General features: G+C 33.0%; 51 protein-coding genes and 2 tRNA genes (1 of these 53 only partly in view). 29 read left to right on the top strand and 24 right to left on the bottom strand.

Annotated features, from left to right (window positions below; translation table 11 throughout):
- From ABD011_RS02815 to ABD011_RS02795, 5 genes are all read left to right on the top strand, one after another.
- A protein-coding gene (locus ABD011_RS02815) for a TonB-dependent receptor (protein WP_131506240.1) crosses the window boundary here: on the top strand, positions 1-1,366 show its 3' end. Its footprint begins 1,382 nt before the window's first position; the window shows 1,366 of its 2,748 coding nt (coding positions 1,383-2,748); its start codon lies off the left edge, out of view; the stop codon is at positions 1,364-1,366.
- A 4-nt stretch (positions 1,367-1,370) separates the two neighbouring features.
- The gene (locus ABD011_RS02810) at positions 1,371-3,026 is read left to right on the top strand and encodes a G-D-S-L family lipolytic protein (protein ID WP_343795607.1); all 1,656 of its coding nucleotides are present in this window, start codon (positions 1,371-1,373) and stop codon (positions 3,024-3,026) included.
- Between the two features lie 169 nt (positions 3,027-3,195).
- Positions 3,196-4,704 carry a F0F1 ATP synthase subunit beta gene (gene atpD / locus ABD011_RS02805; protein WP_134198453.1) on the top strand — a complete coding sequence of 503 codons (1,509 nt, stop codon included), beginning with the start codon at positions 3,196-3,198 and terminating at the stop codon, positions 4,702-4,704.
- Between the two features lie 60 nt (positions 4,705-4,764).
- Entirely contained in the window at positions 4,765-5,058 is a 294-nt protein-coding gene (locus ABD011_RS02800) for a F0F1 ATP synthase subunit delta/epsilon (RefSeq protein WP_129759603.1), read from the top strand.
- Positions 5,059-5,269: 211 nt separating this feature from the next.
- Positions 5,270-5,725 carry a hypothetical protein gene (locus tag ABD011_RS02795; protein ID WP_343795605.1) on the top strand — a complete coding sequence of 152 codons (456 nt, stop codon included), beginning with the start codon at positions 5,270-5,272 and terminating at the stop codon, positions 5,723-5,725.
- A 13-nt stretch (positions 5,726-5,738) separates the two neighbouring features.
- Here ABD011_RS02795 and ABD011_RS02790 read toward each other — a convergent pair whose 3' ends face one another.
- Positions 5,739-5,945 carry a helix-turn-helix domain-containing protein gene (locus tag ABD011_RS02790; RefSeq protein WP_131506243.1) on the bottom strand — a complete coding sequence of 69 codons (207 nt, stop codon included), beginning with the start codon at positions 5,943-5,945 and terminating at the stop codon, positions 5,739-5,741.
- Between the two features lie 2 nt (positions 5,946-5,947).
- On the bottom strand, positions 5,948-6,466 hold the full coding sequence (locus ABD011_RS02785; RefSeq protein ID WP_343795602.1) for a DUF2975 domain-containing protein: 519 nt from the start codon (positions 6,464-6,466) through the stop codon (positions 5,948-5,950).
- A gap of 106 nt (positions 6,467-6,572) precedes the next feature.
- Between ABD011_RS02785 and ABD011_RS02780 the strand changes: the two genes are divergently transcribed.
- Positions 6,573-6,986: a putative signal transducing protein gene (locus tag ABD011_RS02780; protein WP_343795600.1), complete on the top strand. Its 414-nt coding sequence runs from the start codon at positions 6,573-6,575 to the stop codon at positions 6,984-6,986.
- A 3-nt stretch (positions 6,987-6,989) separates the two neighbouring features.
- Here ABD011_RS02780 and ABD011_RS02775 read toward each other — a convergent pair whose 3' ends face one another.
- On the bottom strand, positions 6,990-8,483 hold the full coding sequence (locus ABD011_RS02775) for an aminotransferase-like domain-containing protein (RefSeq protein WP_343795598.1): 1,494 nt from the start codon (positions 8,481-8,483) through the stop codon (positions 6,990-6,992).
- Positions 8,484-8,562: 79 nt separating this feature from the next.
- Between ABD011_RS02775 and ABD011_RS02770 the strand changes: the two genes are divergently transcribed.
- From ABD011_RS02770 to ABD011_RS02740, 7 genes are all read left to right on the top strand, one after another.
- A complete protein-coding gene (locus ABD011_RS02770; protein ID WP_343795596.1) occupies positions 8,563-10,380 on the top strand; it encodes a TonB-dependent receptor plug domain-containing protein in 1,818 nt (605 codons plus the stop codon).
- 363 nt (positions 10,381-10,743) lie between these two features.
- The gene (locus ABD011_RS02765; RefSeq protein ID WP_343795594.1) at positions 10,744-11,382 is read left to right on the top strand and encodes a hypothetical protein; all 639 of its coding nucleotides are present in this window, start codon (positions 10,744-10,746) and stop codon (positions 11,380-11,382) included.
- A gap of 60 nt (positions 11,383-11,442) precedes the next feature.
- Positions 11,443-12,879 (top strand): flotillin family protein, encoded by a 1,437-nt coding sequence (locus tag ABD011_RS02760; RefSeq protein ID WP_131506249.1) that lies wholly within the window; start codon positions 11,443-11,445, stop codon positions 12,877-12,879.
- Between the two features lie 74 nt (positions 12,880-12,953).
- Positions 12,954-13,433, top strand: a complete 480-nt coding sequence (locus ABD011_RS02755) for a hypothetical protein (RefSeq protein ID WP_131506250.1) — start codon at positions 12,954-12,956, stop codon at positions 13,431-13,433.
- A gap of 84 nt (positions 13,434-13,517) precedes the next feature.
- Positions 13,518-14,387, top strand: a complete 870-nt coding sequence (locus tag ABD011_RS02750; protein WP_131506251.1) for a cupin-like domain-containing protein — start codon at positions 13,518-13,520, stop codon at positions 14,385-14,387.
- Between the two features lie 35 nt (positions 14,388-14,422).
- Positions 14,423-14,914 (top strand): DUF6646 family protein, encoded by a 492-nt coding sequence (locus ABD011_RS02745; RefSeq protein ID WP_343795589.1) that lies wholly within the window; start codon positions 14,423-14,425, stop codon positions 14,912-14,914.
- A 130-nt stretch (positions 14,915-15,044) separates the two neighbouring features.
- A complete protein-coding gene (locus ABD011_RS02740; protein WP_343795586.1) occupies positions 15,045-17,201 on the top strand; it encodes a T9SS type A sorting domain-containing protein in 2,157 nt (718 codons plus the stop codon).
- Between the two features lie 53 nt (positions 17,202-17,254).
- On the opposite strand, the gene ABD011_RS02735 is transcribed toward ABD011_RS02740, so the two are convergent.
- Entirely contained in the window at positions 17,255-17,725 is a 471-nt protein-coding gene (locus ABD011_RS02735) for a regulatory protein RecX (RefSeq protein WP_343795584.1), read from the bottom strand.
- Positions 17,726-17,840: 115 nt separating this feature from the next.
- Between ABD011_RS02735 and ABD011_RS02730 the strand changes: the two genes are divergently transcribed.
- Positions 17,841-23,510, top strand: coding sequence for a GEVED domain-containing protein (locus tag ABD011_RS02730; protein WP_343795582.1), 5,670 nt, complete (start codon positions 17,841-17,843; stop codon positions 23,508-23,510).
- A gap of 47 nt (positions 23,511-23,557) precedes the next feature.
- Here the strand turns inward: ABD011_RS02730 and ABD011_RS02725 are convergent, their stop codons facing one another.
- The 4 genes from ABD011_RS02725 to gdhA all read right to left on the bottom strand — a co-directional run bounded on the left by ABD011_RS02725 (position 23,558) and on the right by gdhA (position 30,555).
- A complete protein-coding gene (locus ABD011_RS02725; RefSeq protein WP_343795580.1) occupies positions 23,558-25,969 on the bottom strand; it encodes a TonB-dependent receptor in 2,412 nt (803 codons plus the stop codon).
- Between the two features lie 25 nt (positions 25,970-25,994).
- Positions 25,995-26,714, bottom strand: coding sequence for a DNA repair protein RecO (gene recO, locus ABD011_RS02720; protein ID WP_343795578.1), 720 nt, complete (start codon positions 26,712-26,714; stop codon positions 25,995-25,997).
- Between the two features lie 16 nt (positions 26,715-26,730).
- Positions 26,731-29,094 (bottom strand): type IX secretion system anionic LPS delivery protein PorZ, encoded by a 2,364-nt coding sequence (gene porZ / locus ABD011_RS02715; RefSeq protein WP_343795576.1) that lies wholly within the window; start codon positions 29,092-29,094, stop codon positions 26,731-26,733.
- Between the two features lie 117 nt (positions 29,095-29,211).
- Positions 29,212-30,555 carry an NADP-specific glutamate dehydrogenase gene (gdhA, locus tag ABD011_RS02710; protein WP_129759622.1) on the bottom strand — a complete coding sequence of 448 codons (1,344 nt, stop codon included), beginning with the start codon at positions 30,553-30,555 and terminating at the stop codon, positions 29,212-29,214.
- A 225-nt stretch (positions 30,556-30,780) separates the two neighbouring features.
- Here gdhA and ABD011_RS02705 point away from each other — a divergent pair, with 225 nt between their 5' ends.
- The gene (locus ABD011_RS02705) at positions 30,781-31,587 is read left to right on the top strand and encodes a THC0290_0291 family protein (RefSeq protein ID WP_343795574.1); all 807 of its coding nucleotides are present in this window, start codon (positions 30,781-30,783) and stop codon (positions 31,585-31,587) included.
- Between the two features lie 72 nt (positions 31,588-31,659).
- On the opposite strand, the gene ABD011_RS02700 is transcribed toward ABD011_RS02705, so the two are convergent.
- A complete protein-coding gene (locus ABD011_RS02700; protein WP_343796774.1) occupies positions 31,660-32,838 on the bottom strand; it encodes a cystathionine gamma-synthase in 1,179 nt (392 codons plus the stop codon).
- Positions 32,839-32,909: 71 nt separating this feature from the next.
- Between ABD011_RS02700 and ABD011_RS02695 the strand changes: the two genes are divergently transcribed.
- Positions 32,910-33,635 carry a DUF3298 and DUF4163 domain-containing protein gene (locus ABD011_RS02695; protein ID WP_343795572.1) on the top strand — a complete coding sequence of 242 codons (726 nt, stop codon included), beginning with the start codon at positions 32,910-32,912 and terminating at the stop codon, positions 33,633-33,635.
- Here the strand turns inward: ABD011_RS02695 and ABD011_RS02690 are convergent, their stop codons facing one another.
- Positions 33,636-34,091, bottom strand: a complete 456-nt coding sequence (locus ABD011_RS02690; protein ID WP_343795570.1) for a DinB family protein — start codon at positions 34,089-34,091, stop codon at positions 33,636-33,638.
- A gap of 74 nt (positions 34,092-34,165) precedes the next feature.
- Between ABD011_RS02690 and ABD011_RS02685 the strand changes: the two genes are divergently transcribed.
- Together ABD011_RS02685 and ABD011_RS02680 are read left to right on the top strand one after the other, a co-directional pair.
- Positions 34,166-34,519 (top strand): arsenate reductase family protein, encoded by a 354-nt coding sequence (locus ABD011_RS02685; protein WP_262732342.1) that lies wholly within the window; start codon positions 34,166-34,168, stop codon positions 34,517-34,519.
- A complete protein-coding gene (locus ABD011_RS02680; protein WP_134198432.1) occupies positions 34,512-35,405 on the top strand; it encodes a DMT family transporter in 894 nt (297 codons plus the stop codon). Before ABD011_RS02685 ends, ABD011_RS02680 begins: the two co-directional genes overlap by 8 nt.
- Here ABD011_RS02680 and ABD011_RS02675 read toward each other — a convergent pair.
- Positions 35,397-35,873, bottom strand: a complete 477-nt coding sequence (locus ABD011_RS02675; RefSeq protein WP_131506267.1) for an acyl-CoA thioesterase — start codon at positions 35,871-35,873, stop codon at positions 35,397-35,399. The genes ABD011_RS02680 and ABD011_RS02675 overlap by 9 nt on opposite strands.
- Positions 35,874-36,006: 133 nt before the next feature.
- On the opposite strand from ABD011_RS02675, the gene ABD011_RS02670 reads away from it, so the two are divergent.
- From ABD011_RS02670 to ABD011_RS02655, 4 genes are read left to right on the top strand one after another with little or no spacing between them, the layout of a single operon-like run.
- The gene (locus ABD011_RS02670; protein WP_343795564.1) at positions 36,007-36,864 is read left to right on the top strand and encodes a YicC/YloC family endoribonuclease; all 858 of its coding nucleotides are present in this window, start codon (positions 36,007-36,009) and stop codon (positions 36,862-36,864) included.
- Positions 36,864-37,445 carry a guanylate kinase gene (gene gmk / locus ABD011_RS02665; RefSeq protein ID WP_129759631.1) on the top strand — a complete coding sequence of 194 codons (582 nt, stop codon included), beginning with the start codon at positions 36,864-36,866 and terminating at the stop codon, positions 37,443-37,445. Before ABD011_RS02670 ends, gmk begins: the two co-directional genes overlap by 1 nt.
- A complete protein-coding gene (gene nadD, locus ABD011_RS02660; RefSeq protein WP_343795562.1) occupies positions 37,442-38,020 on the top strand; it encodes a nicotinate (nicotinamide) nucleotide adenylyltransferase in 579 nt (192 codons plus the stop codon). Before gmk ends, nadD begins: the two co-directional genes overlap by 4 nt.
- A 9-nt stretch (positions 38,021-38,029) precedes the next feature.
- Positions 38,030-38,749, top strand: a complete 720-nt coding sequence (locus ABD011_RS02655) for a phytanoyl-CoA dioxygenase family protein (RefSeq protein WP_343795560.1) — start codon at positions 38,030-38,032, stop codon at positions 38,747-38,749.
- Here the strand turns inward: ABD011_RS02655 and ABD011_RS02650 are convergent.
- From ABD011_RS02650 to ABD011_RS02630, 5 genes are all read right to left on the bottom strand, one after another.
- Complete coding sequence (locus tag ABD011_RS02650; RefSeq protein ID WP_343795558.1) at positions 38,746-39,105, bottom strand: YraN family protein; 360 nt, start codon at positions 39,103-39,105, stop codon at positions 38,746-38,748. The two genes, ABD011_RS02655 and ABD011_RS02650, sit on opposite strands and share 4 nt — an antisense overlap.
- Positions 39,106-39,126: 21 nt before the next feature.
- Positions 39,127-39,963, bottom strand: coding sequence for a winged helix-turn-helix domain-containing protein (locus ABD011_RS02645; protein WP_343795556.1), 837 nt, complete (start codon positions 39,961-39,963; stop codon positions 39,127-39,129).
- A gap of 95 nt (positions 39,964-40,058) precedes the next feature.
- The gene (locus ABD011_RS02640; RefSeq protein ID WP_343795554.1) at positions 40,059-40,571 is read right to left on the bottom strand and encodes a hypothetical protein; all 513 of its coding nucleotides are present in this window, start codon (positions 40,569-40,571) and stop codon (positions 40,059-40,061) included.
- Positions 40,571-41,551, bottom strand: coding sequence for a S66 peptidase family protein (locus ABD011_RS02635; RefSeq protein WP_425545546.1), 981 nt, complete (start codon positions 41,549-41,551; stop codon positions 40,571-40,573). Before ABD011_RS02635 ends, ABD011_RS02640 begins: the two co-directional genes overlap by 1 nt.
- Position 41,552: 1 nt before the next feature.
- Positions 41,553-42,185 carry a hypothetical protein gene (locus ABD011_RS02630; RefSeq protein WP_343795552.1) on the bottom strand — a complete coding sequence of 211 codons (633 nt, stop codon included), beginning with the start codon at positions 42,183-42,185 and terminating at the stop codon, positions 41,553-41,555.
- A gap of 113 nt (positions 42,186-42,298) precedes the next feature.
- On the opposite strand from ABD011_RS02630, the gene metG reads away from it, so the two are divergent.
- Positions 42,299-44,371: a methionine--tRNA ligase gene (gene metG / locus ABD011_RS02625; protein ID WP_343795550.1), complete on the top strand. Its 2,073-nt coding sequence runs from the start codon at positions 42,299-42,301 to the stop codon at positions 44,369-44,371.
- A gap of 61 nt (positions 44,372-44,432) precedes the next feature.
- Here the strand turns inward: metG and ABD011_RS02620 are convergent, their stop codons facing one another.
- Genes ABD011_RS02620 through ABD011_RS02610 form a run of 3 tightly spaced genes read right to left on the bottom strand, consistent with a single transcriptional unit; the run spans position 44,433 to position 47,100 of the window.
- Positions 44,433-45,053, bottom strand: coding sequence for a hypothetical protein (locus tag ABD011_RS02620; protein ID WP_343795548.1), 621 nt, complete (start codon positions 45,051-45,053; stop codon positions 44,433-44,435).
- Positions 45,054-45,074: 21 nt separating this feature from the next.
- Entirely contained in the window at positions 45,075-46,085 is a 1,011-nt protein-coding gene (locus ABD011_RS02615; protein ID WP_343795546.1) for a hypothetical protein, read from the bottom strand.
- Between the two features lie 7 nt (positions 46,086-46,092).
- On the bottom strand, positions 46,093-47,100 hold the full coding sequence (locus ABD011_RS02610) for a hypothetical protein (RefSeq protein ID WP_343795544.1): 1,008 nt from the start codon (positions 47,098-47,100) through the stop codon (positions 46,093-46,095).
- 119 nt (positions 47,101-47,219) lie between these two features.
- Between ABD011_RS02610 and ABD011_RS02605 the strand changes: the two genes are divergently transcribed.
- From ABD011_RS02605 to ABD011_RS02590, 4 genes are all read left to right on the top strand, one after another.
- Positions 47,220-49,346: a Tex family protein gene (locus ABD011_RS02605; protein ID WP_343795541.1), complete on the top strand. Its 2,127-nt coding sequence runs from the start codon at positions 47,220-47,222 to the stop codon at positions 49,344-49,346.
- Complete coding sequence (locus ABD011_RS02600) at positions 49,343-49,672, top strand: DMT family transporter (RefSeq protein ID WP_131506278.1); 330 nt, start codon at positions 49,343-49,345, stop codon at positions 49,670-49,672. Before ABD011_RS02605 ends, ABD011_RS02600 begins: the two co-directional genes overlap by 4 nt.
- A 72-nt stretch (positions 49,673-49,744) precedes the next feature.
- The gene (locus tag ABD011_RS02595) at positions 49,745-50,263 is read left to right on the top strand and encodes a ferritin (protein WP_129759643.1); all 519 of its coding nucleotides are present in this window, start codon (positions 49,745-49,747) and stop codon (positions 50,261-50,263) included.
- A 75-nt stretch (positions 50,264-50,338) separates the two neighbouring features.
- Positions 50,339-50,515, top strand: a complete 177-nt coding sequence (locus tag ABD011_RS02590) for a hypothetical protein (protein WP_335973311.1) — start codon at positions 50,339-50,341, stop codon at positions 50,513-50,515.
- Positions 50,516-50,556: 41 nt separating this feature from the next.
- Here ABD011_RS02590 and ABD011_RS02585 read toward each other — a convergent pair whose 3' ends face one another.
- The 4 genes from ABD011_RS02585 to ABD011_RS02570 all read right to left on the bottom strand — a co-directional run bounded on the left by ABD011_RS02585 (position 50,557) and on the right by ABD011_RS02570 (position 53,237).
- Positions 50,557-51,654, bottom strand: a complete 1,098-nt coding sequence (locus ABD011_RS02585; protein ID WP_343795536.1) for a slipin family protein — start codon at positions 51,652-51,654, stop codon at positions 50,557-50,559.
- A gap of 505 nt (positions 51,655-52,159) precedes the next feature.
- Positions 52,160-52,274 (bottom strand) — tRNA-Arg (locus ABD011_RS02580).
- A 187-nt stretch (positions 52,275-52,461) separates the two neighbouring features.
- Positions 52,462-52,558 (bottom strand) — tRNA-Phe (locus tag ABD011_RS02575).
- A 97-nt stretch (positions 52,559-52,655) separates the two neighbouring features.
- Complete coding sequence (locus ABD011_RS02570; protein WP_343795534.1) at positions 52,656-53,237, bottom strand: tetratricopeptide repeat protein; 582 nt, start codon at positions 53,235-53,237, stop codon at positions 52,656-52,658.
- An 899-nt stretch (positions 53,238-54,136) separates the two neighbouring features.
- Between ABD011_RS02570 and ABD011_RS02565 the strand changes: the two genes are divergently transcribed.
- Both ABD011_RS02565 and ABD011_RS02560 read left to right on the top strand, forming a co-directional pair.
- Positions 54,137-55,411, top strand: a complete 1,275-nt coding sequence (locus tag ABD011_RS02565) for a ribonucleotide-diphosphate reductase subunit beta (protein WP_129759644.1) — start codon at positions 54,137-54,139, stop codon at positions 55,409-55,411.
- Positions 55,412-55,431: 20 nt separating this feature from the next.
- Entirely contained in the window at positions 55,432-57,213 is a 1,782-nt protein-coding gene (locus ABD011_RS02560) for a ribonucleoside-diphosphate reductase subunit alpha (protein WP_131506279.1), read from the top strand.
- A 55-nt stretch (positions 57,214-57,268) separates the two neighbouring features.
- Here the strand turns inward: ABD011_RS02560 and ABD011_RS02555 are convergent, their stop codons facing one another.
- Positions 57,269-57,601, bottom strand: coding sequence for a single-stranded DNA-binding protein (locus tag ABD011_RS02555; protein WP_343795531.1), 333 nt, complete (start codon positions 57,599-57,601; stop codon positions 57,269-57,271).
- Positions 57,602-57,671 lie beyond the last annotated feature (70 nt).

Below are 57,671 nucleotides of genomic sequence, written 5' to 3'. Positions count from 1 at the left end.
ACACGCTGCTGCTAGAGCTGCTGCTGAAACTGGAAGATTAGTACCTGGAACTCCAGAATTCCAAGCTGCATTTAATAATGTAATTACTAACCCTGATTTTGCTAGTGGATCAAAATTCCAAGATGCTTCTAAATACTATCATGTAGATGGTAATTATAACTTTAGCCACCTTTGGGATGAAATAGAAATTCAAGTTGGTGGTTCTTACAGACAATACAGCTTAAATTCATTCGGTACAATCTATACTGATTATGATGGAAATATTGACTATAACGAATATGGATTATACACTCAGTTACAAAAACAACTAGACCTTAATGAGAATTTAAAACTTAAGCTTACAGGATCTATTAGATATGACAAATCTGAATTCTTTGATGGTTTCTTATCTCCAAGACTTTCAGCTGGTTTCACTATCAATGAAAACCACAACATTAGAGGGTCATTCCAAACAGGTTTTAGAAACCCAACTACTCAAGATTTATTTATTGGATTAGATGCTGGTAGAGCAATATTGGTTGGTTCTGCTCCTGATAACTTAGATCGTTATACAAGAACATATGGCGTTAGTGCATCTGGTCAATTATTAGGTGTACCATCTACAGTTCAACAATCAGGTAGAGCAGCTTATGAAAACTCATATCTTGCAACATCTGTTCAAGCATTTGCGCAATCAGAAAACCCAGCAGACTTAGTGATTGCTAATTCTGATTTAGTAACGCCAGAAAAAGTAACTTCATTTGAAGTAGGGTATCGTGGAAAACTAAACAAAACGATTGTTGACTTAAGTGTTTATTACAATAAGTACCAAGATTTCATTTCAGGTGAAAATGTAATTGCTCCGTTATATGGTGAAGTTGGTGACAACTCTCTTTCACTAGCTGCTGTAGCAAATGGAGATTATAAAGTATATCAAACTTATACAAACTCTCCTGCAGATGTGAATGCATTTGGTGGTTCTATTGGAGTTTCTACTAAAGTATTTGGTGACTTTGATTTAAGCGGTAACTATACTTATGCTAAGCAAGATTTTGATGAAGACGCATTCCCTGATTTTAGAACAAACTTTAATACTCCTGAGCATAAAGTAAAAGCTAGTTTTGGTAATACCGATTTATTTAAAAACTTTGGTTTTAACTTAGCTTGGAGATGGAGTGACAACTATTACTGGCAAGCTACTTTTGGTGACGGAGAGATTCCTTCATACCATACTTTAGATGCTCAAATCAACCTTAGAGTACCTTCTTTTAAATCTACATTTAAAGCAGGAGCAACTAATATTCTAGGAGATGAATACTTTACAGCAATTGGTACTGGTAATATAGGTTCAATGTACTATGTATCTTGGACAATTAACAACTTATAATAACATGAAAAAGAATATTATGAAAGTAAAATATATATGGTTACTTGCTGTATTATTAGGATTTACAGCTTGTGAAAATGACGACGATTCATCAAATGGTGGTGGAATGGAGTTACCAGCTTTAACTGCTGGAGAAGCAGATTTTTCTAACTATGTATCAGTAGGAAATTCTTTAACCGCTGGATTTTCTGACAACGCATTGTTTATTGCATCTCAAGAAAACTCGCTTCCTAATATTTTAGCAACTCAATTTGCTTTTGCTGGAGGTGGAAGTTTTACTCAACCATTAATGAATGATAATATTGGAGGTCTTATATTAGGTGGAACTCCTGTTTTTCATCCTTTAACTGGAGAGCAACTATTTAAGCCTAGATTAGTAACTACTGGTGGAGCTCCGCAAGATCTAGAAGATGTTATTGGTCCTGTGACTTCAACAACTGATTTCTTACTAAACAACCCAACTGGTCCTTTTAATAATATGGGAGTTCCTGGTGCAGCTAGTTTTCACTTAATAGCTCCAGGATACGGTAACATTGCTAATTTCCCAGCTGCTGCTAACCCATATTTCATAAGAATGACAGGTGCTACTCCTGATGCAAGTGTATTAGAACTTGCAATGGCGCAATCACCAACTTTCTTTACATTATGGGCTGGTAACAATGATGTTTTAGGATATGCTACTTCTGGTGGTGATGGTTCAAGTACAATAACTGACCAAGCCACTTTTGATTTTGCTATAAACACCCTAGTAACTACATTAACTTCTGGTGGTGCAAAAGGTGTAATGGCTAACATTCCTGATGTGACTTCAATACCACATTTTACTACAGTACCTCACAACCCATTAGACCCAACAAATGAAGATTTTGGTCCTCAAATACCATTATTAAACTCAATTTTCGGTGCTATAAACCAAATTTATGTTGCTTTAGGTCAACCTGAAAGAGCTATAGTTTTTTCTGAAACTGAAGCAAGCGCTGTAGTTATTAAAGACGAAAGCTTAGATGATATTTCAGCTCAAATTACAGGAGCACTAATGGCAAGTCCAACATTCCCTGCTTTTATAGCACAATTTGGTTTAGATGGTAGTAACCCTATTGTTGTACAGTTAGTAGCTAACCTTTTAGGGCAAACTTATGGGCAAACAAGACAAGCTACTGAAAACGACTTATTTGTTTTACCAAGTAGTTCAGTGATTGGTGAAGTAAATATGGATTATGCTGGCTTTTTAGCAGGTCAAGGTTTACCAGCCGAATTAGCGGGTCAATTTGCAATTGAAGGGATTACTTTACCTTTAGAAGATAAATGGGTATTAATACCAACAGAGCAAGCTGAAATCGCTTCTGCAACAGCAAGCTTTAATGCAACGCTTGAAACTGCTGCTACATCTGCTGGTTTAGCATTTGTTGATGCTAACTCATTGATGATGCAATTAGCAAGTAGCGGATATTCTGATGGTGACTTTACACTAACTTCTGATTTAGTTACAGGTGGAGCGTTCTCATTAGATGGTGTACATCCAACATCTAGAGGTTATGCTTTACTTGCAAATGAATTTATGAAAGCAATTGATGCTACTTACGGTTCAAACTTTGAAGCTTCAGGTAATTTGGTAAACATTGGAAATTACCCAACAAATTACTCTCCTACACTTCAATAAACTATCTTAAAAAATCTTATACAAAACACCTTCAAGTTGAAGGTGTTTTTTTATGCTTAAAAAGCCTGAAAAAATGATAGAGTTTTTAAATTAAAACTCATATATTTGCAGCGCGAAAACAATAGGTGTTTTCATTCAATTAAATTGCATAATATTAAACACATAAGTAATGTCAAAAGTTACAGGTAAAGTTGCACAAATAGTAGGTCCAGTTATCGATGTTGAATTCGGAGCTGGTGCTGAACTTCCAAAAATTTATGATTCGTTAGAAATTAAAAGACCTGATGGTTCTGTTCTAGTACTAGAGGTACAATCTCACATTGGTGAAGATACTGTACGTACTATTGCAATGGACTCTTCTGATGGTTTAAGTAGAGGAACAGAAGTTACTGCTACTGGTGCTCCTATTCAAATGCCAATTGGTGAAGATGTTTACGGACGTCTATTTAATGTAATTGGAGATGCTATTGATGGTATTGGAAATTTACCTAAAGCTGGTGACGCAGGTTTACCAATTCACAGACAAGCGCCAAAATTTGAAGATTTATCAACTTCTACTGAAGTACTTTTTACAGGTATTAAAGTAATCGATCTTATTGAGCCTTATGCTAAAGGTGGTAAAATTGGATTGTTTGGTGGTGCTGGTGTAGGTAAAACCGTATTAATTCAGGAGTTAATTAACAATATTGCAAAAGGACATGGTGGTCTTTCAGTATTTGCAGGTGTTGGAGAAAGAACTCGTGAAGGAAACGATTTACTTCGTGAGATGTTAGAGTCTGGTATTATTAAATATGGTGATGACTTTATGCACTCTATGGAAGATGGCGGATGGGATTTATCTAAAGTAGATAAAACTGCAATGAAAGGTTCTAAAGCTACTTTCGTATTCGGACAAATGAATGAGCCTCCTGGAGCTCGTGCTCGTGTAGCACTTTCAGGATTAACTATAGCAGAATATTTCCGTGATGGAGCTGGTGACGGTCAAGGAAAAGACGTACTTTTCTTCGTAGATAACATCTTCCGTTTTACACAAGCTGGTTCAGAGGTATCTGCACTTTTAGGTCGTATGCCATCTGCGGTAGGTTACCAACCTACATTAGCAACAGAAATGGGTGCAATGCAAGAGCGTATTACATCAACTAAAAAAGGTTCTATTACATCTGTACAAGCGGTTTACGTACCTGCGGATGATTTAACAGATCCTGCTCCTGCAACAACGTTTGCTCACTTAGATGCAACAACGGTATTATCTCGTAAAATTGCTGAGCTTGGTATTTATCCTGCGGTAGACCCATTAGATTCTACATCAAGAATTTTAACTGCTGATATTTTAGGAAATGAGCACTATGACTGTGCACAACGTGTAAAAGAGTTATTACAACGTTATAAAGAATTACAAGACATTATCGCAATTCTTGGTATGGAAGAATTATCTGAAGAAGACAAACTTGCTGTATCTCGTGCGCGTCGTGTACAACGTTTCTTATCACAACCTTTCCACGTAGCTGAGCAGTTTACTGGTATTCCTGGTGTATTAGTTGATATTAAAGAAACTATTAAAGGATTTAACATGATTATGGATGGTGAATTAGATCACTTACCAGAAGCAGCGTTTAACCTTAAAGGAACTATCGAAGAAGCGATTGAAGCTGGTGAGAAAATGTTAGCTGAAGCTTAAAATTAGTTGGCAGTAATCAGTCTCTATTGACTGCAAACTGCAACTGCAAACTAAAAAACTATGTATTTAGAAATTGTATCACCAGAAGCAACAATTTTTTCATCAGAAGTAGATTCTGTTGTTGTTCCTGGAGTTAATGGTGAGTTTGAAATGTTAAAAGACCACGCTCCTATCGTGTCGCTTTTAAAAGAAGGAACTATTAGAATCCACACTCACACACAAAGTCATTTAGTATTTGATGAGCTACATGCAAGTGTTGTTCCTCATAATGATAATGACAAAATACTAACTGTGAAAATTAATTCAGGAACTATTGAAATGAAAGACAATAAAGTAATTGTATTAGCTGACTAATTACATTTCTTTATTCTTAATATTAAAAAGCCAAACAGTTTTGTTTGGCTTTTTTTATGTAGCTTTAATTAAAATAACCATGACTCATAATTTAACTTAAGCCAATACATTTACTAATATGTATAAAAGTGAATTTATAATTAAAGAACCTAATGTACCCTGGTTTTACCGTATTGTATTTTCACTAATTTTTACATCGTTTTTTGGTCTTATGTACTTTATTTTTAGTAGAAGCATTATTCAAAGCTTAACATCTTCTGATATTATTAAAATGATTATTTTCTCTATTTTAATTTTCATAACGCTTATTTATTGCTTTACTCCAATTGTAGCGCAACATTCAATACATTTTAACTTCAGTGAGCATAAAATAAAACATTCCTACACTATAGGTATATTTAATCATAATGAAAAATGGCAAAATCTTGAAGACTTAAATTACATTTCAATGTTTAGCTCCCGAGGTAGTTACCAAGTAAACTTATGGTATGGAAACAATGAATTTTTAAACCTTTTTTTACTTGATGATTATGATTCAGTTATTGAAAAGGCCTTTATTTTTTCTGATAAATTAAACATTGATTTGTTAGACGCTCGTGAAAGAGGCAACCATAGGTGGGTAAATAAAGATGTATATAGAGAAACAAAACAGGTTAAATATCTGTAATAATCTAACTGTTTTAATCTTTAGTATATTCCAAAATATCTGAAGGTTGGCAATCCAAAGCTTTACATATTGCTTCTAAAGTTGAAAACCGAATCGCTTTTGCTTTTCCTGTTTTTAATATAGAGAGGTTTGCTGTAGTAATACCTATAATTTCTGCCAGCTCGTTACTCTTCATATTTCTTTTTTCTAGCATAACATCTAGATTGACTACTATTGGCATGATTATATAGTTAATTCGTTTTCTGTTTGTAATTCAACAGCGCGTTTATATAAAAAGGCAATTATAAATATAACTCCAGCCATAAAAAGAAATCCTGAAGCATTCCAGTTAAATGCAAAAAACACTTTTTGAGAAAGCCATATAGTATATCCATAAGCTAGTGCTGCAATTAAGCCTATACAAAATGAAACATAACTAATTTTAGTAATTGTTTTTGCAACTTTTAAATTAAACGGATTGTTGACATCTAAATGTCTAAACACTTTAATCAATAGATAGAATAAATAGGCTTTCAGTATTGCGGTTAGAATATATAACACAATTATGCTCGAGTAATGAAACACACTAAAATTGTACACATTTAATAAATCTAACCCAAGGTAAAGGTTTTTTGACGCAAATTCATTCACAAAAATGCTAACAATAAATGAGATTATTAATGCACCTGCCTTAATACTTAATCCTATAAAAATAATCCACGATATCACATGCATTATTTTAAAAACTTGTAATGACTTCATTCATAAATTATCGTTTAACAATAACAAATGTATAAAAAATTATCGAAAAACAATAATTTTAACTAAAATCTAAAAAGCTATATTTATAATCAATATAAAAACAAATATGTCATCAACCTTTAAAACCATTGCAAAATTTCAGTACTCTACAGAAGCGCAAATTATAAAAGGACGTTTAGAATCTGAAGGTATTGAAGTCTTTTTAAGTGATCATTTAACTATAGATACTGATCCTTTGGTTAGCAATGCTATTGGTGGTGTTAAGCTAAAAGTACTCGCTAAAGATGCTTTAAAAGCACAACATATTTTAAAAACCATTAATAAATATTCTATAGATGACGATGGTAACGCTATACAATGCCCTAACTGCAATAGTAGTAAAGTAATGTTGTTTTCAACTATTAAAGATTTTAAATCATTTTTCTCTTTCCTTATTGGGTTTTTATTCAGTACTCTCCCATTTTATGCAAAAGACAAATACAGATGTGAGGAATGCAATACTGAATTTAATATAAAATAACTACTAATCTTTAATTGCCGTGTAAGACTCTTTTAAAATAGTAACGACTGTTGTTATTTCATCTTCATTTAAATGTCCATAGCCAAACCTAATAGCGCAAATAGTTTTGCTTTGATACAGTATTGTTTTTGGCAACAATAAATCTCGCGCTTTAGTTTTTTCAGCAAGTTTAGCAAGCGATATACTAGGTTTAAAATGTAACCAAATGGCTAAGCCACCAGAAGGCACTTTCCAATACAAGTCATCGCTAAAATGATGTTGTAAACAAGAAATTAAATAATCGCGTCTTGCTTTATAAATGGTAATATTCTTTTTAATTAAACGATGTATCTCACCTTCATTAATAAGTTCTGCAAGCATTTGCTTTTGAATTAAATCACCTTGCTTATCCAAAATTTGCAAGTAATTGTTCGCTTCTTTAATAATAGTTTGAGGAGCTACTATAAAACCAGCTTGAAAACTTGGGAAAAACGACTGACCCAATCGTCCTAAATAGATAACAACACCTTCAGCATCTGCACTAGCCATTGGTAACATTGCAGACCCATCAAATTGAAAATCGTAGTCAAAATCGTCTTCAATGATAGCAAAACCATAAACCTTTGCTAACTGTAATAGCTTTAAACGTCTTTCGGCAGAAAGTGTTACTGTAGTTGGATACTGCCTATGCGCACAAATATAAACGCAACGTATGCTTCCTTTGGTAAAATGTCTTTCAATAAAATCTACATCAATACCATTAGCATCAACAGGAATTGTCTTTAGCGTTGCTCCTGCCTGTTGAAAAATCATATTAGACTTGTAGTGACTTAAATCGCCTACAAGCACAATGTCATTTTTTTGAATAAGAAGTCGAGATACAATGTACAAACTCATTTCAGTACTTCTTGTACTTAAAATGTTATGCGGTTTTATATGAAACCCACGTGTAGCATTGAGGTAATTACACAATTGTATATTGAATGTTGAATGCGATTGTTCATGGGTTTGATTCCATTTAGAAATTAAAGCAGTTCGTTTCATAGAAGCACTATACCATCTTGAAAACTGATGCGTAGGATGCAACCTTAAATCTGGTTGACCATCGTTAATCACATAATTACATTGTGTTGTTTCTTCTGTAGAAGCCAAATTGAAAGACGGTTGAAATGGAAAACCTGTAGTTTCAGGATATGCTGTTAAGTGTTCAATACTTTGTGTTGCTGCTTTAATAGCAGCCGTTTTTTGCTCTGGCATCAGTACAAACGTTCCTTTATTGGGTACAATATCAACCCAACCTTGCGATGCTAACTCATCATAAACAGCAACAGCTGTATTTCTATTAATAGATAATATCTCACTAAATTTTCTTGTTCCTGGAAGTGCTATTCCTTCATGTAAATAGCCTCTTTGTATAGCATTTACCATTTGCTGTGCAATTTGAATATAAACCGAAGTGCTTGACGCTTTATCAAATGCAATTAAAGATTTAAGATTGTCTTCAACCGGACTACTCATTGTTTTAAAACTGGACTACTTTAATGATCCGGAAAGTTACGACTTTTGCAGCGTTAAAAACACGAAAATCATTTATATTATGAGAGCAATCTCTTTATTTACTGTACTTTTTATTTTTTCATTATCAATAAAAGCTCAAGAACTAGAGGAACAAAATCTAGACTCGGTTGTAATAACTTCAACACGAATCGATGTTCCGTTTAAAGAAAACTCAAGAACCATTACTGTTATATCAAGTAAGGATATAAAAAATAGTGCAGCAACTAATGTTGCTGATTTACTTCAGCAATTTGCAGGAGTCGATATTAGGCGTCGTGGTACTGGAGGCAGTCAAGCCGATTTATATATAAGAGGTGGTGGTTTTGATCAAACCTTATTACTAATTGATGGTATAAAAATGGACGATGCCCAAACAGGTCATCATACTATGAATGCCGCACTTCCGCTAGAAGTTATTGAGCGTATTGAAATTGTTAAAGGTCCTGCTGCTAGAATATTTGGCCAAAACGCCTTTAATGGTGCCATCAATATTGTTACCAAAAACAAGTTAGACACATCAGTGTCTGTTAATGCAGAAGCAGGTTCTTTCGGTCAACTTAACGGTTCAATAACTGCTGCTAGTTCGCTTGAAAATTCTCAACACCTAGTACATGCAGGGAAAATGACTTCGGATGGATATCGTACAAATACCGATTATGATAACACCAATTTCTTTTTGAAAAGCATTTTCAATACCAAACATAAACCTATTGAAATGCTTGCTACCTTTATGGATAGAAAGTTTGGTGCTCAAAATTTTTATACCACAAACCCAACATTTTTTGAGTACGAAGAAACCCAAAATAGCCTTTTAGCATTTACAACAAAATTTGCATCAAACAAATTAAAGATACAACCAAGGGTTTACTGGAAAAGAAACCAAGACCTCTTTTTACTACGTAAAGAAGAACCTAGTTTTTACAGAAACCTTCATATTACAAACAAAATAGGAGCTGAAGCCAATGCATCTTATACTTCAAAAGCAGGTGTAACAGGATTTGGTATCGATTTATCCCAAGTTTACATTAGTAGTAATAATCTTGGACAACGTAACCGCTTTATGGCTACAGCTTTTGTTGAACATCAATTTAAATTTGCTAATGATAAACTAGATGTTACTCCTGGTGTTGCACTAACTTACTTTTCCGATTTTAAGTTTCATGCATTTCCAGGTTTAGATATTGGTTATGACATTTCAGACCGTTTAAAAGCTTACGGAAATATTGGATATACCTATCGTATTCCTACTTACACTGACTTGTATTATAGCGACCCTGTTACCCAAGGAAATTCTAACTTAGAACCCGAAGAAGCTTTTGCACAAGAAGTAGGTCTTAAATATACTTCAGCAAAACTTACAGCTAGCATTGCAGCGTTTAACAGAGACGCAAAAAATTTAATTGATTATGTAAGAACAGACGTGTCTGAAGACACTTTCACAGCTACCAATATTACCGAAGTTAATACCAAAGGACTAGAGTTTGATGCTGCCTATAACTTCAACATTAATAACTATAAACAAACATTAGGCTTTGGCTATTCATACTTAGATGATAACATTTTAGATCAAAACGAAGATTTATCACGTTACTCATTAAACACATTAAAACACCAATACATTACTAGGTTTAGCTCTCAGTTATTTAAAAATGTAAGACAAAACATAGTTTATAAATATGCCGAACGTACTACAGGACAAACTTACAATGTTTGGGATGCATCAGTTATTGTAAAAGTAAAATCTGCTGAGTTTAGTGTAACTGCAAACAACATTTTTGATGTAGATTACATTGAGTCAGGATTTGTTCCAATGCCTCCAAGCAATGTATTATTTGGGTTGCGTTATAACTTTAGATAAAAACAAGTAAACGCATTAAATGTAATTCCTGTCTATTTCAGACAGGAATTTTTTTTTAAATTTATTTCAAAAATGTAACAAAATTAAATTGTAAACTACTGATATATTGAAAGTAGTTTTTACACCTTCCTTTTTTAGAGCTCAAAAAATATGGTTTAAAAACCGCCAAGACTAACCATCTTAAATTTATACTATTGACATTCCTAAATTTTGGATAATTCACTATCCAAAAAAGATTTCAAAAAACATCCAAGACTATATAAGTCTATAAGGTGGCTAAACTTTGTCGAAAACTTTCAAAAATAAGATAGAATAATCTTACAATGATTGTATATTTATTAACGCATTTAAAATCTTTAAAATATGACAGAGTGGTTTTCAAATTTAGAATTTTTGCCTAAAGTATACTGGGTAGTTGCCATTATAGGTTCTGTTGTATTTTTGGCAGTAATGTTTATGGCTTTTTTAGGAGGTGATGCTGATGACTTAGGCGATATTGACACTGATATCGATAGCGACATAGGTGCAGGTTTTCAGTTTATCACATTCAAAAATTTGGTTGGGTTCTTTACTATTTTTGGCTGGAGTGGAATTGCTTGTTTAAATGCAGGATATTCTAAACCTACAACCATAATTATTTCTATAATTAGCGGTTTACTAATGATGCTAATCATGGCTGCAATGTTTCATTTTATAAGTAAGCTTAGCGATAGCGGAACTCTTAACTATAAAAATGCTATAGATGCAGTTGGTGAAGTTTACCTTACTATTGGTGCAGATCGCTCTAGTATGGGTAAAGTAAGCGTTAATGTACAAGGAACTGTGCGTGAATTAGACGCTTTAACCGACTCATTAACCGAATTAAAATCTGGAACAATAATTAAAGTTGTAGACGTTACCTCTAACGGTATTCTTATTGTTGACCAAACCAGAAAACCAATTGAACCCTCAGTTGCTGAGCATCAAAAACTCAATAACGGTAACAACAACTTAATTGAGTAACACACTATTAATCTATCATAAAATCATAACACAATCTATTAAATCTTTAAAATGACTCAAATGAAATTTCTAACCCTTCAGGAAAGCTTCAACGTTGAAAGTTTAGGCGGTCCAATGCTACTTATTTTTGTAGCACTATTTATAGTTTTAACCTTAGTTATCCTTATTAAGCGTTACAAACGTTGTCCATCAGATAGAATACTTGTAGTCTATGGAAAAGTTGGAGGCGGAAAATCTGCCAAATGTATTCATGGTGGAGCTGCTTTTATAGTTCCTGTAATTCAAGATTATGAATATCTCGATTTAACACCAATCTCTATTGAAGTAAACTTAGTAAACGCACTTTCTAAACAAAACATTCGTGTAAATGTACCATCGCGTTTTACCATTGGTGTTTCTACTGAACCTGGAGTAATGCAAAATGCTGCAGAACGTTTATTAGGTTTAGGCTTACAAGACATTCAAGAACTTGCTAAAGAAATTATTTTTGGTCAGTTACGTTTGGTAGTTGCTTCTATGGATATTGAAGAAATTAATTCTGATAGAGATAAATTCTTAACCAATATTTCACAGTCTGTAGAATCTGAGCTAAAAAAAGTTGGTCTTAAACTCATCAACGTAAATATTACTGATATTGTTGATGAATCAGGATACATTGAAGCTTTAGGTAAAGAAGCCGCAGCACACGCTATTAATGCTGCTCGTAAATCGGTTGCTGAGAAAAACAGAGATGGAGCTATTGGTGAAGCTAATGCAGTACAGGACGAAAAAACACAAGTTGCCGCTGCAAATGCTAAAGCTGTTGAAGGAGAAAATACAGCTAAAATTTCGGTTGCTAATTCAGATTCCTTACGTCGTCAACGTGAAGCCGAAGCTGAACGTGTAGCAATTGCTTCAGAGAAAGTACAAGCTGCAAAAGCATTACAAGAGTCGTATGCTGCTGAGCAAGAAGCTGAAACTGCCAGAGCAGAACGTGAACGCTCATCACAAATGGCTGATGTTATTGTACCTACTGAAATTGCTAAAAAGAAAGCTGAAATTGATGCTGAAGCTGAAGCAGAACGCATTAGAAGACGTGCAAAAGGTGAGGCAGATGCTATATTGTTTAAAGCACAAGCTGAAGCAAAAGGGCTTTATGAAGTATTAACCAAACAAGCTGCAGGTTTAGATGAAATCGTAAAAGCAGCTGGTAACAACTCTAAAGACGCTGTACTTTTATTAATTGCTGATAAGTTACCAGAACTAGTAAAAACACAAGCTGAAGCCATTAAAAATATTAAGATAGATAAAGTAACTGTTTGGGAAAATGGAGGTAATAAAGACGGAAAATCTTCAACATCTAACTTTATCTCAGGAATGTACAAAGCTGTTCCTCCTCTGCAGGAAATGTTTAATATGGCAGGAATGGATTTACCTGAGTATCTTAAAGGTAAAGACAAAAAAGATCCAGAAGAGACAAAATCTCTACCTAGCAAAAAGGAAGATGATAAAAACTAAACATTGAAAATCCGCTACTTAGCGGATTTTTCTTTCGTTACTAAACTCATAATCTTTAAACTATAATTTACTTTATGAATAAAAAGATAAAATACATCCGAAAAGCACCTGTGATGAAACAAGTACTAGGAGTTACATTGTTTTGTTTTGGAATCTATGGATTTATATTTAATAATTACTTCAATTTAATTCTTTCAGGAATCGGTGTATTTCTTATGCTAAGAGAAGGTTCTGAAATTAATTTAGCCAATAAAACCTATCGTCAATTATACTCCGCATTAGGAATTGATATAGGTAAATGGAAACCTTTACCTGATATTGAATATGTATCTGTATTCAAAACAAAAGAAAACAAGCGAGTACAAGGAATGGGAGCTTCAGCTGTTTGGGAAAATCAAATTATCAAATTGAATTTATTTTATAATTCTAACAAAAAAATTGAAGCCTACATAACAACTGACAAAGACGATGCTTTTGAAGTAGCTAAACATTTAGCCGAAGTCTTGCAAATTGATATTTTGGATGCAACCGAAAATGAATCTAAATGGCTGTAATTCTTTTCAGTGTAAAATTTTTCAATACACAATGTAATTCATTTCGTAACGTTTTCTTAACTTTGGCGTTCTAAATTAATAGCATTGAAATTACAACTTCAGGACATCCCTCGAGTAAAAACCATCACTAAAGAGGATTTCATAAAACACTATTATAAACCACAAAAACCTGTGGTTATAGAGCGTTTTATCGAAGATTGGCCTGCGTATTCCAAATGGAATTTAGATTATATGAAGTCGGTTGCTGGTGATAAAACCGTACCACTTTATGACGACAGACCTGTTGATTATAAAGACGGTTTTAACGAGCCACATGCTAAAATGAAAATGCGCGACTATGTAGATTTACTTAAAAAAGAACCTACACGTTATCGTATTTTTCTTTGGAACATTTTAAAAGAAGTACCTCAACTTCAAAAAGATTTTAGCTATCCTAATTTTGGTATTCGGTTAATGAAAGGACTACCAATGTTATTTTTTGGTGGAGAAGACTCTTATACCTTTATGCATTATGATATTGATTTGGCTAATATTTTTCATTTTCATTTTGAAGGTAAAAAACAAATTATCCTTTTTGACCAAAAACAAAACAAGTATCTATATAAAGTACCTCACTCTTTAATCACAAGAGAAGATATTGATTTTTCCAATCCAGATTTCAAAAAATGGCCAGCATTACAACATGCTAAAGGCTACACTACTGAACTCAACCATGGAGAAGTCCTTTATATGCCTGAAGGCTATTGGCATTACATGAAATATGTGACCCCAGGCTTTTCTATGAGTCTAAGATCTATAGCAAAGCGTCCTAAAAATTTATCAAAAGCGCTATACAATATTTTTATTATGAGACATTTTGATAATGTAATGCGTAGAATTAAAGGACAGAACTGGATAGATTGGAAAAACGAAAAAGCCATAACAAAGACCAATAACTATCTTAAGAATTTATAATATTTACAGGCTTAAAACTTTAAGACATTTTAATTATGAAAAACTTATTTTTATTTATTGCATTAATTTCATTTTCATTAGTAAATGCACAAGCATTTAAAGGAAAAGGAGACCAGAAATTTCAAGTCGGACTGAATTTGCAAGATGAAGCTACAGGAATTAATGTAAGTTACGACTATGGTTTAGGCGAAAATATCTCTATTGGTGTATCCTCTACCTATGCTTTAGGAATTGATGATCGTTTAGATGCTGGTTTTGGTGATCGCTTTGATATTAAAGGGCGTTTTAATGCTAATTTAGGTAATGTGGTAAATATCGATGAAAACTTTGATCTTTATCCTGGTTTAAACATTAGCTTAAAGAATTTTGGAGGTCATGTTGGAGCTCGGTATTTTTTCACTGATGGTTTTGGAATTTTTACAGAAGCATCATTCCCTTTAGCAAAATATAGCGATGATAAATCTGACATTAGTTATTACATTCATAATCAGTTTGCTTTAAATATTGGAGCTTCATTTAATTTGTAAGTTTATTCACCACAAATTAGGATTTATCCTACATAAATAATCATTTAATCGAAAACAAATTGCGTTTCATAGGTTAGTTAATCTAAAGTTGTATAATTACTCAACAATTAACCAAATCCAAACTTAACCTATGATAATTAAATTACTTAACCTACGAGTTATACGTGTATTGACCATTGCTTTTTGCTTTGGAGTATTAACACAAGCAAAAGCTTTAGCTTACACTGTTAGCGTACCTTCAATTAGTGGATTTTCATACGAATATGAAAATGGTCCCTCAGCTGCACAATTTTTTTTAGTATCCGATGCGTTTTCATTAAGTAGACCTTACACCATTACTGCCCCAACTGGTTATGAGGTTTCTACTAATGAAAACTCAGGATATAGTTCTGAAATTACTATTCCAGGAGCATTAATTAGCTCTGGCTCCGTAATCGTTTACATTAGACTTGAAAGCGGACTAGTTATTGGAAACTATAATGGAACTATAGCAATTTCAGCCCCTGAGTTATTACCAAACCCTTCTGTTTCTGAATCTGTTTCTGTAAGTGGTGAAGTTGTTAGACACTCTACGACATGGAATGGAACTTCATGGAGCAACTCTCAACCTAACGAAAACAGTATTGTTGAGATAAATGCTGATTATATTACTAATCTTCAAGGAAACATAAACTCGTGGAGTCTTCAAGTTAATGCAGGTCATACATTATCAGTTGGTGATAACACACATGTCTCTGTAACTACTGACGTAGTAGTTGATGGAACAATAACTGTAGCTCATTATGGTGCTTTTGTGCAAGTTGAAGATACAGGTACATTTACTGTTAATGTAGGTGGTACTTCTAACGTTGTAAAGCAAACTGCACAATTAAACAACTGGTACAATTATACCTATTGGAGTTCGCCAGTTGTTGGTGAAACTGCTGGAGATGCGCTTTCATCATCTCAATATCGTTTTGTTTATAATGCACAAAATTATCTTGATGTTTTAGATGAAATTGGAAATACTGGAACATATGTTGCTGGACATGATAATATTGATGATGATGGTAACGATTGGCAAAGTATTTCTGACGCAACAGTTTTACAACCAGGAACAGGATATGCAGCAACACATACAGCAAGTGGGTTTTCATCTGGAACTTCATATCCATACACCTTTAGCGGACCATTTAACACAGGAGATATAACGACACCTATATATTATAATGGAGACAATGGAGATAACGATTGGAATATGATAGGAAATCCATATCCTTCAGCAATAAGTGTTGATGCCTTTTTTACTGAAAATACAGGTGTAGTCTCTAACGCAGTTTATTTATGGTCACAAGCATCACCTCCTAGCGGTAATAACACAGGTAATGAAACACTAAACTTTAACACCAATGATTATGCTGTTATTAACGGAAGCGGACAAATTGCAGGTGGATCAGGTATTGTACCTTGTAGATACATCCCTTCAGGACAGAGCTTTTTTATTCAAGGTTTAGCAAACGCCAATGTAACCTTTACCAACAGCATGCGTATGGGAGACGACATTAGTAACAATCAATTTTTTAGAGATGCAGGTTCTTGTAGTCCTTCAGCCGAAAGTAGATTATGGGTTAACCTTACCAATAACAATGGTGCATTTAATCAAACTCTTGTGGCTTATGTTAATGGTGCAACTGATGGTGAAGACTCTAGTTTTTATGATGCTGAAAAAAACCTAGCAAGTGGTGCTAATGCTTATTTATATTCACTAATTAACGAAACAGATGTTCACAAACTAGCTATACAAGGTAAAGCGCCTAGTACACTTACTGAAAATGAAATAATCCCTTTAGGATTTATAGCAACTGAAGACGCTCAATTTACTATATCAATACCTCAGCTTGAAGGCGATTTTTTAAATACCAATACTATTTATTTAAGAGATAATTTTTTAAGTATAGAACATGATTTATCATCAGCTGATTATACGTTTAATGCTATAGCAGGAGAACATGATAACAGATTTGAAATAGTTTTTACAGAGAACAGTACTCTAAGTGTTTCTGAAGCTGAAATAAATGATTTTTCAATTTACAATTTAGACAGAACGAGTATTAAAGTTAAACACAAAACTCAAGACATAGCACAAGTAAAACTTTATACTGTTTTAGGTCAAGTAGTAAATGAAACTAAAGCCAATAACAATGAAGTTGTTATTAACACTTCACAACTTTCTAAAGGCAATTATATTATTGAAACAACCCTAACAAACCATACTAGATTAACCAAAAAATTCATAAAGCAGTTTTAAATTTCACCTTTGGTTTTAAAAAAGTCCTTGTAGTATTTACTCAAGGGCTTTTTTTATATCAGCTCATTTACTTTATCGTATACTAAATGGGTTTCCCAACCTCTATACAGTAAATAATCTGCTAGTTTTTTTCTTTTCTTTTGAAGGTTAGATTCCTTTATTTGTGCTACTTTTTTTTCGGCAAGTTGGTTAAAGGCTTCTAGGTATTCAGCATCAGAAATTTCTTTGAACGCTAACTTGATATTATAAGCACTAATTTCCCGTCTTTTAAGCTCTAACTCTAAGCGCTTACGACCCCATTTTTTTATTCTAAACTTCCCTAAAACAAACGTCTTTGTAAAACGCTCTTCGTTTAAAAAATTATGCTCAAGCAAATGCACAATAATTTTGTCTCTTGCCTCAGGAATCATTCGCATTTCATATAACTTTTTGGTCACTTCTTGATGACAACGTTCTTGATACGCACAATACCGTTCCATCCGTTTTTGCGCTTCGTCTAAAGTATATGTTTTTGGTCGATGCATAGTGCAAAAATAGTAACAATTTGTTAATAAAACCGAAAACTCAACCCCTTGAAAATTAAGTAATTTAGCTTATATTTACAGCTTGTATTTTTAGCGTTATATAATTTTTCCCTTTATGAAAAAGAAATACTCCCTCGTATTAATAGCATTTCTATTTGGATTTTTTTCAATTAATGCACAATATGATGTAAATTTTGAAGATGACAGTAAAACTGGTTATGCATCTGGCACAGTTACATTAAATGGGATCGATTGGAACATGACTGATGCTCTAATCGGTGATCTAGCCAATGATTGGAAAAACGGATCTCAATCAGCAAGATTAAGAGGGTACGGATCTTCGTCAATTTCCATGCTACAAAATAAGACAAATGGAATAGGTACAATTTCTTTTGATTACAGAAGATACGGAACTGATGCACAAGTAGATTGGAGAGTAGAATACAGCATCGATAATGGAGCGAATTGGATCCAAGCAGGAAGCACATTTACAGCTCCTGCAAGCAGTGTTGTTCAGACCTTTAATGCAACTGTTAATATCACAGGTTCAGCCAGAATTAGAATCATAAGAGAGACACCTTCAGGAACTGCCAACCGTAGATTAAATATAGATGATATCTCTATTTCTGATTATATTATAACCTCAGACCTTGCCATTTCTGGTGCTGCTACAGATCATGGCTCATCTTGTTTAAATACATCTGCTTCAACACTACAGTATACAATAACCAATAATGGAGCTGTGCCTGCAGTTGATGTTAATGTGGTTTCAGATGACCCTCAGTTTGTAGTAAGCAATTTATCTTCGACTACTATAGCTCCTTCTGGTACAGCTACCTATGATGTTACATTTACTCCTACTGCTTTTGGAGCCCAAACAGCTACTTTAACAATAAGTAGCACAACAATAACCGATGATGCTACAAGCATTTTAACTGGTACAGGAATTACTGCACCTAATATAACTACACAACCAACCAATCAAAATGAAATAATACCAAACACAGCAACATTCTCTGTTGCTTCTAGTAATGCTACAACATACCAATGGGAAGTTAACTCTGGTTCGGGTTGGAACAATGTAACAGGTGGCACTGGAGCTACAACTAACACCTATACTACTGGAGCTACAAACGCGACAATGGATGGTAATATTTACAGATGTGTCTTAAGTAATACTTGTGGTTCAACAACCTCAAACAGTGCTACTTTAAATCTTTCTAATCCTAATCCAAATAACGTAACTGGTATTTCAGGTTGTTTTGAAGACAATAGCGTTATTTTAAGCTGGACACTTCCAACTGGAATCACTCCAACAGGTTATGTTGTTTTTGCAATCGACGGAGGAACCGATCCTGCAGGAACCAAAACTGATGCTAACACTTATACTGCTAATTCAGATTTTTCATTAGCTACTCCTGTAACACCTGCTTCATTAGGTCGCGTCGTTTATAAAGGTAATGCTACATCTGCTACTATTACAGGATTAACTGAGAATAACAATTATTCGTTTACAGTATATTCTTATGTTGGCGAAACACTTACTGGATGGGCAAGTGGTGGCACAGGCGGAAGTACGGTTACCAATGGTATCGCTCAAGGAGATATTAGCAACCTAACTGCTACACCTCTTACTAACCAAGTCAATTTAAGTTGGAATAATCCAACACCTACTTCTTGTTGGGATCAATTAATTATAGTAGCTAACCAAGGTTCAGTTACCTTTACTCCAACAGGTGATGGCTCAGCTTATTCAGGAGCTGACAATGATGTTTATACTACACCTAATCAGCTTGTTTACGAAACAACAGCAAATGTTACCAATAAATCAGTTACTGGTTTAGTTAATGGCTTAAATTATTGCTTTAAAGTATTTATAAGAAGAGGCACAACTTGGTCTGAAGGCGTAGAAGTTTGTTCAGTACCTTCATTAACATATTGTGGTGCTGATGGAGGAACTAATGCCTCAGGTATTTTAAATGTTAATCTAAACACTATTGATAATACAACTGTTTCTACAAATAGTTATTCTGATTATACAGCAATTACAACCAATTTGACTTTAGGTGATAATTATAATTTAAGTGTTAATGTCAACACTTCAGGTAATTATACGTCTTATGTAAAAGTTTGGATAGATTGGAATCAAGACGGAACTTTTAATAATTCTGGGAACGAAGCCTTTGAACTAGGAACAACCACCAATAGCGCAAACGCTCAACCATCTTTATCTCCTTTATCTATTACTGTTCCTACAAACGCTGTACTTGGAAATATAAGAATGAGAGTAAGTGCAAAATCAGATAATGGAGGACCTTACGCAACACCTTGTGAAGATTTTGATTTTGGTGAGGTTGAAGATTACACCATTAATGTTATTCAACCAACAAATGCTGAAATAAATGTAAAAGGTAATAATATTACTATACCAAACGGCTTTAACGCTCCTTATGGCTTAAACAATACATTATTTGGCTCAACAAACGTAGGGTCAACTAGTGCTGAAAAAAGTTATTTTGTAGAAAACATTGGAGCAACTGCTTTAAACCTTACTGGAGCACCTATCGTTGAAATTACAGGTACTAATGCTAGTGATTTTACAGTAACCCTACAACCTAATACCTCTATAGCTTCATCTTCTGATTCTGAATTTAGAATAGAATTTTCTCCTACTGCTGATGGAACAAGAACAGCTACTGTGAGTATAATTAATTCTGATAGCGACGAGAACCCTTATACTTTTGATATTGAAGGCACAGGAGTATGCACAGCAACTTTAGTTAGTTCTATTTGGCCAATTGAAGGACCTGAAAACACTGAAGTAACAATCTCTTCTGCTGAAGATTTAACTGGAGCCTACGCTGAATTAAATGGCTTACTTATGACGACGGTTTCTTCAACTTCTACTGAGCTTGTTGTTTTAGTACCTGCTGGTGCAACATCAGGAAATTTAGTTGTTCAATTTCCAACTGGCTGTTCTTCTACAAATACTTTTACTTTTATTGATAATGCAATTAGTGGTTGTGAAACTGCTCTGTCATCAACAATTCCAAATGATTTATTTATAAGCGAGGTTACAGATGCAACAAGTGGAAGTTCATCCTATGTTGAGATTTTTAATGGTACATCAGGCACAATAAATTTATCAGATTATAGTATAAATGTATACAATAATGGTAATGCAAGCCCTTCTAGTTCAAATGTATTATCTGGTAACTTAACATCTGGTAGCGTTTATGTTGTAGCGCTTGGGACAACATCTTGTAGTCCATTAAATAATTTGAGTGTGAGCCCTAACCAAACTTTTAGTTCATCAAGTGGAATTAATTTTGACAATAATAGCTCTGATATGATTGCTCTTTACAGAATTTCCACAACTTCTATTATTGATGCATTTGGAGTTTATGGAAGTAGCACATGGGCTAATGGACTAGGTATTGGTGGTGATGGTGTTAATTTTAGAAGACAAAATAATGCTACTCCATTGCCTTCTAGCACATTTGACATTAATGATTGGGATATGATTGACTGGACTGATTGTTCTGATTCTGATTATTTAGACATTGGGCTATTTGATTTTTCTTTAGGAATTCCACCAACAGTTTCTGTATTAAACACACCTACTTTTGACTGTAATAACTCCATTCAACTTACAGTAAATGGCTCTGAAGGTGTTGCAGGAGGTCTACCTTTAAGTTATCAATGGTACTACCTTGCACCAAACGCTACTACTTTTGTTGCTGTTCCTAATAATGTCGATTTTAATAATGATTCAACATCAGCAACACTAGATATAATTAACCCAATTACTTATATTGATTATCAATTCTATTGTCAAGTTAGGGAAAATTCTAGCACTTGTTATACAGCTAGTAATGCTGTTAAAATAAGTGCTGAAACAGCAATTTGGGACGGAACAAACTGGTCATCTGCTCCTGCTTCTAATAAGACTGCAATTTTAAATGCCGATTATAATACTAGTGTAAACGTTAATGGAGAAACAAGCTTTGAGGCTTGTAATTTAATCATTAATGATGCAGAGCTTATTATTGCAGATGCTAACAATGGTGGTGTTAACACGTATGTAGAAGTTGGTAATGATCTTATACTAAATGGTACAGCTTCAATATTAGTTCATCCTCAAGGTGCTTTTGTACAAATTAATGATGATGGTTTAGTAACTGCCGATAATCCTGACAATATTCAAGTTAATAAGAGAACTGCAATGATGGATAACTGGTATGAATACACCTACTGGAGTTCTCCTGTTTTTGAAGAAACTATTGGAGATGCTTTAGTAGATGCTTCGAGTAACAGGCGTTTTAAATTTAGTGCTCAGGACTATAGAGATTCTAATCAAGAAATTAACAATACTAACACATTTATAATTGGTCAAGACAATATAGATGATCCAAGCTCATTTGCTGATGGTACAGGGTACGATTGGCAACAAACAAACAATAGTGATTTTATGACTCCTGGTGTTGGGTACGCTTCAACTCACGATTCTGGCTTATTTAGTGCACTTCCTTGTAATAATGGTCCTAACTGTCAATTTACTTATTCATTTAGAGGTCTTTTTAATAATGGTGTTATTGAAGTTTGGATGTATAGAAATGATGAGGAAACCAACGATAATAACTGGAATTTACTTGGAAACCCATATCCTTCTGCCATAAGTGCTGATGCATTTTTAAATTACAATGCAGATATAGGCACTGCCACTAACAGAGTTGTTGATGGAGCTATTTACTTATGGTCACAAAACACTCCTCCTGATGGCAATACAAGCGGTAATGAGGTGTTGAATTTTTCTCAAAGTGATTATGCTATCATTAATGGTGTAGGAGAAACAGCTACTAGTGCTGGTGGAGATGGCAGTGACCCAACTAATAGAATGATTCCTTCGGGTCAAGCATTTTTTATTGCAATGTCTGATACTGCTCCTACTACTGAGTATGTTTCAAACCCAACAGCTCAAGCTGGAGATATACAAAGAAAACGTGTTGTTTTTAATAATTCAATGCGTGTAAGAGGAACCAACGATAACTCTCAATTCTTTAGACAAAACACAACCAACACACCTAATAAATTATGGTTAGATCTAACAACTGATAATGGAGTGTTTAATCAAATTTTAGTAGGTTATGTTAACAATGCAACTAACGGTTTGGATAAAATGTATTTTGATGCTCCTATGGCTTCGCCAAACGTTAATGCTGTGATGTATTCAATTATTGAAGGTTCTGATAAAAAGTATACCATTCAAGGAAAAGCGCCAGAGAGTTTAACCTTAAACGAAGTAATTCCTTTAGGATTTAGTACATTAATAAATACACCTACAATTTACACCTTAACTATCTCAAAACTAGAAGGTGAATTTTTAACCACTAATACTATTTATGTAAAAGATAAATTATTAAATATCACTCACAACCTATCAGAAACTGATTATACTTTTACATCAGAAGCTGGTGAGTTTAATGAGCGCTTTGAAATTGTATTTATACCAGAAGCGCTATCAATTGACGATAAAGATATTAGTCCTAAAGATTTAACAATCATTGAGCTTAACGATAATGATGTTAAATTCACTATAGGTGCAAATATTACTATTGAACATGTTGAAATTATTGATCTTTTAGGAAGAACGCTATACAACTTTAATGGTAATAGCAATTCAGAAATTTATAACCTTTCGGCTTTAAGTCAAGCCACCTATTTGGCTAAAGTAACATTGTCAAACGGACAAGTAATTACTAAGAAAGCAGTGAAACGAAAATAAAATAATCATCACACAAAAAAGCCTCCTAAGTTGGAGGCTTTTTTTATTTATAATGTGTACATCAAGGACAGAATTAAATTTCTTCCAGCAGAAGCAATACCTGATGAATATGTTTTATAGCGTTGGTCTGTAATGTTTTCTAAACTCGCTATTAGTGTTGCTGCATCAGTAATCTTATACTTAGTTCTTAAATTAAGAGTATACCAAGAAGGCGAATAAGGATTTCCGTTAGCATCCAAAGCATAGATGTAATCTTTTTCAGCTTCAGAAGGTGCCAATTGATTAAATGACAACTCATTGTTATAAACCGCAAATGCATCTAACTGTAACTTATCATTTTGCCAAACTAAATGTGTGTTTCCAAAGTTTGGAGCTGCATGTCTTACAGGAACTTCAATACCATTATCTTCTTCTGTTCCTCCTATTATATTATATTGAGTGGTAAGTTTAAACTTTTCAGAAAAATTGAGTTGAGCTCCTGCTTCAAAACCATAAATCCAAGCTTTAGATGCATTTTGAATAGCTTGCACATTACTTAATTCACCATTATACTCTATTTCAGTTTCACCATTAATATTAAAGTCTCTTCGCACAAGTGCATTATCTAAATAGGTATAATACGTTGAAAGGTCAATGATAAATGTTTGATCAAAATTTAAATTAAGCCCAAGCTCACCACCATAAGCATACTCTGGTTTTAAATTGTTATTAGGCACAACTACTGAACCAGGTTCAGAGTCAAACACCTTACCAATGTCATCCATATTTGGAGCTCTAAAAGCCGAAGAGGCATTTAATTTCCATTGGATGGTTTCGTTTGGTATCCAGCTTATTCCTGCTGTCCCAGTAAATGCTCCTGCATTAATTTTTGATTCATTAAACGGAAGGTTCAAAAACTGATTGTTTTCAGTAAAATCAGCATTTGAAATAATATGATTATAACGCACTCCTGTTTGGAATACAAATTTAGGATTAGGTTTATATTTCAAACTTGAGTAAGCTGCCATAGATTGCCAATCAGAACCATCAGGATATCTTGACACTGTATTTGCAGTCTCGTTGGTTTCTATGTTGTATGTGTTTCCATCTGATTTAATTTTATTGTAAACGTATTCTACACCATAAAACAATTCTGTTTTTGAACCCAACTGCTTTTCAAGATCAAGGTTAAAAGATATAGCATCTACACTTTCTTCGGTTGTATTTCTTTCAACAGACTGAAAATCTCTATCAATTCTGCTTTCCTGAAAATTTTGAAAAGCAACATTCGTTTGTATTTTATCATAAAAGCTAGAGTTACTGCTCAGTTTAGTGTACTGTAAGTTTGCCATAAACCAACGTTGTGGTCCGTAATTCCATTCGGCAGATCTTAAATCGTCGCCTCGATATCTTATTAATCGGTCGTATCTAGAATACTCTGAAGTTTCAGTATAATACAGTCCTAAATCAAAGCTTTGGTTATCTTCAGGTTGATACTTAATTTTTTGTAGAAGATTAATTTGATCGTAGCCTGTTGGTTTTTGTACTAAGGGTTCATCATTAGCAACAATAACGTCTTCGCCATTAATGGTTTCAACATATTCAGGTCTAATGTATTCATCTGGACCATGAGATCCCATTCTTAAATCGTCAAAATTAGTATAACTTACGCTTGTTAAAAACGCCCATTTTTTAAGTCCGAAATTTAAGTCTAGGTGTCCTGTTTTTTCACTATTTGCTGTTGCATATCTTGCTACTGCATTGGCTTTAAAAAACAAAGAGTCTGAATACGAAAGCTGAGGTTTTTTAGTATAAAAACTCATAACTCCACCAATGGCATCGCTACCATAAACAACAGAGCCTGCTCCTAAATTAACTTCGGTATTTTGAATAGAAAAAGGATCAATAGAGATTACATTTTGAAGATTACCTCCTCTAAAAATGGCATTATTCATTCTAACACCATCAACTGTTATAAGCAAACGATTAGTTGAAAACCCTCTAATCATTGGGCTTCCACCACCCAACTGGCTTTTTTGAACGTAAATATTACCAGTGTTTTCTAATAAATCTGCACTTGTTTGCGGATTTGAAAACTGAATTTTTTCAGCATCAAAACTGATTACCTTTTGAGGAATATCTCTCTTGCTTTGTTCAAATTTTGAGGCAGAAACTACTACCTCATTCAACCCTTCAACGTTTTGAGTTAAATACACAATAAAATTGTTACTTGCTATTTCCGCTTTGCTCGTTTTTAGTTTTTGATATAACAAGTTTTGAAAAAAGATAGTTTCATTATCATCAAACTGACTTAAAGTCGTATATCCATCGATATCAGTAATTACCGATTTAGATTTATCAGAATTATAAATTGTAACTCCAGAAACAGGCAAGTTTGTCCCTTTTTCAAGAACTTGAATTTGTTGTGCCTGTAAAAATGAAGTAAAGCAAATTAATACAAATAGAAATTTGTGTTTCATTGTACGTTTTTTTTGTTGGTTTTAGTCAGTTAAATACTTGATTAAAAACAGTTAGCGATTTAGGTTTTTTAAAATCTCCTAAGTGTAACTCATAATAAAGTAATATCATATTTAAAAACGATTGCCTTTGTTTTGAGTTTAATTTAATCGTATTTAATGCATCAAAATTTATGCCTAACAGCTGTTTTAAGAGCGCTAAATTTTCTCCAGAAATGGAATACATATTAGTCTTGTTTACCTCAAACTCTCCACTGCTTAAGTTAAAGTATTTATTATCAATATTTGACTGTTGAGGATAAAACCCTAAATGCTTTGTTAAGTTAAGTAAAAATAATAGATGAAAGTTTGAAAAACTACTTTCATTATCCAACCAAAGTAGTGTAGTCTCTAAATATTCAAACAACAAATCATTTTTCTCCTCCTCTTTTAATGTATTTGATAACACTTCTGACAAAAACATAGCAACAGACCCTTTTAAAACATTGGTATTTATACTTTCGTAAACATACTTAGGTTTAACTTCTTTAAGGGTTTGAAGAGATTGATTAGGTCGATAGTTTTCTTCAACTTGAAGCTGAGTTAACGGTTGAAAATAGGCAGTTTTAGCACTACCTTTTCTAGATTTGAGAACACCTCTTAAAATATAACTCACCAAACCTCTATGCTTGGTATAGCATTTTACAATAAGATCGTTATCTCTGTATTTGAGTTTTGAAAGAACAATTACATTAGTTTTTATAAGCATAAACTGTGTAATTGGATTATCTTACAATGAGGAGCTTTAAAACTTTTGTTTCAAAAGAATCTAAATCGGAAATCATAATTAGATACACACCTGTTGCAACAACATTATTAGCTAGGTTTTTACCATTCCACACTCCTGTTCCACCATCAATAGCAAAATTATAGTTAGAAGATCTTTGATTAACGTTAGATTGAGCTTCGGCAACCAAATTGCCCTCAATATCAGTAATCTTTACGTTTACATTTTCAGTAAGCCCTTTTATTTTGACTCCTTTTGTAATATTATTTAAATCATTATACCCTAAAAGATCATGTTCTGGCCTAACAGGGTTTGGATACACAAAGGCATTTTTTAACTCATCTTCAGGCTTAGATCCTCCAGAAAGAAAAGAAACCATTCCTTTCTCTGTTGCAATATAAACTCTACCGTCTTTGTCATCTATTGAAATATCGTTTATTGTATTTGAAGGTAATGGTGAATTGTCTTTTGTGAAATGATAAATAGTTTCTTGCCCATCAGGAGAAAAGTAAAAAACTCCTGAAGTTAAAGTTCCTACCCACTTATTATCAGAACCATCTACCTTTATATCAGAAATAAACTGGTTGGACAATAACTCTTGAGGAATACCGTCTTCTAAAATAACTATCTCACTAACAGATGGGTCTGGATCCTCAAAAAAACCAGAAGTATTATACAACACTCTTAAGCCCTTAAATGTACCAATCCATAATTGATTCCTTGAATCTATTGCTAAAGCCCTAACTATTTCAGAAGGCATATTATTCTCTAAACCATCAACTTGTCTAATTAAATTACCATTTTCATTAAACCCAATGAGTCCATTAAAAAAACCTCCCGTCCACTTTGTCCCATTTCCATCAACAACAACATCACTAAATCCAGCCTCATCATTTAAACCATCTGGAATAATTTCTTCAAAACTAAATGATTGCCATTGACCCGAACTAGGGTTGAAAGATTTAAGTGGTCTATCGACTCTACTTGTCATCGTCCACATAACACCAGATCTATCAAACACAGAACCACTCTGCCTAATACTATATGCATTAGGATTGTTAGGAACCACTAGTGATTCTAATCCACTATTTGTATTATCTAGCAAAGTACTTACCTCTCCATTGTTTATTTCTAATATACCATCTTGATAAGAACTAATAAAAACTTGATCTGTATTAAATGGATTGATTGCAATATAATTTAAGTTTCTTGCTCCTAACAAACTATCAAAAGGTATATTTCTCCATGAATCATCAACTAAATGGCTTATGCCATATCTTCTTACTGGAGCAGGGTTATATGACAAAGTATAGTCACCAAAAGTCACCCACAAATCACCATTCCCTGCTTGGATTCTAAAAGCATTATTATTTAAAGGACCTTCAGGCCTAATGACGTCAAACTCCGTAGGGTTTTCAAAAGTGGTTTTTAAAACTCCAAAACTACTTGTGCCTATATAAATATTATTGTTAACTAATGTTGCCGATGAAAATAAAGTATCATATTCATCATTAGTTGTTATATTAAGCAATAAATTATAATCACTATCATAAATAAAAACATCATATCTGCTAGTGATAATTAAATATTCATCAACAACTTTAGTGTCTAATGGTAAATCAGCATAAGTATTTAATTGAATTAAAGCATCATCTATCATCTCATATGCAACCCTATTCAACCTAACAGTATATAATTTATCATTTACTGACTGTATTGTTATAAAATTACCAACACTAATAGTTTGCCATTGAAGATAATCTACTAAATTGGGATTTGTTAAATTAGCCTTTTTTATAGCATTTCCGCTACTACATGCAGCATAAATATTACCATCAAATATTGTGGTTTGATTAACTATAATTTGACTTCCACCATTTCCCATAAAATAAGTATCTCCAAACTCAAGTCTTTCTAAGTCGTATACTGAAATACCATAATCAGTAGATATATAAACTAAGCCTTCATATTCGTTGAAATGATTTATCTTTTTCACATCAGGAGACAGTGTTTCCTTTTCTAATATATCTACTACCGACAAAACACTCTTATCATTAAATACAGCTTCTATCAACCCATTTTCATAACCAATTAATAATATATCATAAACATCACTGTAATGTATGGTAGTAATATTATCCCCAGATAATCCATTTACGGTTGTAATGTTATCAATCTCAGCTGTTAATAAATCATAAGTGAATATTGCATTTTCAGATGCAGCAAAAATCTTGTTATCTCCTTGATCAACATCTTTAATCTCATAATATGAAAAATGTTGCTCCCATAAAGTAGAATAATCTTGCGAAAAGCCTGAGATAGTAATAAATGAAATAAAAAATGTGAGTATTTGTTTCAACATATTTTAAATTAAGTTTCAAATATATTTATTACAAACGACAAATTTTAAATATTAATATAATTTGTAAACAAAAAAGCTCTCAAATTGAGAGCTTTTAATAATATATTTTTAAAATTTTTACACTACTCCTTGAGCTAGCATAGCATCAGCAACTTTTACAAAACCTGCAATGTTCGCTCCTCTAACATAGTCAACATAACCATCTTCATCTTTACCATACTCAATACATGCTTCATGTATATTAGCCATAATTTCTTTTAACTTATTGTCTACTTCATCTCTCGTCCAGTTGTAACGTAACGAGTTTTGAGTCATCTCTAAACCAGAAGTTGCAACACCTCCTGCGTTAGATGCTTTTCCTGGAGCAAACAATATTTTAGCTTTATGGAATTCTGCAATCGCCTCTTTAGTTGATGGCATGTTAGCACCTTCACTTACACAAATGCAACCGTTATTTAATAATGCTTTAGCATCATCTCCATTAAGTTCATTTTGTGTTGCACAAGGTAAAGCAACATCACATTTTACATTCCATGGCGTTTCACCTTTAAAGAATTTAGCGTTAGGATATTTCTCAACATACTCACTAATTCTTCCTCTTTTTACATTTTTAAGCTCCATTACAAACGCTAATTTAGAAGCATCGATACCTTCTTCATCATAAATGTAACCTGAAGAATCTGATAATGTCACTACTTTTCCTCCTAATTGAGTTGCCTTTTCAGCAGCATATTGTGCCACATTACCAGATCCAGAAACTACTACTGTTTTTCCATTAAAATCATCTCCTTTGGTTTTAAGCATACTTTGAGCAAAGTAAACATTACCGTAACCTGTTGCTTCTGGTCTAATTAATGAACCACCCCAAGACATTCCTTTTCCTGTTAAAACTCCAGTAAACTCGTTTCTTAATTTTTTATACATTCCAAAAAGGAATCCTATTTCTCTAGCACCTACTCCAATATCTCCTGCAGGAACATCTGTTTGAGGTCCAATATGACGGAATAATTCACTCATAAAAGAATGACAAAAACGCATAATTTCGTTGTCACTTTTACCTTTAGGATCAAAATCACTTCCTCCTTTACCTCCACCCATTGGCAGAGTTGTTAAACTGTTTTTAAATACTTGTTCAAAAGCCAAAAACTTAAGAATACTCATATTTACTGATGGATGAAAACGTAATCCTCCTTTGTAAGGACCAATTGCAGAGTTCATTTGAATTCTATAACCTCTATTTACTTGTATTTCACCAGAATCATCTACCCAACACACTCTAAAAGTCACCACTCTTTCTGGCTCAACCATTCTTAATAGAATGTTTTTTCCATGATAAATATCGTGTTTAGCAATATAAGGAATAACTGTTTCAGCTACTTCTTCTACTGCTTGTAAAAACTCAGGTTCTTGACCATTTCTTTCTTTTACAAGGTCTAAAAAAGCTTCAATTTTTTCTTTCATTATATATTTATTTAATAATGCATTGATAATTTCAAGGCACAAAGATACGTTATCTCTAAAAAATACAACTTATTTTTTTATTATTCTCAAAAAAATAATATGTGAGTAACAATCTTATAAATCAGAACGTTTAAATTATAATTATAGCTTAAACACTAATTATTTGGTAGTTAAAGCAGTTTTTATATATTTGTTGATATCTATGCCCTCACTAAAAGAAACCATATGGCGCTTAATTTGAAACAGTTAACCATTATATTTGTTCTTCTTGCAAATGTAAATAATGTGTTTTCTCAACTAGGTTTTTCCCACGAAATTGGTGCTATAGTTGGACCAGTTCAATTTAGATCAGATTTTGGTAGTAGAAACGAAGAAGAAACCAATTTTGGAAACTCAGGTATTGGTATTGGTATAGTTCACTACATCAATTTTGCTTACAGAGCAGACTGTAACTGCTACTCTACTGACACCTACTTTAACGATCACTTTAAACTTCGTAGTGAAATATCTTGGAATAAAACCAACCTACAACATCATGGTGAATGGGTAGGACCTGATAATGTTAGTGATAATGCTGATAGATTAAGAGCGCAACGTGGTGTGGCTGAAAATTTTGATGTTGGTATGCAGTTAGAATATTTCCCATTGAGTATTCGTTCGTTTCAAGCGTTTAGTTATAGGTTTGCTCCCTTTATAAGTTTAGGAGCGCATTATACCTCATCTAGTCCACAAGGAAGTACTGATTATGGTGACGGAAACATCTTTAACCAAAACAACATTTATTCCTATTGGTTTGATCCTGCAACTGATACTGAATATCCAATTAATTTAGATAAAGTCAATGCGTGGTCTGTAGTAACTAGTGTTGGTGTTAGATATAAATTAACCGAATTATCCGATTTAATGCTAGACCTTCGTTGGCAATACTATTTTAGTGATTGGATTGACGGTTTAGACCACAAACTAGAATATAACAAGTACAACGACTGGTTGGTGTGGTTAAACTTTGGGTACATTTACTACTTAGATTAATATTTTAAGATATATAATAAAAAAAGACCAACAAAATTGTTGGTCTTTTTTTATTATTCTTGAAAGTTCAAACTATCCTATAGCCTGTTCTAAATCGGCAATTAAATCGGCTTCGTCTTCAATACCAACGCTAAGCCTAATTAACGAATCAACTACTCCTGTTTTTTCGCGCTCTTCTTTTGGTATACTAGCATGTGTCATACTTGCTGGATGTCCAGCTAAAGATTCTACACCTCCTAAAGACTCAGCAAGTGTAAACACCTTTAATTTCTCAACAATTTTTATAGCTTCTTCATAATTATTCCCTTTTGTGGTAAACGATACCATTCCTCCAAAATCCTTCATTTGCGACTTTGCAACTTCGTGGTTTGGATGACTCGTAAACCCAGGCCAATATACATTTTCAATTTTAGGATGATTTGCTAAAAACTCAGCAACTGCTTTACCATTTTCGCAATGACGTTGCATACGTACATGTAATGTTTTTATACCTCTTAACACCAAAAAGCTATCTTGAGGACCACAAACTGCTCCACTTGCATTTTGTATAAAATACAGTTTTTCGGCAAGCGCTTTATCTTTTACAACTAATGCTCCCATAACAACATCGCTATGTCCACCAAGATATTTAGTTGCCGAATGCATTACAACATCAGCTCCTAAGTCTAAAGGTTGTTGTAAATATGGTGTAGCAAAAGTATTATCAACTGCTAATAGCAAATTGTGCTTTTTAGCAATTGCTGATACTGCTTTAATATCAATAATATTCATCATTGGGTTAGTAGGTGTTTCAACCCAAATAAGCTTTGTATTTTCATTTACGTAGCTTTCAATGCTAGACGCATTTTCCATTCCTACAAAATGAAATTTTATTCCAAAGCGTTCAAAAACACTTGTAAACAATCTATAACTTCCGCCATACAAATCGTTAGTTGAGATAACTTCATCTCCAGGATTTAAAAGCTTAATTACTGCATCAATAGCTGCCAAACCAGACCCAAATGCTAACCCATGATTTCCATTTTCTATACTTGCAAAAGCATTCTCAAGCGCATTACGTGTTGGGTTATGAGTTCTTGAATATTCATATCCTTTGTGTCCTCCAGGAGTAGATTGTGCGTAAGTAGATGTTTGATAAATTGGAGGCATAACCGAACCATAAGCAGGGTCGTGTTCTTGACCTCCATGTATTGTTTTAGTATTAAATTTCATAGTACTGAATGTCTTTCTGTTTTTATAATTACAACAAATTTAACCTTTAATTCGTTGTATTCAAATCTATGTAATACCTTTATAGTATGTTTAACAAAATCCTTTTCCCTGTGAAAAAACTTAGCCTAATTATAGTAATAATCACCCTCTTTTACAGCTGTAAAAATGAAGTAACTCCAGTTGAATTTTCTGAAACAGCTATTGAAAACAATGAGCATGTTAATATTGAAATTATCTACCCAAAAGTTACATCCAAATCAGATATTGCTTCAAAAATAAATTCTGAAATAGAGCAAACCATTTCAAAAAACATAGCCTTTTTTGAAGATGATACCGAACAATTATCATTAGACGCTTCAATTAAAGATTTTGAAAACAGATATATAAATTTTAAAAAAGAATTTGAAGACAGCTCAATTAAATGGGATGCAAATGTAAGTGGCGAAGTAGTTTACAACTCTGAAAACGTGATTACCATTGCAATTGACTCTTACACGTTTACTGGTGGAGCTCATGGAAATAGTGTTATTACTTTATTGAATTTTAATCCTAAAACTGGAGCATTATACAGTTTTGATGATATTTTTAATAACCCTACAAAAGTTACTGAGCTTGTTGAAACTTATCTTGAAAAAGAATTGAACATCTCTAAAAACCAAAATACTGACGATTACTTTTTTGACGAGTTTTTTAAAATGCCTGAAAATATTGGTTTTAGCGATGAAGGCATCATCTTTTTATACAACACCTACGAAATAGCTGCTTATGCTCAAGGTGTTACTGAGTTTACTATACCTTACAGTGAAATTAGTGAGTTCTTAAAACTCTCAGAGTAATTAAATAGATTTCTTTAACGCTAAAATATAACCTAGATGCAAGCCTTCGTGGTAATTGTTAAAGGCAATGGCTTCCTCGACATTTGTTAACCTGTTTTTTGTGGTTACTGTATATTCATTAAAGGTTTGAAAGATTTTGTTGTTATAATCTTCCTTGGTTTTTTCAATAGTTGAGAAAAGTAATCCTTTTATTTCGTCAACTTCGGCTTGGGTTAAATCGCGTTCTGGTTTTGTACCTTTTCTAAACGCTTCAACAAAATCATCGTTAACAATCATTGTTAAACCCGATAGCTTATACACCAACAATTGTTGAGTAGCAATGGTGTGAGCTATATTCCAAATCATATTGTTTTTAAACCCTTTAGGTACTTTATTAAGCTCTTCAAAGGAGTAGTTCTCAATAAAGGTTTTAAGAACAGCTCTGTTTTTTAACGTAATATCAAAATCCCATTCCATAGTTTAAATTTTATTTAAAAGTAATTAATTTTTGCTTCAAATCCGTTTACTTTGCAGTGTAAAACTGTTAACTCATGAATAAAGTTTACTACCTAAAAACTTGTAGCACTTGCGTGCGAATTTTAAAAACGCTTAATCTACCTTCAGATTTTATCTTACAGGATATTAAAACCGAAGAAATAACTGTTAAGCAACTCGACGAAATGAAAGCTCTAGCTGGTAGTTATGAAGCGTTGTTTAGCAAACGTGCAAAACTTTATAAAGAGATGGGCTTAAAAGACATGAACCTTTCTGAAAAAGATTATAAACAATATATCCTTGAGCATTACACCTTTTTAAGCAGACCTGTGATACTTGCAAATAATCAGATTTTTATTGGCAACAGCGCTAAAACTGTTGAGGCTGCAAAAAAAGCAATACATGAATAGCCGAATTTTGGCTTTGATAGCCGCTTTTATAGTTCAAGTTATTTATGGTCTTACCTTTACCTTTGCTAATGATGTTATTGATGAAGGACATGTAAAACCGTTTGGATTTATCTTACTTAGAGTGCTAGGAGCTGCTGTGCTTTTTTGGATTTTTAGCATCTTCGCTCCTAAAGAAAAAATTGATAAAAAGGACTTTTTAACCTTCTTCTTTGCCTCTATTTTTGGTATTGCTCTTAATATGCTTACCTTTTTTAAAGGCTTAGAATTTACAACACCTATACATGCATCAGTGATTATGACTGTTGTGCCTATTGTGGTTTTGGTGCTGTCTTCTTTCTTACTTAACGAAAAATTAACCTCTCTTAAAATTTTAGGTGTTATACTTGGGTTTGCTGGAGCTATTGTGCTATCGGTTTATGGACGGTCAAAAGTTGTTGGAGACAATATTTTGCTAGGTAACTTTTTAGTATTTATTAATGCTGTGTCTTATAGTATTTACTTAATAATCATTAAAAAACTCACCAATAAATACCATCCGTTTACATTTATAAAATGGTTGTTTTTATTTGGTTTTATTTTGGTGTTACCTTTTGGGTATAATGAAGTATTAAGTGTTGACCTAAATACATTTACGCCATACATCTATTTCTCAATACTATTTGTTATTGTAGGCGCAACTTTTGGTACATATCTTTTAAATCCGTTAGCACTAACAAAACTGAGAGCATCAACAGTAAGCACATTTTTGTACATACAACCTGTAATTGCTGGTATTTTTGCAATACTAATGGGAAGCGATACTGTAAATACTGTAAAAATATTAGCTGCTGCTCTAATTTTTACTGGAGTGTATTTGGTAACCAAAAAGCCTAAAGCATCAGCTTAGGTTTACTGGCTTTTTACCGAACTTTCTAGTATCTTCTTTTGTTAAAACCTTAAAGTTTTTGGACTTAGGAAAAGTGTCCATTTCCTGTTTAAAGTTTTCAGGAAGTGGTGTTAACGATCTTGTTTTTAAATTGATCCAAGCACCTAAAATTTCACAGTTAGCTAAGTTTTCACCTTTATGATTGTAGAAATTGTGCTCTATTTGAAAAAACATACCATCATCACTTAAGCCCATAATTTCTAAGCTTACAGTAATTGGCGTGCCTAAAAACGCTTCTTTAAAATAATAGATGTGCTCATAAAAAATTACAGGACTAATATCATACTTAGCTAAGTTTGAAAGCGAAAAGCCATGATCTTCAAAAAAAGCCACTCGAGTATGACTCATAAAGTTTACATAAGCAGAATTTGCCAAATGCCTATTAGCATCAACATCACTCCATCTAATTTCAAATTGTTTTTTATACATAACATAGGTTTTTAAGTTCTACAAATTTATTGATTTTTGTTATGCAAGCATAATAGTTATTCCGCTTTTTATAATAACCTATAACTATATGTTTTTCCTTACCTTTGCTCAACTTTTATATAAATGTAGGTTCATGATACAATCAATGACAGGATATGGGAAGTCTGTAATTCAGCTTCCAACAAAAAAGATTTCAATAGAGGTAAAATCCCTTAACAGTAAAAATTTAGATTTAAATACTCGCATGCCTTCGCTTTACAGAGAAAAGGAACTTGAGATAAGAAAACAAATCGCTTCTAAACTGGTAAGAGGTAAAATAGATTTTTCGTTGTACATGGAAATTACTGGTGAAGAAACCTCTACTCAAATCAATAAAACAGTTGTGCAACAGTATATTAAACAACTTAAAGAAGTTGTTGATGGTGATGAAACCGAAATGCTTAAAATGGCTATTAGACTTCCTGATGCAGTGACTACTGAACGTGATGAAATTGATGAAGACGAATGGAGCCAAATTGCTAAAGAAATTGATAGCAGTCTAGAAAAAATTTATCAGTACAGATTAGATGAAGGACAAGTTTTGGAAGCCGATTTTATAGAGCGTGTCAATACTATTTCAAACCTATTGGAGCAAGTTATAAAAATGGATCCTGAGCGTATTAAAGGAGTAAGAGAACGTTTGCAAAAAGGAATTGCCGATATAAAAGAAAAAGTTGACGAAAATCGTTTTGAGCAAGAACTGGTATTTTACATAGAAAAATTTGACATTACTGAAGAAAAAGTAAGATTAAGCAATCATTTGGACTACTTTTTGAAAACATTAAAATCTAGCGATTCTAACGGTAAAAAATTAGGGTTTATCAGTCAGGAAATGGGACGCGAAATCAATACCATTGGGTCAAAATCTAATTATGCACCAATGCAAAAACTGGTAGTTCAAATGAAAGATGAGCTCGAAAAAATTAAAGAACAACTCTTAAACGTATTATAATGAAGCAAGGTAAACTTATTGTGTTTTCAGCGCCTTCTGGCTCAGGAAAAACCACTATTGTAAGACATTTGCTTAAACAGCAAGAGTTGGATTTAGAGTTTTCTATTTCGGCTACTTCGCGTGCCAAAAGAGGCGAAGAAGTACATGGTAAAGACTACTATTTTTTAAGTTTTGAAGACTTTAAAAAGAAAATAAAAAACGATGAGTTTTTAGAGTGGGAAGAAGTGTATCGCGACAATTTTTATGGCACTTTAAAAACCGAAGTGGAGCGTATTTGGGCCAAAGGAAAACATGTTATTTTTGATATTGATGTTTCTGGAGGATTACGCATTAAACGAAAATTCCCAGAAGAAACACTTGCCATTTTTGTAAAACCTCCAAGTATTGACGAACTTAAAATAAGACTTAAAAAACGTAAGACCGAAAGCGACGACAAAATAAACATGCGTATTGCAAAGGCATCTGCTGAATTGGCAACTGCACCATTGTTTGACAAAATTGTAATTAACGACGATTTAGATAAAGCTTTAGACGAAGCATACAAACTAGTTTCAAACTATTTAGGTATTGATAAAAAATGAAAATAGGTCTTTATTTTGGTACGTTTAACCCTATTCATGTTGGGCATTTAACCATTGCCAACCACATGGCTGAATATAGTGATTTGGACCAAATTTGGTTAGTAGTTACGCCTCACAATCCGTTTAAAAAAAAGAGCTCTTTACTAGATAACCACCAACGTTTAGAAATGGTATATCGTGCTACAAAAGACTATACCAAACTAAAACCAAGCGATATTGAGTTTAACTTACCACAACCAAATTACACTATAAATACGCTTACATACTTACAAGAAAAACATCCTGATTATGAGTTTGCTTTAATTATGGGTGAAGACAATTTAAAGAGTTTCCATAAATGGAAAAACTATGAATTGATTCTTCAAGGTCATGATATTTATGTGTATCCTCGTATTTCTGAAGGAACTGTTGAAACCCAGTTTGATGGTCACCCAAAAATTCATCATGTTGCTGCTCCAATAATGGAGCTCTCTTCTACATTTATTAGAAAATCAATAAAAGCAGGTAAAAACATAAGGCCAATGCTTCCTGAACACGTTTGGGAATATGTTGATCAAATGAATTTTTATAGATAAGATTCTACAATGAATTATTTGAAAAACAAACTAGAGCTTGAGGAAAATGGTTTTTCTATTTTGACAGACTTATATTCAGATAATGAAGTTTCTCAAATTTTAAATTGTATCGAAAATACCGAACAAGATGAAAATTCATTTATGAAATCGAAAGATTTGTTTGCCATAAGGCAACTAATCAAAAGTGTTCCAAAAATATCTAGTTTACTATTTAATGAAAAACTAATAGAATTAACATCTCAACTCTTCAAAGAGAACTATTTCCTAACAAAAGCCATCTATTTTGACAAGCCTAGTGAATCTAATTGGTTTGTTCCTTTCCATCAAGATTTAAGCATTTCTGTTAACAAAAAAGTAGAACTAGAAAACTATTCTAATTGGACTTTCAAAAAAGGATTTTATGGTGTTCAACCTCCTTTAAAAATTTTACAAGACACTATAACCGTCCGGATTCATTTAGACAAAACAGATAGATACAATGGAGCTCTTAAAGTAATTCCTAAATCTCATTCAAATGGAATAATTCGTGTAGAATCTACAGATTTGAATTCAGAAAATGAATTTATCTGTAATATTGATAAAGGAGGCGCAATGTTAATGAAACCTTTAACTTTACATTCTTCTAATAGAACGACAAATGGAAAAAAAAGAAGAGTGATTCATTTAGAATTTAATAAACATTATCTAGATAAACCTTTATCTTGGTCAGAATACTATAAAATTAGTTAAAAATGAAAAAATGCATTTTCTAAATGCTCTATCGTGTAGTCTTTTTCGTTTTTTACAATTGCAATAATATCAAAACGCACTTCAACCTCTAAACCATTTACGGTTACGTATTCATCTACTGCTTTTACTAGGTTTTTAATTTGTTTTGGTTTTACAAAATCTTGCGGATTTCCAAAATCGGTAGTAGAGCGTGTTTTCACTTCAATAATGGCAAGAATATCTTCTTTTTGGGCAATAATATCAACCTCAGCCTTATCAAAACGATAATTGCGTTCCACAATTTCATAGTGATTTTGCAACAAAAAATCTACTGCTAGTTGCTCTCCTTTTTTACCAAGTTCATTGTGTTGTGCCATCTGATTTAATAATTAAAAACTCTAAGTATCTAATACTTCTAACTTATACCCAATACCATGAATGTTAGTTATTTTTATAGAATCGTCCTCCTGTAATTTTTTTCTCAGTTTAGAAATATAGGTATCTAAACTCCTACCAACAAACACGCCTTGGTCTTCCCAAACTCGTTTAACCAACTCATCTCGTTTAACTACAGTATTCAAGTTTTCATAGAAAATTTCAAGCAGCTCGCACTCTTTTTTGGAAAGTTGAATTTCAGAAGCTGACTTTACCAATTTATTTTGGTCAGGGTAAAACTCATATTTTCCAATAATGTAAGATTCCAACGTGTCTTCCTTGAGCTTTGGTTTTCTAAGCTTCATTAAAAACCATAAAGCTAAAATTACTCCACCAAAAAGTAATACATACATTACCCAAGAAGTCTGTTTAAGCTCAGTAAATTGCACTTGGATTATGTAACACCCAACAGGTAATGCTCTTCCCATACAAGGTATAATACTGTTCTGCTCTTCGTTTTTCATTTCATAGCTATACGCTACTTCATTATCTGAACACTGTAATACTTCAATTCTATAATTATCAGGTAAATTGGCTTTGGCAAAACTATTCTTTACTGCATCTACTAAATTATCTGGAACAATCCTTAGTTCCTCTTGAAAGGTTAATTCAAATTTATTGGTATCAATATTAGTAATTGGTAAAACTAAAGAGGTAGAATCGCTTTGAGACAGTAAAAGTGAATTCCCTACATCTCGCAATGCAATTTTAGTGATTTCAGAAAATGAATTTTCATCGTCACAAGACATTGAACAACTCAACAACAAAATAAAAAATATAGAATAAATAGTCCTTTTCATATGTTTTGTAAATAAAACATAAATATGTCAATTACTTGAGCGTTTGACACTTCTTTGACATTTTTTTTACATATTAACAGAAGCCTTATGCTAGTTTAAAAGCTGTATTCTAAAACAACTATACGTTTATGAAAATAATTATTAAAGTTTGGGTCATTACTTAAAATACTGTTTGCAAAAAGAATGTTATGAATCGTTCCTGCTGCTTGTCGATTTTCGAAATACTTTTTAATTAAAGAATCAGAATCTTTAACTAAAGATAATGCTAACATATATTTTCCTGTTTGATTAACATTATTTTCAGAATCGTAAATTTCATTTTTAAATCCACTCTTGATATAAACTTGTCTATCCTCTTCTGACAGGAAATAGTCACTTTCAAATTCTTTATTATTCTTAATATCTAATAAAAATTGATAATAAGCATCTTTCACTTCCAAAGCAGGATATTCTTTAGATAAAAAAAGTTCAAACTTATTAACCAATAAGTTCAACACTTCAATGTTTTTCTTTCCTAAAGTAGTTTCAAATTCTTTAATAGAATCTGTGTTTTCATTTTCACAACAAACAATAAAGACTAAACAAAATAAAAAAATCAGCTTTTTCATTACTCAAAAACCAATGTTGACTGCTCAGCACCAACTGTCAACTGTACTGTTCGACCTAAAAACATTGCTCTGTTATCATCTTCGTGTCCAGCAGGCATATTAAACGCAATAGGAAAATCGTAATCAGCCAAAGCATCTAAAATAAGTTGCTCAATAGATGTTCCCCAAAGCGTTGTGTTTTTTCTAAGTTTGGTCATATCTCCAACAATAACTCCTGCACAATTATCAAAATAACCAGCACGTTTTAAACTTTGTAACATACGGTCTATATGATATTTATACTCACCAATTTCTTCAATAAATAAAATTTTTCCCGAAGTATCAATACTAGTTTCAGAACCCAACATAGTGTGCAACATCGTTAGGTTTCCTCCTACCAATTCACCTGATGCTGTTCCAACTCTGTTATAATTTGTTCCTGCTAAAGTATAGGTCAAAGTCTCTCCAAAAATTGCCGACTTAAATGTAGCAACGGTTTGTTCAAGTCCTTCAAGATCTTTTGTTAAGCTCACACACATCATAGCATGTATAGTTTCAAACCCTTGGTTGTGAAACAAACTATGTAAGGCTGTAATATCACTATAACCTATAAGCCATTTGGGTTGTGTTTTAAATTTTGTGAAATCGAGTTTATCTAAAATTCTAACAGCACCATAACCACCACGTGCACACCAAATAGCACTTATAGTTGGGTCGTCCATCGCGTTTTGAAAATCTTCACAACGCTCGTTATCAGTTCCAGCAAAATGATTGTCTTGACTAAACACATGCTTACCAACAACCACATTTAAACCCCAACTTTTAAGTAAATCGCTAGCTTGTTGAACTTCACGTTGTCTGTTTTTTAAAATTCCTGAAGGTGCTACAATAGCCACTGTATCACCTACTTTTAAATATGGTGGTTGTGTCATTTTTTCTTGAGAATACATTTCACCTGCTATAATACACAAGAGAAACAATGTTATTTTTTTTAATGCCATATTAATATTTTTTATGCCATCCTAAACCTAAGTTTAAACCTACACCAAAATAATTGAACTCTCCTAAGCTACCAAATATTTTAACCCCAAAACTTCTACCAAATGCAGTTGGTTGCCCCACAGGGATTATCCCATACAATACTCTAAACCGCTTTTTTTTAGCTTTAAAAAAATTAAAATTTAACTCAAAAGGAACAGCTATATATGATTCGTTATATCTAAATTTTTCACCATCTACAGTTCTACTATACCTTAACAAATTAGAAGATACACCTGCTGAAATACTAAGAGCAGAACCATTAAAAATAAACCGTTTTCCATAGAGTAAGGCAAACTCATTCAATGAATCTCCTCCAATAAATAATGGAACGATTAAAACACTAGCTAATCCTGCATCAGGGTTTGTCTCAGCAACATATGTGCTTCTAAAAGTAAATAGATCTTTATTTATTTGATAATTTGCACTAAATCCAAAAGTTAATCCGTTTACTTCATTTCCGCTATTTGAGGCGCCTACTAAAAAGTCGACATAAACTATTGGATTAGATTTCACCTCGGTAGAATCTTTTTCTTTTTGGGCAAAACTATTGCACGTAAAAAAGAATACTAAAATTACATAATAGTACTTTTTCATAGCTTTTTCTATCAAATCTAATAAAAAATAGCCCTCAAAACTCAATTGAAGGATTAAGAATTGAGAGAATAAAAAACTTAATAGTTATTTTTGCCATCAAATTAAACCTTGATATGTCAACAAATCCTAAACGATATACAATTACTGCAGCATTACCTTACACAAACGGTCCAATTCATATAGGACATTTAGCAGGTGTTTATGTTCCAGCTGATATTTATGCGCGTTACCAACGCTTAACAGGAAACGATGTGGCCTTTGTTTGCGGTAGCGATGAGCATGGTGTTCCTATTACTATAAAAGCAAAAAAAGAAGGTGTATCACCTCAAGATGTTGTTGATAAATATCATGCCATTATTAAAAAATCTTTTGAAGATTTTGGAATTACCTTTGATAATTACTCAAGAACATCAGCGCAAATTCACCATGAAACGGCTTCAGATTTTTTCTTGGAGTTGTATAAAAAAGGGGAGTTTATTGAAGAGGTTACCGAGCAATTATATGATGAAGAAGCTAAACAGTTCTTGGCAGACCGTTTTGTGATTGGAACCTGTCCAAAATGTGGTAATGAAGAAGCTTATGGTGATCAATGTGAAAAATGTGGAACCAGCCATAATGCTACCGATTTAATTAACCCAAAATCGGCTATTACTGGTAACGCTCCAACCCTAAAAGAAACAAAACACTGGTTTTTACCATTAGATAAGCACGAAGATTTTTTAAAAGAATGGATTTTAAAAGGTCATAAAAAAGATTGGAAACCTAATGTTTACGGACAAGTAAAATCTTGGATTGACGATGGTTTACGACCTCGAGCTGTAACACGTGATCTGGATTGGGGAATTCCTGTTCCTGTTGAAGGTGGCGAAGGCAAAGTGCTTTACGTATGGTTTGATGCGCCAATTGGTTACATTTCGGCAACCAAAGAATGGGCTGAACGCGAAGGAAAAGATTGGGAACCATACTGGAAAGACGAAAACACCAAATTGGTTCACTTTATAGGAAAAGATAATATTGTGTTTCACTGTATCATTTTCCCAAGTATGCTAAAAGCAGAAGGCTCATATATTTTACCAGATAATGTGCCAGCTAACGAGTTTTTAAATTTAGAAGGCAATAAATTATCTACGTCAAAAAACTGGGCAGTTTGGTTACCAGAATATTTAGAGGATTTTCCAGATAAGCAAGATGTGTTGCGTTATGCATTAACAGCAAATGCACCAGAGACCAAAGACAATGATTTTACTTGGAAAGATTTTCAGGCAAGAAACAATAACGAGTTGGTAGCCATTTTTGGAAACTTTATAAACCGTGTTGTTGTTTTAACCAACAAGTATTACAATGGTATTATTCCAGAACCAAGCGACTATTCTCAAGTTGACGAAGAAACACTTGCTGCTGTAAAAGCGTATCCAGATGTTATTGCAAGTTCTATTGAGCGTTACCGTTTTCGTGAGGCAAGTCAGGAATTGATGAATCTTGCACGATTGGGTAATAAGTATTTAGCTGATGAAGAACCTTGGAAAGTTATTAAAGAAGACGAAGCTCGCACAAAAACAATTATGTTTGTAGCACTACAAATAGCATCGGCTTTAGCAACTATAAGCGAACCGTTTTTACCATTTACATCTTCAAAATTGAAATCTATTTTAAATGTATCATCGAGCGGAGTCGAGATGTCTTGGGAAGACATTTCAACTAAAGATATTTTGCTTCCTGCAGGACATCAAATAGGAAAAGCTGAATTGTTATTCAATAAAATTGAAGATAAAGACATTCAAGCACAATTAGATAAACTAGAAGCGAGTAAAAAGGCCAATGAAGCTGCCAATAAAGCAGCCGAACCACAAAAAGAAGAAATCACTTTTGATGATTTTACAAAGTTAGATTTACGTGTAGGAACTATTATTGAAGCCGAAAAAATGCCGAAAGCTAAAAAGCTTTTAGTCTTAAAAGTTGATACAGGTATTGACACCAGAACTATAGTTTCTGGTATTGCTGAAAGTTTTACTGCTGAAGAAGTTATAGGAAAACGAGTTACCGTTTTAGTGAATTTAGCACCAAGAAAATTACGTGGTGTTGAAAGTGAAGGTATGATTTTAATGACCGAAAGTCCAGAAGGTAAATTGGTGTTTGTAAATCCTGATGCCAACCAAGACGTTGCGAACGGTTTACAGATAAGTTAATTACACCTAATAACAGATTACAAACCTCATAGTCTTATGCTATGAGGTTTTTTATTTTCAGTTAGGATGTCAATTTAAAACGCAGTGCAAATGCTCTTATGAACAAAAAAGGTAAAATAATAATTACCGAACCCCATAAATTATTGGGTGTGAAAGTTTCAGGGAAATTTCTAACCACAAAAAGCATTAAAACAACACCTAATATTATTGACACATGAAGGATAAGCATGTTAGGTGTGAAGTTTCCAAAACTTACTTTTAAAGGCTGCTGAGTGCTATGTAACAGTATACGTTCTACAGCCACAAACACAAGGTTAATGTTAAAAAACCAATTCTGGAAAAATAAAATTCTCATGTTAATTAGTATAAGCGTATCATTGTTCCAATTGGCCATAAATGCAAAAAATACCACTATAAACACAAAATACACACCCATTTGGATAAAGGAACCGAATACCGATGTTTTTCCTTGACTTATATTCACCGCATTTTTGTTATGCTTAAAGCAAATTCTGTCAACCATAATTCTAATAAGTTCATTCCACCAAAAAAAGTAAATAATATAAAACACTGTAGTTTGCCCACTCCAAATGGATAAAGCAGTAAGCAAAATAAACACTAAAAAATCCCATTGGGAATAATGTTTAAGTGGTTTATCTATAAGAGATGAAAAGTTATTCATTGGGTTTATTTTTCTGGATGGTTAATTGTCATAATCAAAACTCACTTCAAACAATAGATCTATAAATGAGGCTTTGTGTAAATTTATGACTTGAGAAGCCTGCACTTGATTATAAATATGCTCTGAAACATTAATATTTCCTTGATTCGTTTCAATTTGAAATTTTGTAGAACTTCGATTAGACGTTGCTTTCAATTTATCAATCACTTGAACCTTAGTAACCGTTTTTAAATAGCCATTACGATTAAATTTTGCATATCTATTGTACTTAATCAACAGTTTAAATGAATAGTATATAAATGCAATAATTAACGGAATTAGAAATATGAATATGCCTTTCCAAAGTACAAATAGTAGAATAATTATTGGGATAAGATACACTAGGTCTTTTCTAATCGTTTTAAAAAACATTTTTTTGACTAATTCAATCTCTTTTATTGTCATAGGAAAAGACTTCTCATCACGTTCGTAACGATTTTTACTTATTGTATGATGAGATAAGATTGTTGTGTCATTATTTTTTTCTAAAACCTTAAAGTCTAAAACTTCCTTCTTTTTAGGGCTAATTTCGATAGAAACTTTATCACCTAATTTAGCTTGGGAATACTGCTTGTAAGACACACTGTGCTCTATATTTTCTATACTAACATAATAGTAGGTTTGAGTACTTTTACGTGAAGAACCATAGGCATGAGAACCACCTCTATTGTGTCTAGCAGAAGATGATGTATGTTTGTTTACCCGCTTATCAGTAACAATACCAGTATAACATTGTTTTACTCCTTTTTTTAAATCGATATAAGTTCCCCAGAAAAAGTAGGATATAAAGACTCCAAAAATTAGAGCAAAAGCAGTAAAAACAAAAACAGGAATATATTCCATTTCACCAGTTGGCAACACAAATTTAAAAATGAAGAAAAAAATTGCTCCAACAAAAACACCAAATGCAATTAAAAACAAAAATTGTCGCCTGAGCATTTTTCTGTCTTGCAACGTTAGTGGCTTAATTTCATATTGATTTTGAGGTACCATAAGCTTATTAAAACGAATTTATAGCCGACAACATATCTTCAAACTTTGCTTGTACTTCATCATCATATTTGGTATCACCTATAACTTCTCCATTAGATAAGGTTGTTTTATAAAATCTAATACCTGCAATAGTATTTGTGTTTAAATCGATATCAGCTTCGGCATAAGCAATTTTATTTCCTTGCGCATCGGTTTTATAATCAAACAACAATACTTGTGTAAGTGTTAGTTTATCCTTGTGTTTTCCATAAAACTGTGTGGTTTGATTTGAATATTGCTCTAAATTAAAAGGTAAATTATCTAAAGGAGCTTCTTTGTCAAATCGTTGCATACCTTTCATGAGTCTTTCGGTTGCATTTTCGTTGTCACTTAAATCAAACTTTAATATAAAATTCTCTAAATAAGAAGTTACTTCAAAACGTTGTTTAGGTGATACATACGAAGTAATTTCTTTATTTTCAAGATAATAGTAGTTTGTAGTTATCTCTGTTTGATTTTCATTCTTTTGAGTTCTAATAGCTTTATAAAGTTTCCCTTTATTAGAGTAATAGTATGTAGTGACTGTGTTGTTTTCTATAGATGTCGTTTGGTATAGTAACTCGTTTTGGTAGCTAAATGTATTATGACTACTACCATTTTTCAACTTAATGGTTTCTTCCACAAGCTGCCCTTCTCCATTGTATTTGTACGTATGCTTTCTGTTTTCTTTTGAATTACTAAACTCAAAAACACGTTTATGTAGCTTACCTTTTTTATAAGTGTTTTTTGATGTTGACCAAGTATTATCTTTAAAATTCTGAATGTGATAATTGTCTATAAATCCATCCTTACTGAATCGATACGTTGATTTCTCTATTGGTTCTTTATCAAGATTATAACTAACAGTTTCTACTATATTAACAGGTTGTAAAAACCCATAATCTTGAGTAGTAACTTTTGGTAGCGATTGCGCTTGCAGATGATTTAAAGAGATTAAAAAAAAGCTGAAAGTCAGCAAAATGTGTTTAAGTACCATAATTTTTGTATATAATCTGTAAAAATATATGCTCAACTTATTTGTTACAATACGACATTTGCCCTACTTCTATCATTATCTTTTATATTTTTACAGCCTACAAAAAAGAAAGTCATTTTATGTCTCTACTCTCATATATTACCAAAAACACTAACTTTCCAGAATTATCAGTAAAAAACACCATTAGCTTGCTTAACGATGCGTGTACTGTTCCGTTTATTTCACGTTACAGAAAAGAAGCTACAGGAAATCTGGACGAAGTTCAAATAGGTGATATTGTAAAATACAAAGAACTCTTTGAGGCGCTTGAAAAACGTAAAACAGCCATTTTAAAAGCACTTGAAGAACAAGATGTTTTAACGTCAGAATTAGAGCAAAAAGTAAACAATGCTCAAGATATTACAACACTTGAAGATATTTACTTGCCATACAAAAAAAGCCGAAAAACAAAAGCTGATACTGCTAAAGCTAGCGGATTAGAACCTTTAGCTAAAATCATAATGAGTCAAAACGCTCACGATATTGAAAGCATAGCATATAAATATGTAAAAGATGCTGTTGGTTCGGTTGATGATGCTCTAGAAGGCGCGCGACATATTATTGCCGAATGGATTAATGAACGTACTGACGTAAGAAACAATATTCGTTATCAATTAGAACGTTTTGCAACCATTGCAACTAAAGTTGTTAAAAAGAAAGTTAATGAAGAAGATGCTCAAAAATTCCGAGATTATTTTGATTGGAGCGAGTCGTTGAGTCGTATTCCTTCACATCGTTTGTTAGCTATTTTACGTGCCGAAAACGAAGGTTTTATTCGTGTGAAAATTGAAATTGATGATGAACGTGCTTTAGATAAAATAGCACAACGTATTATAAAATCTGACAATGCGTGTTCCGACCAAATCGAGATTGCTATAAAAGATGCATACAAACGCTTATTGTTGCCATCATTGAGCAATGAAGCGTTACAAAATGCCAAAGAAAAAGCCGATGAAGCTGCGATAACTGTTTTTGCAAAAAACCTAAAACAATTGTTATTGGGTTCACCATTAGGAGAAAAACGTATTTTAGCTATAGATCCTGGTTTTAGAACCGGTTGTAAAGTAGTGTGTTTAGATGCGCAAGGGCAACTTAAACACAATGAAACCATTTATCCGCATGCACCTAAAAACGATAGCACAGGCGCAATAAAAAAAATAAGCACACTTGCCGAAGCATATAATATTGAAGCTATTGCTATTGGAAACGGAACCGCTTCGCGCGAAACAGAATCAATTATCAGACGTATTCGTTTTAAAAATGATATTCAAGTATTTGTGGTAAGTGAAGCAGGAGCTAGTATTTATTCGGCTTCAAAAATTGCTAGAGACGAGTTTCCTAATTACGATGTTACGGTAAGAGGTGCAGTTTCTATTGGTCGTCGTTTGCAAGATCCGTTGGCAGAGTTGGTTAAGATTGATGCAAAATCTATTGGTGTTGGTCAATATCAGCATGATGTTGATCAAACTAAGCTAAAAACCGAACTAGATACTGTTGTAGAAAGTTGCGTGAATGCTGTTGGCGTTAATCTAAATACAGCAAGTAAAAGTTTGTTGAGTTATGTGTCTGGAATTGGCCCTAAATTAGCCGAAAACATTGTGAGTTATCGTGATGAACATGGTGCATTTTCATCAAGAACCGATTTAAAAAAAGTACCACGTTTAGGAGATAAAGCTTTTGAGCAAGGATCGGCATTCTTAAGAATTAAAGATGCAAAAAATCCGTTAGACGATTCTGCTGTGCATCCTGAAAGCTATAGTATTGTAAAAGCTATTGCAAAAAATGAAGGAAAACGTGTTTCAGAGCTTATAGGGAATTCTGCCGTTTTAAATGGTATTGATTTAAAACCCTATTGTACAGATACCGTTGGTTTGCCAACACTTAAAGACATCGTAAAAGAACTTGAAAAACCAGGTTTGGATATTAGAGAACAAGCCAAAGTGTTTACCTTTAATCAAAACATAAAAACCATCAATGATGTACAAGAAGGTCAATTGCTTCCAGGAATTGTCAATAATGTAACCAATTTTGGAGCTTTTGTTGATATTGGAATTAAAGAAAGCGGCTTAATTCATATTTCAAACTTGTCAGATGGTTTTGTAAGTGATGTTAGTGCGCATATTAGTTTGCACGAACAGGTCATTGTAAAAGTTTTAGAGGTTGATATTCCGCGTAAGCGCATTCAATTAAAACTACATAAATCATGAATTGGATCATCTTAATTATCGCAGGATTATTTGAAGTTGCCTTTGCTTTTTGTTTAGGAAAGGTAAAAGAAACCTCAGGAAACACGTCTACCTATTGGTTTTTAGGGTTTTTATTATGTTTAGCTATTAGTATGTGGCTTTTGGTAAAAGCCACCCAAACCTTACCTATAGGAACTGCTTATGCAGTTTGGACAGGTATTGGTGCTGTAGGCACTGTTTTGGTTGGCATTTTTGTGTTTAACGAACCTGCTAATTTTTGGCGTGTCTTTTTTATTTCAACCTTAATTATCTCTATTGTTGGACTAAAATTTGTGTCTCAACATTAAGTTCTAATTTAAAATTATTCTAACATCTTTAACGCTTAAAAATGCTTAACTTTACGTAAAAAGAAAGACATTATGTTATCAAAAAAAATAGAAAAAGCGTTAAATGATCAAATTAGAGTTGAAGCCGAATCTTCTCAAATCTATTTAGCTATGGCTTGTTGGGCTGAAGTAAAAGGACTTGAAGGAGTTGCTGGTTTTATGTACTCACAATCTGATGAAGAACGTGCGCATATGCTCAAACTAGTTAGATATGTAAACGAACGTGGTGGACACGCTCATGTATCTGCCTTAAATGCACCAAATGTGACCTTTAAATCCTTTAAGGAAATGTTTGAAAAACTATTTGAACACGAAGTATTTGTATCAGAAAGTATTAATGAGTTAGTGCATATTGCGTTACAAGAAAAAGACTATTCTACTCACAACTTCTTACAATGGTATGTAAGCGAACAAATAGAAGAAGAAGCAATGGCTCGTACAATTCTTGATAAAATAAATATGATAGGAGACGATAAAGGTGGCTTGTACTTATTTGATAGAGATATTCAACAAATAACAATAAGCACAGCTGCTTCTGAAAGCCCTGAATAATTTTTAACAGTTAATTTTATTTAGAATTAATTAAAATAATTTATTTTTGCCTCATATTCTACAAGTTAGTAACCGTTGGGCAAGAAGAAAAAAGAAAAAAAACAACAAAAAAAAGCTTTAAAAACCTTACATAAAGCAGGTATTATTAATGCTAACAAGGTAAAAAGCAAGTGTTGTGAAAAATATAAAAAAGGTGAAAACAAGCGTTGTGGCAAATGTCCTTGCTTTGATTTACTTAAAAAAGTTGCATAAAAAATGCGTTAGAAATTTCTAACGCATTTTTTTTACACCACCTATTTTCCAGAGAAAATCTCTTTCAATTGTGTTACGATGTTGCCATTACCTGCTACAGTAATTTCGCCAATTTTATCGGCAATTTTTTCAACATACTCCATCTCTTTAAGCTTATACAACATATCGTTTTCTTCCATTAGTTTTGCTGTGTTTAGCAAACTACGTGTAGAAGCTGTTTCTTCACGACGTGTAATAATATTGGCTTGAGCGCGCTTTTGAGCAACTAAAACCTGGTTCATGATTTCTTTCATTTCACCTGTTAAAATCACATCTCTAATACCGCAGTTCAAAACGTTTACACCCAACTTGGTTGCACTTGCTTTTACGTCTTCAAACACTGCTTCTGCAATATTATCTTTACGCTCTAACAATTCATCCAAAGTGTAAGCTCCAACATAAGCACGCAACGCTAACTGCATTGTAATGTACAATTGCTTTTCGTAGTCTTTGTTTTCCAAAAGTGCTTTTTCAATATCTGTAACTTTATACTGTGTATAAAAGTTGATACGGATTGCAGCTTTGTCTTTTGTCAACAATTCCTGACCAGAAATTTCCAATTGCAATTGACGCAAATCGGCTTTAGCGATTTTAATGGTTGTATCGTTTCGCCAGAATCTGTATGTACCTCCATCTAAAGTTTTGGTATACATATCATCAACCAAAAGCACTGCTTTTTCATAAGTTGCAACTTCAAATGCGCGAATGTATTTGCTCAATTCATAATTGCTGAATAGTGACTTGTCAATTTTTTCAGTAATATAAATCTTGCTCAAATCGGCACGTACAAACTCACGCTCAATCAAACCCTTCCAGTACACGTAGCGTCCAGCAGTTAAAACCGTTTTGAAGTTACCTTTTTCGTAAACTAAAACTAGTTCTCCATCTTTAACCTCAACAACGTCTAACATTGCTTTTAGCGTTTCGTCTTTTAGTAAGAGTTCTAACGCTACTGGAGCCACAAAGGTATTAGCAAGGTCATACATCAATACACGTTGATTAAAACCTAGCCAGTGTTTTCCTTGTGTAATTACTCTTAAGTAATCACCTTTTTTGAAAACCAAACCTACTTTTCCTGCATTAATTCTTACTCGTTTCATTGTTTCTAATTATTTAAATTAAACATTCTAATTTGCCCACTATGGACGTGGCAAAACCTGTAACGGAAGGGTTGCCTGCTTCATCGCCAAATAACGAGTTCATTTGGTTTTGAAGTTTATTTTTAAATTTTCATTCTCTTTTAATTAAAATAGCAGATTGCAAATCATCTTTTCGGTACGGAAATACTCATAGTAATAACTGCAACTAAACGTGTTGAGCAATGGGATTAAAAATGCGAAATCAAATGCATGACTCTAGTTGATAATCTAACTACAAAACCAATTTAGCTTTAGTATATTACAAATCAGTATTTCAAGGTACTTTCAAGATTGCTCGTCAAAAAACCTTTTGATTTATTACTTGCTGATTTACAACCTGACTATTTTGTCAATTTTTGATGAGCAGTTTTGACCAACTGCATTGCTATCAGTTTTACAAGGTGATAAGCTTCATCCTACATTATGAGTGTAGTGCTCTAACCAAACTGAGCTACAAAGCCTAAAATGGTGGCTTTGACAGGAATCGAACCTGTGCAACTAAAGAGACATTTTTACAGAATGTCAACTGTTCGCTAGAACCGAAATCTAGTGCGTCTACCATTTCCGCCATATCCAAATACTGAATAGTGGGACTCGAACCCACAAGAACTGGTGGTTTTTATTTTGGTAAAAAACCATAACCTTCAAGTCTAGTTGAATATGAAACAGTGATACGAAACCGCAACCTTCCATACAATAGTGCTATACCGAAACACCCAACAAGACTAGCTTGATACTATTTCCTGCGTAGGCAGGAATCTTTTATTGTGGAACAGACAGAAATTGAACCTGTATCCTCGCATTTTCAGTGCGTCGCATTGACTAACCCTTCGACTTCGCTCAGGACATGCTTTGCTACTGTTCCAAATTAAAGTGTCTATCAAGAGTCGAACTTGATCCTAGAAGACGATACTTCTCATGCGAGCCGTTACACCATAGACACTTTTTAAATCTCCTTTCTTTTATAACAAGTTATTTAACCTATTCTGAAACCAATTAGTTTTGGTTTGCACTTCATTTTTCTTTTGAGAACTTTCGAGTTTTTGTTCTTTACTTTTAACAAACTTTCTCTTTTTGTTCACTCTAGAAATAGCATCATCAGTGTAGTTAAAAAACTCATTGTTTAATGCAAATAGCTTAGCTTCTTTTATAGCTTCTTCAGCTAAATCAAATTCGCCTTTTACTTCGTATAAAAATCCTTGATTTATCATAATTATTGCTTTATCAATTCCTTTTACAGTTAACGCAAAGTCAATTAATTGCTGAGCTTCATCTAGATCACCATAGTTTATTAAAAACCTAATGTACTCTGCATAAACATTTGGTATTTCAAGACTTACAGCCAAAGCCTTTTGGTAGTAGCTTTTTGCTAATTCAAAATCTCCTAATTGCTCTACTTGTAACTGAGCCATTAAGCACAATGCTCTTACATTTTCTGGTTCGTAAGACAATGCGTAATTGAGTGCTTCAACAGCTTTTTCCAATTCCCAAGGATATGCCTCAATAGCACGAAACAAATAGATGTTATGTAAATTATTTTCCATGATGTTACTTCATAAATTATTAATGTTTTAAAGGCCTCACAACTTTTGTGTGCTCTAAAACTGATCGGATAATTGTATTGCTGAATTTTTGAAATAAAAAAATCCGAAACAGTTAGTTTTGCTTCGGATTTTTCTCTGGAAAGTATATTCTAAAGAAAGTACCGAAACCTCATGAGTGATTCTACTTGATCACTACTTAATGTTTGAAATGCTATAAAATACTTTAGCATGGTTTCTTGTTTTTAATTATTATTTTTTATTGCAGGATCTGTTTTCATTTCTGCGATGCAAATATGAAAACGATTTTTTTAATACACAAATAAAATTTTGATTTAAAATATTGATTTTCAGTAGGTTAAAACAATAAAATGGCTGTCCGAATTACTTCAGATATTCTAGATTTCATGCAAAAGACTGTCTCTCAATCGCTTAATCTTCAATGGACTTTATTTTAGTTTCTTAAAAATTTGTTCAAAAAAAAATGGTTTTTTTCATAAAAAAAGCGTCCAATTTCTTGGACGCTTGCTGTTATTATATAATTAGTTGATTTAATTCACTCCTAAAATTAATTAAAAATAGCAATAAAACGTCCTATAGGGAAAAGATTTGTCATCTCAATTCCACGATAATCACACTGACTAAACAGTAATCCTGGTGCTTTATGTACTATTATTTTTTTCATTTGTGATGCAAATATGAGTATTATTTAAGTTTATTCAAAGAAAAAATTAGATAGAAGTTAATCTTTCTGAACCCTTTTATTTCATTGAAAAAAATGGCAAAAAATATCTTTATGTTGATAAATTGTTAAGAAGAATATTTAACACATTTCATTTCATTTAGAATAATTTATCACTTTTACATTATCTTATTAGATACACTATAATTCGTTATTACTTATGGAAATTTTACACATTACTAAAAGAAATTTTAGCCAGAAACCTTTTGAATTAAGCAAAATCACAAACGCTATTTTAAAGGCAATGAAAGCGGTTGAAAATGGAGAATTTGGAGACGCTCAACTTATAGCAAATAACGTTTATGACGTATTGTTACAAAGGAAAAATCAGGATAAAGATTATTTGCCTACGGTTGAGGAAGTGCAAGATGTTGTAGAAGATAAATTAATGGAAAGTTCTTTTCACGATGTTGCAAAAGCTTACATTTTATACAGAAACAAACAAGCTTTAAGTCGTAAGAGTAACATTTTTGAAAAACGTGTAAACTTAAAACCTTACGAGTATCCTCAATTATACGAATATGTTCCAGCAATTCGTCATTCATATTGGATACATACCGAGTTTAATTTCACAAGTGATATACAAGATTTCAAATCAAATCTTTCTGAAGTAGAAAAATCTGCTATAAAAAATACGATGCTTGCAATTTCTCAAATTGAGATTGCAGTAAAAACGTTTTGGGGAGATATTTACCATAGAATGCCAAAGCCTGAAATAGGATCTGTAGGTTCAACATTTGCAGAAAGTGAAGTAAGACATGCTGATGCATACTCGCACCTTCTTGAAATTTTAGGACTAAACAAAGAATTTGAAGAGCTAAAGAAAAAGCCAGTAATCATGAAGCGTGTGCAGTATTTAGAAACTGCATTAAAAAACGCTAAAAGTGAAAACAATCAAGAATATGCAGAGTCTGTATTATTGTTCTCATTATTTATTGAGCACGTGTCTTTATTCTCTCAATTCTTAATCATTATGGCATTCAACAAGCATAAAAATATGCTTAAAGGTATCTCTAACGTAGTTGAAGCAACATCAAAAGAAGAGCAAATTCATGGAGATTTCGGTATAGATATCATCAATATTATCAAAGATGAGCACCCAGAGTGGTTTGATGCAAGCTACAATACCATGATTCAAGATATGTGTAAAGAAGCCTATGTTGCTGAAAGCAAGATTGTAGATTGGATTTTTGAAGAAGGCGAATTAGATTTCTTACCAAAAGCAGTTGTAAACGAGTTTATTAAAAACCGTTTCAACAAATCTTTAGAAAGCATTGGTATTGAAAAAGTATTTGATATAGACGAAACACTACTTACACAAACCGAATGGTTTGATGACGAGATTATTGGTACAAAACATGGCGATTTCTTTGTAAAACGCTCTATCAATTACAGTAAAAGAACACAAAGTATAACAAGCGACGACTTATTTTAACCAGACTATTTTTATAACCTATGGAGAACAAAACAATACACCAGCCGCAACTACAAGATCAAAAAAACACAACTGATGAACTAGTAAATGCCCGAAAAGAATTTTTAACCAACACGAAAAAGGAAGAAGGATTTGAGTGGTTAAACGAATACAGTCAACAGTTTTTAGAATCAGGATACTTAACCGAAGGCGTAACGCCCAAGCAACGTATTAGAGAAATTGCTGAACGCGCAGAACATATTCTTCAAATTCCTGGATATGCAGATAAGTTTTATCACTATATGTCTGAAGGGTTTTTCTCTTTAGCGTCTCCAGTTTGGTCTAACTTTGGTAAAGAACGTGGTTTACCAATAAGCTGTTTTGGTTCTCATATTGATGATGACATGGGTAATATTCTTTACACACAGTCAGAAGTTGGTATGATGTCAAAATTAGGTGGTGGTACTTCTGGGTTTTTTGGTAAAATTCGTCATAGAGGAGCTCCTGTAAAAAACAATGGGCAAGCATCTGGTGCAGTTCATATTATGCAGTTGTTTGAGTCTATGGTTGATGTGGTTAGTCAAGGTTCTGTACGTCGTGGTCGTTTTTCTCCATATTTACCAATTGAGCATCCAGATATTAAAGAGTTTTTAGAAATAGGTACTGAAGGTAACCCAATACAGCAGTTAACACATGGTGTAACAGTTACCAACAAGTGGATGGAAGAAATGATTGCTGGTGATGTTGAAAAACGTACTATTTGGGCAAAAGTATTACAAAGTCGTGGTGAAATGGGTTACCCTTATGTATTCTTTACAGACAATGCTAACAATGGTAAACCAGAAGTTTATAAAGATAAAAACCACAGCATACACGCAAGTAACTTATGTACTGAAATTATGTTACCATCAAACGATGATTGGTCGTTTGTATGTGTACTTTCTAGTATAAATGTATTACACTACGATAAGTGGAAAAGCACAGACGCAGTAGAAACTATGATTTATTTCTTGGATGCTGTAATAACAGAATTCATTGAAAAACTAGAAGTATATCGTGATTCTGATAATAGAGATGACCGTCAAACATTCTTGTTTATGGAGCGTGCTTACAACTTTGCAAAAGAAAACCGTGCTTTAGGATTAGGTGTTTTAGGATGGCACTCTTTATTACAGTCTAGAATGCATGCCTTTGATAGTCAAGAAGCATTTAACTTAAACCGTGAAATCTTTAAAACTATAAAAGAGCGTTCATACAAAGCTTCAGAAGAGTTGGCTGTAAAATTTGGAGAGCCTAAAGTATTAAAAGGTTACGGTCGTAGAAACACAACATTAAACGCTGTAGCACCTACAACATCTTCGGCGTTTATTTTAGGACAAGTATCTCAAGGTATTGAGCCAATATGGTCAAATATTTATGTAAAAGATATTGCTAAAATAAAAACAACAATAAAGAATCCTTTCTTGGAAAATTTATTAGAAGAAAAAGGACAAAACACTACCGAAGTTTGGAGAAGCATTAGAGATATGGATGGTTCTGTACAACATTTAGAGTTTTTAACAGAACAAGAAAAAAACGTGTTTAAAACGTACTCTGAAATTGACCAATTAGATGTAGTTTATCAAGCATCAGCAAGACAAGAATTTATAGATCAAGGACAATCTGTAAACATTATTGTACATCCTGAAATGCCTGTAAAAGAAATAAACAACATTCATGTTACAGCTTGGAAGCTTGGTTTAAAATCATTGTATTACCAACACAGTATGAATGCTGCACAAAAATTCAAACAGAAAAAAGAGTGTACAAGCTGTGAGGCTTAATCACAATATTAAATAATAAAAAAACCGCTCGAATGAGCGGTTTTTTTATTGCAGTTTATTTACTCAACATCAAAAGTTCATTACAAACTATTTCAGTAGTATAGTGTTTTTTACCTTCTTTGTCTTCCCAAGAGCGATTGGTAAGTTTCCCTTCAACCGCAATTTCTTGTCCTTTAGAAATATAATTCTCTACTACTTTTACAAGACCACCACGAACAATAATATTATGCCAGTAAGCGCGTTCTACTTTGTTTCCGTTTTTGTCTTTATAGCTATCATCTGTAGCTAAAGAAAATTTGGCAATTTTATTATCATCATCAAAATTTACAATTTCAGGATCCTGTCCTAATCTACCAATCAACTGTACTTTGTTTCTAAGCGTGTTCATAATTTTAATTTTTTAAATGTTAAACAGTTAATACTATCGAGTTCTTATGTTACTGAAGTGCATCCAGTAT

This window comes from Gaetbulibacter jejuensis, from assembly GCF_039524015.1.
Taxonomy (GTDB): Bacteria; Bacteroidota; Bacteroidia; order Flavobacteriales; family Flavobacteriaceae; genus Gaetbulibacter_B; species Gaetbulibacter_B jejuensis.
Note: the sequence above shows the minus strand (reverse complement) of the source record. Positions and strands in the feature narration are given on the sequence as shown.

Coding starts and splice junctions, on each gene's coding strand:
- ABD011_RS02810 (WP_343795607.1), top strand. CDS start 1,371: ATGAAAAAGAATATTATGAAAGTAAAATATATATGGTTACTTGCTGTA.
- atpD (WP_134198453.1), top strand. CDS start 3,196: ATGTCAAAAGTTACAGGTAAAGTTGCACAAATAGTAGGTCCAGTTATC.
- ABD011_RS02800 (WP_129759603.1), top strand. CDS start 4,765: ATGTATTTAGAAATTGTATCACCAGAAGCAACAATTTTTTCATCAGAA.
- ABD011_RS02795 (WP_343795605.1), top strand. CDS start 5,270: ATGTACTTTATTTTTAGTAGAAGCATTATTCAAAGCTTAACATCTTCT.
- ABD011_RS02790 (WP_131506243.1), bottom strand. CDS start 5,945: ATGCCAATAGTAGTCAATCTAGATGTTATGCTAGAAAAAAGAAATATG.
- ABD011_RS02785 (WP_343795602.1), bottom strand. CDS start 6,466: ATGAAGTCATTACAAGTTTTTAAAATAATGCATGTGATATCGTGGATT.
- ABD011_RS02780 (WP_343795600.1), top strand. CDS start 6,573: ATGTCATCAACCTTTAAAACCATTGCAAAATTTCAGTACTCTACAGAA.
- ABD011_RS02775 (WP_343795598.1), bottom strand. CDS start 8,483: ATGAGTAGTCCGGTTGAAGACAATCTTAAATCTTTAATTGCATTTGAT.
- ABD011_RS02770 (WP_343795596.1), top strand. CDS start 8,563: ATGAGAGCAATCTCTTTATTTACTGTACTTTTTATTTTTTCATTATCA.
- ABD011_RS02765 (WP_343795594.1), top strand. CDS start 10,744: ATGACAGAGTGGTTTTCAAATTTAGAATTTTTGCCTAAAGTATACTGG.
- ABD011_RS02760 (WP_131506249.1), top strand. CDS start 11,443: ATGAAATTTCTAACCCTTCAGGAAAGCTTCAACGTTGAAAGTTTAGGC.
- ABD011_RS02755 (WP_131506250.1), top strand. CDS start 12,954: ATGAATAAAAAGATAAAATACATCCGAAAAGCACCTGTGATGAAACAA.
- ABD011_RS02745 (WP_343795589.1), top strand. CDS start 14,423: ATGAAAAACTTATTTTTATTTATTGCATTAATTTCATTTTCATTAGTA.
- ABD011_RS02740 (WP_343795586.1), top strand. CDS start 15,045: ATGATAATTAAATTACTTAACCTACGAGTTATACGTGTATTGACCATT.
- ABD011_RS02735 (WP_343795584.1), bottom strand. CDS start 17,725: ATGCATCGACCAAAAACATATACTTTAGACGAAGCGCAAAAACGGATG.
- ABD011_RS02730 (WP_343795582.1), top strand. CDS start 17,841: ATGAAAAAGAAATACTCCCTCGTATTAATAGCATTTCTATTTGGATTT.
- ABD011_RS02725 (WP_343795580.1), bottom strand. CDS start 25,969: ATGAAACACAAATTTCTATTTGTATTAATTTGCTTTACTTCATTTTTA.
- recO (WP_343795578.1), bottom strand. CDS start 26,714: ATGCTTATAAAAACTAATGTAATTGTTCTTTCAAAACTCAAATACAGA.
- porZ (WP_343795576.1), bottom strand. CDS start 29,094: ATGTTGAAACAAATACTCACATTTTTTATTTCATTTATTACTATCTCA.
- gdhA (WP_129759622.1), bottom strand. CDS start 30,555: ATGAAAGAAAAAATTGAAGCTTTTTTAGACCTTGTAAAAGAAAGAAAT.
- ABD011_RS02705 (WP_343795574.1), top strand. CDS start 30,781: ATGGCGCTTAATTTGAAACAGTTAACCATTATATTTGTTCTTCTTGCA.
- ABD011_RS02690 (WP_343795570.1), bottom strand. CDS start 34,091: ATGGAATGGGATTTTGATATTACGTTAAAAAACAGAGCTGTTCTTAAA.
- ABD011_RS02685 (WP_262732342.1), top strand. CDS start 34,166: ATGAATAAAGTTTACTACCTAAAAACTTGTAGCACTTGCGTGCGAATT.
- ABD011_RS02680 (WP_134198432.1), top strand. CDS start 34,512: ATGAATAGCCGAATTTTGGCTTTGATAGCCGCTTTTATAGTTCAAGTT.
- ABD011_RS02675 (WP_131506267.1), bottom strand. CDS start 35,873: ATGTATAAAAAACAATTTGAAATTAGATGGAGTGATGTTGATGCTAAT.
- ABD011_RS02670 (WP_343795564.1), top strand. CDS start 36,007: ATGATACAATCAATGACAGGATATGGGAAGTCTGTAATTCAGCTTCCA.
- gmk (WP_129759631.1), top strand. CDS start 36,864: ATGAAGCAAGGTAAACTTATTGTGTTTTCAGCGCCTTCTGGCTCAGGA.
- nadD (WP_343795562.1), top strand. CDS start 37,442: ATGAAAATAGGTCTTTATTTTGGTACGTTTAACCCTATTCATGTTGGG.
- ABD011_RS02655 (WP_343795560.1), top strand. CDS start 38,030: ATGAATTATTTGAAAAACAAACTAGAGCTTGAGGAAAATGGTTTTTCT.
- ABD011_RS02650 (WP_343795558.1), bottom strand. CDS start 39,105: ATGGCACAACACAATGAACTTGGTAAAAAAGGAGAGCAACTAGCAGTA.
- ABD011_RS02645 (WP_343795556.1), bottom strand. CDS start 39,963: ATGAAAAGGACTATTTATTCTATATTTTTTATTTTGTTGTTGAGTTGT.
- ABD011_RS02640 (WP_343795554.1), bottom strand. CDS start 40,571: ATGAAAAAGCTGATTTTTTTATTTTGTTTAGTCTTTATTGTTTGTTGT.
- ABD011_RS02635 (WP_425545546.1), bottom strand. CDS start 41,551: ATGGCATTAAAAAAAATAACATTGTTTCTCTTGTGTATTATAGCAGGT.
- ABD011_RS02630 (WP_343795552.1), bottom strand. CDS start 42,185: ATGAAAAAGTACTATTATGTAATTTTAGTATTCTTTTTTACGTGCAAT.
- metG (WP_343795550.1), top strand. CDS start 42,299: ATGTCAACAAATCCTAAACGATATACAATTACTGCAGCATTACCTTAC.
- ABD011_RS02620 (WP_343795548.1), bottom strand. CDS start 45,053: ATGAATAACTTTTCATCTCTTATAGATAAACCACTTAAACATTATTCC.
- ABD011_RS02615 (WP_343795546.1), bottom strand. CDS start 46,085: ATGGTACCTCAAAATCAATATGAAATTAAGCCACTAACGTTGCAAGAC.
- ABD011_RS02610 (WP_343795544.1), bottom strand. CDS start 47,100: ATGGTACTTAAACACATTTTGCTGACTTTCAGCTTTTTTTTAATCTCT.
- ABD011_RS02605 (WP_343795541.1), top strand. CDS start 47,220: ATGTCTCTACTCTCATATATTACCAAAAACACTAACTTTCCAGAATTA.
- ABD011_RS02600 (WP_131506278.1), top strand. CDS start 49,343: ATGAATTGGATCATCTTAATTATCGCAGGATTATTTGAAGTTGCCTTT.
- ABD011_RS02595 (WP_129759643.1), top strand. CDS start 49,745: ATGTTATCAAAAAAAATAGAAAAAGCGTTAAATGATCAAATTAGAGTT.
- ABD011_RS02585 (WP_343795536.1), bottom strand. CDS start 51,654: ATGAAACGAGTAAGAATTAATGCAGGAAAAGTAGGTTTGGTTTTCAAA.
- ABD011_RS02570 (WP_343795534.1), bottom strand. CDS start 53,237: ATGGAAAATAATTTACATAACATCTATTTGTTTCGTGCTATTGAGGCA.
- ABD011_RS02565 (WP_129759644.1), top strand. CDS start 54,137: ATGGAAATTTTACACATTACTAAAAGAAATTTTAGCCAGAAACCTTTT.
- ABD011_RS02560 (WP_131506279.1), top strand. CDS start 55,432: ATGGAGAACAAAACAATACACCAGCCGCAACTACAAGATCAAAAAAAC.
- ABD011_RS02555 (WP_343795531.1), bottom strand. CDS start 57,601: ATGAACACGCTTAGAAACAAAGTACAGTTGATTGGTAGATTAGGACAG.